This is a genomic window from Bacteroides sp. An19, assembly GCF_002160215.1.
In the GTDB taxonomy this organism is placed as follows: domain Bacteria; phylum Bacteroidota; class Bacteroidia; order Bacteroidales; family Bacteroidaceae; genus Phocaeicola; species Phocaeicola intestinalis.
Window position 1 is genome coordinate 1 of record NZ_NFKD01000026.1, and the last position, 54,991, is coordinate 54,991.

The 54,991-nt window shown below is 48.2% G+C and carries 48 protein-coding genes, 2 tRNA genes and 1 pseudogene; 24 read left to right on the forward strand and 27 right to left on the reverse strand.

Annotated features, from left to right (window positions below; genetic code table 11):
- Positions 1 to 29 precede the first annotated feature (29 nt).
- Positions 30 to 389 carry a DUF3244 domain-containing protein gene (locus tag B5F25_RS10905; RefSeq protein ID WP_087249560.1) on the reverse strand — a complete coding sequence of 120 codons (360 nt, stop codon included), beginning with the start codon at positions 387 to 389 and terminating at the stop codon, positions 30 to 32.
- A 103-nt stretch (positions 390 to 492) separates the two neighbouring features.
- Positions 493 to 2,112: a tetratricopeptide repeat protein gene (locus B5F25_RS10910; RefSeq protein WP_140406920.1), complete on the reverse strand. Its 1,620-nt coding sequence runs from the start codon at positions 2,110 to 2,112 to the stop codon at positions 493 to 495.
- Positions 2,113 to 2,497: 385 nt separating this feature from the next.
- On the opposite strand from B5F25_RS10910, the gene B5F25_RS10915 reads away from it, so the two are divergent.
- Both B5F25_RS10915 and B5F25_RS21745 read left to right on the forward strand, forming a co-directional pair.
- Complete coding sequence (locus tag B5F25_RS10915) at positions 2,498 to 3,340, forward strand: DUF3737 family protein (RefSeq protein ID WP_087249564.1); 843 nt, start codon at positions 2,498 to 2,500, stop codon at positions 3,338 to 3,340.
- Positions 3,341 to 3,439: 99 nt separating this feature from the next.
- On the forward strand, positions 3,440 to 3,610 hold the full coding sequence (locus B5F25_RS21745) for a hypothetical protein (RefSeq protein ID WP_158100089.1): 171 nt from the start codon (positions 3,440 to 3,442) through the stop codon (positions 3,608 to 3,610).
- A 38-nt stretch (positions 3,611 to 3,648) separates the two neighbouring features.
- Here the strand turns inward: B5F25_RS21745 and B5F25_RS10920 are convergent, their stop codons facing one another.
- Positions 3,649 to 4,467 carry a carboxymuconolactone decarboxylase family protein gene (locus tag B5F25_RS10920; protein WP_204247016.1) on the reverse strand — a complete coding sequence of 273 codons (819 nt, stop codon included), beginning with the start codon at positions 4,465 to 4,467 and terminating at the stop codon, positions 3,649 to 3,651.
- A 262-nt stretch (positions 4,468 to 4,729) separates the two neighbouring features.
- On the opposite strand from B5F25_RS10920, the gene B5F25_RS21200 reads away from it, so the two are divergent.
- The 3 genes and pseudogenes from B5F25_RS21200 (at position 4,730) to B5F25_RS10930 (ending at position 6,496) form a co-directional block, all read left to right on the forward strand.
- Entirely contained in the window at positions 4,730 to 4,957 is a 228-nt protein-coding gene (locus tag B5F25_RS21200; RefSeq protein ID WP_140406921.1) for a hypothetical protein, read from the forward strand.
- Positions 4,958 to 5,081: 124 nt separating this feature from the next.
- Positions 5,082 to 5,450, forward strand: a pseudogene (locus B5F25_RS10925) (SUMF1/EgtB/PvdO family nonheme iron enzyme); the annotation flags it as partial.
- Positions 5,451 to 5,689: 239 nt separating this feature from the next.
- Positions 5,690 to 6,496, forward strand: coding sequence for a recombinase (locus B5F25_RS10930; protein ID WP_239414082.1), 807 nt, complete (start codon positions 5,690 to 5,692; stop codon positions 6,494 to 6,496).
- 74 nt (positions 6,497 to 6,570) lie between these two features.
- On the opposite strand, the gene B5F25_RS10935 is transcribed toward B5F25_RS10930, so the two are convergent.
- Positions 6,571 to 7,134 (reverse strand): Crp/Fnr family transcriptional regulator, encoded by a 564-nt coding sequence (locus B5F25_RS10935; RefSeq protein WP_087212931.1) that lies wholly within the window; start codon positions 7,132 to 7,134, stop codon positions 6,571 to 6,573.
- Between the two features lie 156 nt (positions 7,135 to 7,290).
- Here B5F25_RS10935 and B5F25_RS10940 point away from each other — a divergent pair, with 156 nt between their 5' ends.
- The 5 genes from B5F25_RS10940 (at position 7,291) to B5F25_RS10955 (ending at position 10,973) form a co-directional block, all read left to right on the forward strand.
- Positions 7,291 to 7,617: a multidrug efflux SMR transporter gene (locus tag B5F25_RS10940; RefSeq protein ID WP_021928755.1), complete on the forward strand. Its 327-nt coding sequence runs from the start codon at positions 7,291 to 7,293 to the stop codon at positions 7,615 to 7,617.
- A 15-nt stretch (positions 7,618 to 7,632) separates the two neighbouring features.
- Positions 7,633 to 8,814, forward strand: a complete 1,182-nt coding sequence (locus B5F25_RS10945; RefSeq protein WP_087249603.1) for an MFS transporter — start codon at positions 7,633 to 7,635, stop codon at positions 8,812 to 8,814.
- 219 nt (positions 8,815 to 9,033) lie between these two features.
- Entirely contained in the window at positions 9,034 to 9,201 is a 168-nt protein-coding gene (locus tag B5F25_RS21750; RefSeq protein WP_162614400.1) for a hypothetical protein, read from the forward strand.
- Between the two features lie 490 nt (positions 9,202 to 9,691).
- Complete coding sequence (locus tag B5F25_RS10950; protein WP_087249568.1) at positions 9,692 to 10,276, forward strand: immunoglobulin-like domain-containing protein; 585 nt, start codon at positions 9,692 to 9,694, stop codon at positions 10,274 to 10,276.
- Positions 10,277 to 10,283: 7 nt separating this feature from the next.
- Positions 10,284 to 10,973, forward strand: a complete 690-nt coding sequence (locus tag B5F25_RS10955) for an SIMPL domain-containing protein (RefSeq protein WP_087249570.1) — start codon at positions 10,284 to 10,286, stop codon at positions 10,971 to 10,973.
- A 202-nt stretch (positions 10,974 to 11,175) separates the two neighbouring features.
- Here the strand turns inward: B5F25_RS10955 and B5F25_RS10960 are convergent, their stop codons facing one another.
- Positions 11,176 to 11,502: a multidrug efflux SMR transporter gene (locus tag B5F25_RS10960; RefSeq protein ID WP_087212934.1), complete on the reverse strand. Its 327-nt coding sequence runs from the start codon at positions 11,500 to 11,502 to the stop codon at positions 11,176 to 11,178.
- A gap of 110 nt (positions 11,503 to 11,612) precedes the next feature.
- Between B5F25_RS10960 and B5F25_RS21755 the strand changes: the two genes are divergently transcribed.
- Positions 11,613 to 11,783: a hypothetical protein gene (locus B5F25_RS21755; RefSeq protein ID WP_158098033.1), complete on the forward strand. Its 171-nt coding sequence runs from the start codon at positions 11,613 to 11,615 to the stop codon at positions 11,781 to 11,783.
- A gap of 308 nt (positions 11,784 to 12,091) precedes the next feature.
- On the opposite strand, the gene meaB is transcribed toward B5F25_RS21755, so the two are convergent.
- The 6 genes from meaB to B5F25_RS10985 all read right to left on the reverse strand — a co-directional run bounded on the left by meaB (position 12,092) and on the right by B5F25_RS10985 (position 24,828).
- The gene (meaB, locus tag B5F25_RS10965) at positions 12,092 to 13,183 is read right to left on the reverse strand and encodes a methylmalonyl Co-A mutase-associated GTPase MeaB (RefSeq protein WP_013619156.1); all 1,092 of its coding nucleotides are present in this window, start codon (positions 13,181 to 13,183) and stop codon (positions 12,092 to 12,094) included.
- Between the two features lie 166 nt (positions 13,184 to 13,349).
- Positions 13,350 to 14,426 carry a DUF1573 domain-containing protein gene (locus B5F25_RS10970; RefSeq protein WP_164470549.1) on the reverse strand — a complete coding sequence of 359 codons (1,077 nt, stop codon included), beginning with the start codon at positions 14,424 to 14,426 and terminating at the stop codon, positions 13,350 to 13,352.
- Positions 14,427 to 14,438: 12 nt separating this feature from the next.
- Positions 14,439 to 14,723 (reverse strand): hypothetical protein, encoded by a 285-nt coding sequence (locus B5F25_RS21760; RefSeq protein ID WP_162614401.1) that lies wholly within the window; start codon positions 14,721 to 14,723, stop codon positions 14,439 to 14,441.
- A gap of 82 nt (positions 14,724 to 14,805) precedes the next feature.
- The gene (locus B5F25_RS10975; RefSeq protein ID WP_087249574.1) at positions 14,806 to 20,487 is read right to left on the reverse strand and encodes an alpha-2-macroglobulin family protein; all 5,682 of its coding nucleotides are present in this window, start codon (positions 20,485 to 20,487) and stop codon (positions 14,806 to 14,808) included.
- 388 nt (positions 20,488 to 20,875) lie between these two features.
- Positions 20,876 to 23,755: a glycoside hydrolase family 2 gene (locus B5F25_RS10980; protein ID WP_022038735.1), complete on the reverse strand. Its 2,880-nt coding sequence runs from the start codon at positions 23,753 to 23,755 to the stop codon at positions 20,876 to 20,878.
- A 20-nt stretch (positions 23,756 to 23,775) separates the two neighbouring features.
- Positions 23,776 to 24,828: a DUF2027 domain-containing protein gene (locus B5F25_RS10985; protein ID WP_022038736.1), complete on the reverse strand. Its 1,053-nt coding sequence runs from the start codon at positions 24,826 to 24,828 to the stop codon at positions 23,776 to 23,778.
- A 182-nt stretch (positions 24,829 to 25,010) separates the two neighbouring features.
- Here B5F25_RS10985 and B5F25_RS10990 point away from each other — a divergent pair, with 182 nt between their 5' ends.
- Complete coding sequence (locus B5F25_RS10990; protein WP_087249576.1) at positions 25,011 to 27,491, forward strand: AsmA-like C-terminal region-containing protein; 2,481 nt, start codon at positions 25,011 to 25,013, stop codon at positions 27,489 to 27,491.
- A gap of 232 nt (positions 27,492 to 27,723) precedes the next feature.
- Here the strand turns inward: B5F25_RS10990 and B5F25_RS10995 are convergent, their stop codons facing one another.
- Both B5F25_RS10995 and B5F25_RS11000 read right to left on the reverse strand, forming a co-directional pair.
- Positions 27,724 to 28,671 carry a PCMD domain-containing protein gene (locus tag B5F25_RS10995; protein WP_087212130.1) on the reverse strand — a complete coding sequence of 316 codons (948 nt, stop codon included), beginning with the start codon at positions 28,669 to 28,671 and terminating at the stop codon, positions 27,724 to 27,726.
- A gap of 118 nt (positions 28,672 to 28,789) precedes the next feature.
- Positions 28,790 to 29,290, reverse strand: coding sequence for an SPOR domain-containing protein (locus B5F25_RS11000; RefSeq protein ID WP_022038739.1), 501 nt, complete (start codon positions 29,288 to 29,290; stop codon positions 28,790 to 28,792).
- Positions 29,291 to 29,495: 205 nt separating this feature from the next.
- Here B5F25_RS11000 and B5F25_RS11005 point away from each other — a divergent pair, with 205 nt between their 5' ends.
- From B5F25_RS11005 to B5F25_RS11015, 3 genes are all read left to right on the forward strand, one after another.
- On the forward strand, positions 29,496 to 29,699 hold the full coding sequence (locus tag B5F25_RS11005; protein ID WP_087212133.1) for a YtxH domain-containing protein: 204 nt from the start codon (positions 29,496 to 29,498) through the stop codon (positions 29,697 to 29,699).
- 76 nt (positions 29,700 to 29,775) lie between these two features.
- Positions 29,776 to 30,147 (forward strand): phage holin family protein, encoded by a 372-nt coding sequence (locus B5F25_RS11010; protein ID WP_022038741.1) that lies wholly within the window; start codon positions 29,776 to 29,778, stop codon positions 30,145 to 30,147.
- Positions 30,144 to 30,410, forward strand: a complete 267-nt coding sequence (locus B5F25_RS11015) for a hypothetical protein (protein WP_022038742.1) — start codon at positions 30,144 to 30,146, stop codon at positions 30,408 to 30,410. Before B5F25_RS11010 ends, B5F25_RS11015 begins: the two co-directional genes overlap by 4 nt.
- Here B5F25_RS11015 and B5F25_RS11020 read toward each other — a convergent pair.
- Entirely contained in the window at positions 30,407 to 30,577 is a 171-nt protein-coding gene (locus B5F25_RS11020; RefSeq protein ID WP_158100135.1) for a hypothetical protein, read from the reverse strand. The genes B5F25_RS11015 and B5F25_RS11020 overlap by 4 nt on opposite strands.
- A gap of 105 nt (positions 30,578 to 30,682) precedes the next feature.
- Between B5F25_RS11020 and B5F25_RS11025 the strand changes: the two genes are divergently transcribed.
- Positions 30,683 to 31,519: an alpha/beta fold hydrolase gene (locus B5F25_RS11025; RefSeq protein WP_087249605.1), complete on the forward strand. Its 837-nt coding sequence runs from the start codon at positions 30,683 to 30,685 to the stop codon at positions 31,517 to 31,519.
- Between the two features lie 130 nt (positions 31,520 to 31,649).
- Positions 31,650 to 32,504, forward strand: coding sequence for an AraC family transcriptional regulator (locus B5F25_RS11030; RefSeq protein ID WP_087249607.1), 855 nt, complete (start codon positions 31,650 to 31,652; stop codon positions 32,502 to 32,504).
- Positions 32,505 to 32,683: 179 nt separating this feature from the next.
- Here the strand turns inward: B5F25_RS11030 and B5F25_RS11035 are convergent, their stop codons facing one another.
- From B5F25_RS11035 to B5F25_RS11055, 5 genes are all read right to left on the reverse strand, one after another.
- Entirely contained in the window at positions 32,684 to 34,336 is a 1,653-nt protein-coding gene (locus B5F25_RS11035; protein ID WP_022040132.1) for an AMP-binding protein, read from the reverse strand.
- Positions 34,337 to 34,511: 175 nt separating this feature from the next.
- Positions 34,512 to 35,087, reverse strand: a complete 576-nt coding sequence (locus B5F25_RS11040; RefSeq protein WP_013617556.1) for an XRE family transcriptional regulator — start codon at positions 35,085 to 35,087, stop codon at positions 34,512 to 34,514.
- A 280-nt stretch (positions 35,088 to 35,367) separates the two neighbouring features.
- Positions 35,368 to 36,744: a TolC family protein gene (locus B5F25_RS11045; protein ID WP_087249609.1), complete on the reverse strand. Its 1,377-nt coding sequence runs from the start codon at positions 36,742 to 36,744 to the stop codon at positions 35,368 to 35,370.
- 113 nt (positions 36,745 to 36,857) lie between these two features.
- A complete protein-coding gene (locus B5F25_RS11050) occupies positions 36,858 to 39,992 on the reverse strand; it encodes an efflux RND transporter permease subunit (RefSeq protein WP_087249580.1) in 3,135 nt (1,044 codons plus the stop codon).
- Between the two features lie 43 nt (positions 39,993 to 40,035).
- Positions 40,036 to 41,136 (reverse strand): efflux RND transporter periplasmic adaptor subunit, encoded by a 1,101-nt coding sequence (locus B5F25_RS11055; protein WP_164496644.1) that lies wholly within the window; start codon positions 41,134 to 41,136, stop codon positions 40,036 to 40,038.
- Between the two features lie 195 nt (positions 41,137 to 41,331).
- Here B5F25_RS11055 and B5F25_RS11060 point away from each other — a divergent pair, with 195 nt between their 5' ends.
- Positions 41,332 to 42,255, forward strand: a complete 924-nt coding sequence (locus B5F25_RS11060) for a helix-turn-helix domain-containing protein (RefSeq protein WP_087249585.1) — start codon at positions 41,332 to 41,334, stop codon at positions 42,253 to 42,255.
- A 577-nt stretch (positions 42,256 to 42,832) separates the two neighbouring features.
- Here the strand turns inward: B5F25_RS11060 and B5F25_RS11070 are convergent.
- Entirely contained in the window at positions 42,833 to 43,843 is a 1,011-nt protein-coding gene (locus tag B5F25_RS11070; protein ID WP_087208238.1) for a GGGtGRT protein, read from the reverse strand.
- 16 nt (positions 43,844 to 43,859) lie between these two features.
- Positions 43,860 to 44,561: a hypothetical protein gene (locus B5F25_RS11075; RefSeq protein WP_087208240.1), complete on the reverse strand. Its 702-nt coding sequence runs from the start codon at positions 44,559 to 44,561 to the stop codon at positions 43,860 to 43,862.
- 375 nt (positions 44,562 to 44,936) lie between these two features.
- Between B5F25_RS11075 and B5F25_RS11080 the strand changes: the two genes are divergently transcribed.
- From B5F25_RS11080 to metH, 6 genes are all read left to right on the forward strand, one after another.
- On the forward strand, positions 44,937 to 45,458 hold the full coding sequence (locus B5F25_RS11080) for a DMP19 family protein (protein WP_087249589.1): 522 nt from the start codon (positions 44,937 to 44,939) through the stop codon (positions 45,456 to 45,458).
- Positions 45,459 to 45,684: 226 nt separating this feature from the next.
- Positions 45,685 to 46,497 carry a hypothetical protein gene (locus tag B5F25_RS11085; protein WP_087249591.1) on the forward strand — a complete coding sequence of 271 codons (813 nt, stop codon included), beginning with the start codon at positions 45,685 to 45,687 and terminating at the stop codon, positions 46,495 to 46,497.
- A 117-nt stretch (positions 46,498 to 46,614) separates the two neighbouring features.
- Complete coding sequence (locus B5F25_RS11090; RefSeq protein ID WP_140406922.1) at positions 46,615 to 47,463, forward strand: hypothetical protein; 849 nt, start codon at positions 46,615 to 46,617, stop codon at positions 47,461 to 47,463.
- A gap of 113 nt (positions 47,464 to 47,576) precedes the next feature.
- Positions 47,577 to 48,143, forward strand: a complete 567-nt coding sequence (locus B5F25_RS11095) for a Yip1 family protein (RefSeq protein WP_087249611.1) — start codon at positions 47,577 to 47,579, stop codon at positions 48,141 to 48,143.
- Positions 48,143 to 48,601: an SsrA-binding protein gene (gene smpB, locus B5F25_RS11100; RefSeq protein WP_087249595.1), complete on the forward strand. Its 459-nt coding sequence runs from the start codon at positions 48,143 to 48,145 to the stop codon at positions 48,599 to 48,601. Before B5F25_RS11095 ends, smpB begins: the two co-directional genes overlap by 1 nt.
- Before the next feature lie 113 nt (positions 48,602 to 48,714).
- Entirely contained in the window at positions 48,715 to 51,465 is a 2,751-nt protein-coding gene (gene metH / locus B5F25_RS11105) for a methionine synthase (RefSeq protein ID WP_087249597.1), read from the forward strand.
- A gap of 60 nt (positions 51,466 to 51,525) precedes the next feature.
- On the opposite strand, the gene B5F25_RS11110 is transcribed toward metH, so the two are convergent.
- The 6 genes from B5F25_RS11110 to B5F25_RS11135 form a co-directional block, all read right to left on the reverse strand.
- Positions 51,526 to 52,260 (reverse strand): nucleotidyltransferase family protein, encoded by a 735-nt coding sequence (locus tag B5F25_RS11110; RefSeq protein WP_087249599.1) that lies wholly within the window; start codon positions 52,258 to 52,260, stop codon positions 51,526 to 51,528.
- 159 nt (positions 52,261 to 52,419) lie between these two features.
- Complete coding sequence (locus tag B5F25_RS11115) at positions 52,420 to 53,838, reverse strand: RNase adapter RapZ (protein WP_087249601.1); 1,419 nt, start codon at positions 53,836 to 53,838, stop codon at positions 52,420 to 52,422.
- A gap of 16 nt (positions 53,839 to 53,854) precedes the next feature.
- Positions 53,855 to 54,193 (reverse strand): type II toxin-antitoxin system RelE/ParE family toxin, encoded by a 339-nt coding sequence (locus B5F25_RS11120; RefSeq protein ID WP_013616102.1) that lies wholly within the window; start codon positions 54,191 to 54,193, stop codon positions 53,855 to 53,857.
- A complete protein-coding gene (locus B5F25_RS11125; RefSeq protein WP_022038781.1) occupies positions 54,183 to 54,467 on the reverse strand; it encodes a hypothetical protein in 285 nt (94 codons plus the stop codon). The genes B5F25_RS11120 and B5F25_RS11125 overlap by 11 nt, the downstream gene beginning before the upstream one ends.
- Before the next feature lie 106 nt (positions 54,468 to 54,573).
- Positions 54,574 to 54,645, reverse strand: a tRNA-Glu gene (locus B5F25_RS11130).
- A 39-nt stretch (positions 54,646 to 54,684) separates the two neighbouring features.
- Positions 54,685 to 54,756, reverse strand: a tRNA-Glu gene (locus B5F25_RS11135).
- Between the last annotated feature and the right edge of the window lie 235 nt (positions 54,757 to 54,991).

A 54,991-nucleotide genomic window follows, 5' to 3' on the forward strand; every position in this document is an offset into this window, starting at 1 on the left:
GTTTTCTTCATAGCTTTGGTAACATTTGGTTACAAACGGAAAGTACCTGTATAAACCGTACCATCTATTTCTATCCGCAACTGATACGTACCTGCAGGCATACCGCTTAGGTCAATCATCATGCCTTGCACATGAAAATAGGCCTGTTGGTAGACTATCCTTCCGTTCAACTGGTTTTGGACGGAAATCACCGCTTCTTTGCTTTCGGGCAGCGAAACAGATAGCCACGGTTGATGAAGGAACGCACGAGGCTCTTCCATTAATGAACTGGGAACAACATTACCCTCTTGCTTTATTACTTTTATCATTTCAATTTCGTCTTTGCTTTGAGCGAAGCAGAAAGAAATACTCATCAGCACACACAATAATGTAATCAGTTTTGTTTTCATAATCTTTTTTGTTTTTCGTTTCCGCAAAATTCTAAAAAAGCATGAAAACAAGCAATTTTTTGACGTTACAATTTCCGTTACAGCGTTACAACGAGCGTTACACCTACTCTGTATCTTGCTGGTTATTAGTGAAATGAAAGAAAAATCCGAATATCTCTTTTGATAGTTTCTCTTTCAGGCGGTGCTTGCAGGTACGCAGGGCGTTCTCCTTACGTCCGGTGCACGAGGCTATCAGGCTGGTAGGATAATCCATGAAAGAAAGCAGGCAAAACAGCAAATCGGCTTCGGTGATTTGGGGATATTCCACTTGCAGCCGTTTCACTGGTTCATCAAACAAGGCAAGGGTTTCTTTTTGGAATGCTTCCTGTTCTTTTTTCGAGAAAGGTTTGCCGTTGCCTTTCTGTATGGCATGGATTCGCTTTTGCCATGCCGTTTGTTGAAACTGCCCGATAAGTGTTTGCATTTCTATGGCTGCTATCTCTTGACGCACGGCTTCCCATTCTTCGGACTTCTGCCGGTTCTGTTCAGCTACGTATTCCTTGATGGCTGCCAACTGGTTTGTGACCAACTGTTTCTCCAATAGCAGGTAGCGGCGTTTCTTGTGCTGAATAAAGAAGAAGATGACGATGCCGCAAAGCAAAAGTGTAACGCCGATGCCGCCCCACAGGTAGATGGCGTTTTCACGCCGATTAGCTTCCTCCTTTTGGCGGTCTATCTGTTGCAGGTATTGCGCGGTCAGTTTCTCAATCTTGTCGGTTTGCCGCAAGGCGTAAAGCGAATCCTTATAACTATGGAAAGAATCGACATAGACGCAAGCCAAGTCGGGGTGTGCTTTTCGATGCAATTGGAACAGGTTATAAAACGCCATCGTTCGGGCAGAGATACGCGGGTCTTTCGTTGCCTTAAGAAAATAGAAAGAAGCAGAATCGGTGTTCCCTAATTCTTGAAATAATTCGGCTTTAAAATAAGGATCGGTTGTTATACGAATTTCTTCTGCATACCATTGGGCTTGTTCTTGATTGCCAGTCAAACGGGCATGTAGATGCAATTGCCTTAAAATATATCTTTCGTAAGATTTGTTTTTCAATTGCCGAGTTAAGGGGAGGGCTTTTTGATAATAATGGTAAGCACTGTCGTATTGGTTCAGCAGCATAAAGATATTCCCCATGCTGTATGCGGTGATGTAACAATCCAAGGTATCGGGATGTGCATTAACGTAACGCTGCATTTCCCGATAGTGCGACAGGGCTTGCCGGTAGAGACCCTGCTGATGGTAAAGATGTCCCAAGTCAAAGTTTACCAGCATCCGTGTGCGGTCTTGTGTCTGCGGAGGCAATGTGGCAAGTGCTTGCAGGTCGGTCTTCAAGGCAAGGATGTCGTTGCCTTGCTGCTGGTAGATGCGCCCCAAGAGGAAATAGCTTTTGGCAAGCGGGATACTGGGAGCTTCCTCGGTGTAATAACCGAGCGCAATCTGTATCAGCGAATCGTTCGTGCCTATCCGGTCCTGCTTGTTCAGGGCTTCGGTATAGAGCAAGGCATAGTCTGCCCGCGCCTTTCCTTGCAAACAGTCGGGGCGGACTATCTGCCCGAGCAAATCCATCACCGAATCAGGTTGTGCGGTATGCAAGGATGCCTCGTGCAGCAAAGCCAAATCGTTCTTACCTCCTCCTTGGCGGCAGGAACAAAACAACAGACAGAAGAAAATCAGTATCACGTGTTTCATGCCTACAAAGATAATCAATAAATAAGTTTGTTTCAGCAGATGCGAATCAATGTATGATTAAAAGGCTCAGTATCTGTCTCAGGCTGTCTTACTTTTACGTTCTCCATATCAAAACCGTACGGTTTCCATATCGAAAACGTACGGTTTCCAATTGGAGAACGTACGGTTTTGATATGGAAACCATAAAAGGATGCTCTCTGGATTGATAATACAACCCGATTAGAGACTTAAACTTTGCGTGGTATGAAATTGTGCATGGTATCATATCAAAATTCTCTGTCCTTTCTGTAATCGAGGTAGTATCATCTGTAATTCATTTACAAAAGAATGGGAAGAATGTTGTAATTTTGCACCCGAAGAAAAACAACCAAATAACAAATATACTATGCAGCTGATTAAAGACAAAGAATTCGGGGGCGAACGCCCGCTGTTCGCCTCGCACGACCTTCACTTGGATAACGTGACCATCCGCGAAGGAGAATCGGGCATCAAAGAGTGCAGCAACATCGTAGCAACCAATTGCCGTTTCGAGGGGAATTATCCATTCTGGCACGTACACGGTTTTACCATTGACAATTGTTACTTTGCCGTAGGCGGACGCTCGGCATTGTGGTATTCCGACCATTTAATCATGAAAGATACCGTAATCGATGCCCCGAAAATGTTCAGGGAGATGAACGACATCACCATCGAAAACGTACAGATGAACGATGCCGACGAAGTGTTCTGGCGGTGCAACCGCATCCGCATAAAGGACCTCAAGCTGCACGACGGTACCTATCCGTTCATGTTCAGCAACGATATTTATGTGGACGGGCTGGAAAGCGACAGCAAGTATGTATTCCAATATGTGAAAAACGTGGAAATCCATAACGCGAAGATTACGACGAAGGACGCTTTCTGGGAAGTGGAGAACGTAACGATTTACGATTCGGAACTGAACGGTGAGTATCTGGGCTGGCACTCGAAGAACCTGCGCCTGGTTAATTGCCACATCTCCGGCGAACAGCCTTTGTGTTATGCCGAAGATCTGGTGCTGGAGAACTGTACTTTCGACCCGTCCTGCGACCGCGCCTTCGAATATTCTACCCTGAACGCCGACATCCGCGGGGCGATCACCAACATCAAGAACCCGATGTCAGGACGCATCATAGCAGACAGTATCGGCTCCATCACACTGGATGAAAACATCAAAGCTCCAGCCGATTGCGTGATAGAAACAAGGTAATGAAGAATTTTCACCACAGATTACACAGATTGATAAAATCATTTCCTCCGTATAATGGAATAATTATTTTTTTAGAAGCTGTTTTGAATTTATCGTGCGATGATTTGGGATGAGTTTTTGAGGCATTTTCGCTTCTGTAATGAGGAAGATAGCGGGCTATCTGACGAAGAACAGAAGCGGAAAGGACCAAAAAATCGCCCAAAGCACACACGAAAACGAACACATCAAGCCAAGAAAAACTTTTTGGAGAAATTCAAAACAGCTTCTTAATCTACGTAATCTGTGGTGAAAAATGAGAATCGCGTTTTTTATTTCAGCTTATCGTATTCCTCGTCCGTAACAGGTTCCAGCCATTCGTTGGAAGTGTTTTCTCCGGGAACTTCGAAAGCGAGGTGTGCAAACCAACTGTCGGCTGCCGCTCCATGCCAGTGCTTTACATTCGCCGGGATGTGTATCACATCGCCCGGAAGCATCTGTACGGCAGGCTTTCCTTCTTCCTGATACCAGCCGCGTCCGGCTACACAAACCAACATCTGACCACCGCCCTTCGTGGCATGATGAATGTGCCAGTTGTTACGGCAGCGCGGCTCGAAGGTCACATTCGAGAAAGGAACTTGTTCACCCGACACACGGGCAAGATAACTGTTTCCGATAAAATACTGTGCGTATGCCGTATTGGGCTCGCCGATAGGGAAAATCATTTCGCGCTGGAAAGCTGCCTTTCCGTTATCGTCCGCCACATCTTTCGCCCATACGTCTTTCGCCAGACGGAAAGCTCCCCATGCATTGGGCCATCCGGCATAGAAAGCCACGTGGGTCAACAATTCGGAAATCTCGGTACGGGTCACGCCGTTGCTCTTGGCAAACTGCAAATGATGCGTAAGTGAAGAGTCGATAATGCCTTTTCCTACCAGTGTAGCAATTGTAATCATGCTGCGGTCGTGCGGACTCAGCCCGGGACGGTTCCATACTTCACCGAAAAGGACGTCATCGTTCACCTTTGCAAATTCGGGAGCAAATTCTCCCAACTGCACACGTCCGGCAGTCTGTGTAATCTTTTCTTGTGCCATAGTCATTTGAATATTAGTTGTTGATACAAGCATCCCCAAAAGGATGACTTTCCTGATGTTCAGTTGAATAGATTTCATAGGAGTCAAGATTTTTATGATTATTACTTGATACAAAAATACCCCCTTTCCCCGATATACCGCCTAACCAAATCACAGATGATTGTACCAGATTTACAGAAATCTATGGAATATTCAAAAAATTGCATGAACGTTTTTTACTTTTATTACTTTGCCGGGTCTTATAAGCAGAACGTCCGCTCAAACGAGCTTACGAACGGGAACGGACAACATGAATGTATAACTTAAAACATTGAACAGTATGAGACTAACTAGAAAACTGGGAATGGCGATAATGGCAATAATGGCATTGACTGCAAGTTCCTGCGTCACATTGCATAGACACCGCCCCCAAAGAAAAGGTAAAGAAGCAATGGAAAAGCTGATAACAGACATTGCGGCTGTGCTGACTTCCGACCAGCAAGTGCTTTACAAACAACTGCAAGAGGAAGCCGCAGCCGAAAGAAAAAAACATACGCGCAAAAACTGAGTGATTGCCACCTCTGGACGCTGACATTGCCTTGGCTGGACGGAGGAAAATCGTATTATTTATTAAGACAAAAGGAAGTCATGAAACAAATCATTTTTAATGATTTGGGCTCAAGGATGCCGAAGCCTACTGCAACTGGCTCTCTGCAAAAGATACCAAGCACAGTTATCGCCTGCCCTCCGAAGAAGAATGGGTACTTGCCGCCGGACACATGCCCAAGGATGTTTCCATGAATTCCGGTCATGCGGAACGTGGATTGACAACTGTGGATGCATACGCGCAAAGCAAGGGTGCCTGTGGCGGCATTGACTTTTGGGGAAATTGTTGGGAATGGACTTCCTCGACCAATGCTGACGGACTGCATATTATCAAAGGTGGCAGTTGGGATTCCGACCGCGACGATTGCCGCAGTGAGAAATCCGATGTTGCAAAGGACGGCTCGCAAGGCTATGCCAATGTTGGTTTCCGAGTGGTAAGAATAGATAGCAACTGAACTTATTTGATTTTCGTTATTTTGTTCCATTTATAAACAGAAGAAAGAAAGACATAGATATTCTTTCTTCTGTTCTTATTTTGTACCTTTATTCTACGGAAGGGTTAGCCGAACAAGCAAAGCGATGCAGACCACGGCAAATAGGACAGTTGTCTACTCATTATCCCCAAATGAGGTAATTCTTCTAACTCTTTTGATTGCAAAGAGGAATATCCCTTGTACAGATTTACGCAAAAGCAATGGCGAAATACGGCTTACAGCGTGGCATACGGGGTTCGGAAGCACGGCATACCACCACCGCCCAATACTACCGTGACCTGAAACGGCAGACGGGAGAGCTTGAAGCCAACGTAAGGCAGTTGCAGACCGCACAACAACAGGCTGAACGGCAGCTTGACGAAGTGCGAAAGGAAATCAAGTCGGAGAAGCTGGAAGCCGCCAAAACCGAAGCGAAAACGGCACTCGTGGCAAAGGTCGGTTCTCTTTTGGGCAGCGGCAAGCTAAAAGAACTGGAAGCCGACAACCGCACCCTGCAAGGCGAGGTTGCCGTCCGTAACGAAAGCATCGAACTGTTGCAACGGCAAATGCAGCGGCAGCAGGAGGAACACAGCCGCCAGCTTATGGAACTGCAAGCCAAGCACCGCAGGGAAATGGCGGACAAGGAAGCGGAACACCAAAAGGAAGTGTCATTCCTGAAATCCGTTATTCAGAAAGCCAAGAAATGGTTTCCGCTGTTCCAAGAGTTGGTGTATATGGAGAAGTTCTGCCTCAAAGTCGGCTTCAACGAGAAGCAGACTGCCACGCTTATCAGCGGCAAGCCGTTGTTCTACGAGGGCGAACTCTATTCGGAGGAACACAAGCGGAAGTTTAAGACCGAAAGGGCAGGCTTCCAAGTGGTGAAGGACCCGAAAGACAAATCGAAACTCGCACTTGCCATCAACAGGCAACTGATTGGCGAATGGTTCAAGGAGCAGTTCAACAAGCTGTTCTCATCCATTAGGAGGACGGTTGCACCGCACAGAAAGGACAAAGGCTTGGGTTTGTAAACAATGCCAACGGGAGGGTAGCAAGTTTGTGTTTTGGGCAGACCAAAACCGCTTGCTACCCGCTGATTGAAACGTCACTTTATTTGTGCTCTAATCCTGCTCAAGCTCGCTTGTGTGACACCTAAATAGGTTGCGATACTTCCCAATGGTAACCGTTGCAACAAATCAGGCTCTTTCTCTAACAACTCCTTATACCGTTCTGAAGCGATGGCAGACAACATGGAAATCAATCGTTCCTCAGTGGCAAGTAATTCCATTTCCGCATAACGCCGCCCCCAATTGGCGATGTGCAAGTCTTCTGAAAACAATTCTTTCAGTTTTTTTCTTTCCAATACATACAGGACTGAATCCTCCATCAGCTCCATCGTTTCATATCCCGGCTCATCGTTCACGTATCCTTTCATGGAAACGAGAGTCGCCCCTTCCTTGCCGACCCAAAAGGTAATGTCCTTTCCGTCCACCGAAGTATAGGCGCGGACAATGCCTTTCTTGATGAAAAAGATGTCCTTCTCCACCTTGCCACTTTCCAGCACGCGGAAGCCTTTGGGATAGGAAACTTCCGTCAGGCATTGCCGCAACTTGTCCAAAGACGCATCCGGCATGGCATATCTCAGGTTGATGATTTCCTTTATATCCATAAGTCATTTTGTTGTGGTACAAAATTATAAAATAGCGCACAGAAACAGCTGCTAACGGCTGTTTTTTGTCAAATGCAAAATCCGTTTTTACCAAATGTAAAAAACGGTTAGAAATTACTTGCTTACTTTTGCACCCGAATTTAATAAATCATAGGTATGAATTGGATAATTTTATTTTTGGCAGGATTGTTTGAGGTAAGCCTTACATTCTGCTTGGGAAAAACGAGAGAGGCATCAGGTATTGGTTTTTATCTGTGGGGAAGCGGTTTCTTGGCTTCCACGGTATTGAGTATGGCATTACTTGCCAAAGCGGTTCAGACTTTGCCTTTGGGCACGGCATACGCCATTTGGACGGGTATCGGAGCGGTCGGCACGGTCTTGATTGGGATATTCGTTTTCAAAGAGCCGGCCACTCCCATACGGCTTTTCTTCCTGTTCACGCTCATTGCCTCCTTGATTGGATTGAAAGTTGTGTCATACTGAAAGGAGGAATAAATGATGAAATATGAATTGAGAGAAAACCATGGCATTCCGGCACCTCTGCTGGCTCTGATGGCAGTCGCTACCGGGCTTTCCGTTGCCAACTGCTACTACAACCAGCCTTTGTTGGGCAGCATGGCAAAGGATTTTGGGGTAAGCGACTTTTCTGCCAGCATGGTTGCGACATTGACCCAGATAGGTTATGTAGTCGGACTTGTGTTTGTCATTCCGCTTGGCGATTTGGTTTCACGAAAGCAGCTGATATTGACCAATTATATCATTTCATCGTGCGCATTGCTTGCCATAGCACTTGCCCCTAACATCTATTGGGTATGGGGTGCATCCTTGCTTGCCGGAGCGTCTTCGGTCATGCCGCAGTTCTTCATCCCGTTGGTGTCTTATCATTCAGCACCCGCACACAAGGTGCGCAACGTGGGGATTATACAATCCTGTCTGCTCATAGGCATTCTTGGTTCACGGGTATTCAGTGGCTTTCTCGCTGATGTTTGGGGATGGCGTTCCGTTTATTTCGTCGCTTGTGCGTTTATGCTTGGATGCTTTCTGATGATTTACAAGATGCTGCCCGTGCTGTCTGCCCGTTCACAAGAAACTTATGCAGGATTGATGAAATCCTTGCTGCGCCTGCTCTACAAATACCCATACTTGCGTATCGCTTCTTTGAGGGCAGCATTGGCTTATGCTTCGTTCTTCGCATTGTGGAGTTGCCTTGCTTTCCGGATGAAACAAGAGCCTTTCTTTGCGAGTGACGATATTATCGGCGCACTCGGTTTGTGCGGATTGGCAGGTGCATCCACGGTGGTTTTCATCAGCGGCTATATCCAAAAGTATGGCGCAAGGTTCTTCTCTATTGCCGGAGGATGTGTGGTATTGGCTGCATGGCTGCTGACATTTTTTGGAAATGACAGCTACTTGTGGATGATAATCGCCATCCTTTTGATTGATGCAGGAATGCAATGCATCCATTTGTCAAATCAGACCAGCGTGGTCTCCCTTGACGCATCCGCTATCAATCGTGTCAATACCGTTTATATGACCATTTACTTCTTGGGTGGCTCTGCTGGTACATTCGTTTCAGGCCTGTTTTGGCAACATTACGGATGGGCAGGCGTGGTAGGAGTAGGAGTTGCCTTTACCGTGGCTTCCTTGTTCGTTAATTGCTTCAAGCCCAAAACGGCATAAGGGTGGATGCCAAATATCCAGACTGAAATAATTTTTGGAATGATTTTCCAGCCTGAATATTTTTCATACCTTTGTGCCGTAAGAGTTACCCAAACAAGCAAAGCGATGCAGACCACGGCAATTAGAACGGTTGCCAACTCATTACCCAAAACGAGGTAATCCTTCCAACTCTCTTAATTTCAAAGAGGAATATCCCTTGTACAGATTTACGGAAAATCAATGGAAAAACCAAAGTCCAGCGGATATCGCCACCGTCATCATCCGCACCGGCACCGGTTAGTGGTTGTCGCGGAACAGACTACCGCCACAGAGCAAAACAAGGATGGTATCACCTTTGAAGAATGTTTGGCTATGACAGAACCGGATGCTTATGGAAGCAATGAATGATACGGACATCCTTTCAGCCCTAAAGGATATTCAAAAAAAGACAAATCACTCATTATGCTATCGGTATAGATTTATGCATTTTGTTGATGTCACAATTCCGACATGCTGTCTCCGTCCCGTTCGGCGCACATCACTAAACTGTCTTTATCTCACTCAGATTACTTGAAAGGCTTTCGTTATTATCTTCTTGCCTCAACGCAGATAGCTTCGTCTGGGCCGACACACCTATATCCGCGGGCTTCCGCAACCGGCTGCGTCTTGCTATGATACTATTGAATATCCGCAATGAACCCATGTAGGGGCGGGGTTCGCCCGCCTGTATGCACCTACGTGGATGTATTCGGGCAGGCAAACCCTGCCCCTACAGGTAAATGAAAAAGGCGTGTTGCGGCATATTCTTTTTCCTGAAAAGATATTGCTTTTATCCTGAAAAATAGTGAATAATATTATGTAACTTTGTATTTATCAAACAAAAAGGTGAATATACACTATGAAAAGTATTATCCTGTTTATAACATTATCCAGCGCTATTTGCATAAGTTGTAGCAACAAGCGACAGCAACTACAACCGGAAGCCACACCGGACAAAGAGCCGGCTATAACCGGTGGAAACGATACGGCTACAAACATTCGAATAAGCAGTCAAGATACATTGCCAGACAAGGATACCATTGTCTACGACATACCGGAATGCTGCCTTTGGTACGCCAAAGACTTGCCGGATGAATACAAGGATAAGCCCGTTTCCATGTGGGCGGAACATAGTGTATATTGGGAGAATGTGCACGCCGTCAATATATTTGTATCAAATCCAACGAACGCACAACTATCATTCGGGAGGTATTGGGACATAGATGTTTGGAAGGAAGAGAAATGGGTTTCCCCGGAAATGAAAGTTTCCTGCATGATATGGCCTGATGACGAATTTATAATGCATAAAGGCATGTTGTTGCATTGTTTCCGTTTTCCTGTTGGTAAATATTATCATCTGCCCAAAGGGAAATACCGGATAAGCAAACCCTTCGGCTTGGCAGGAAAGAGTATAGAGTTGAATACAGAATTTGAAATCAAATAGTCTTTTTATGAAAACAAACGTGTTAGCATTAGTTATCAGCCTGTGGGCGATCTTTTCGCTGCAAGCGCAGACAAACGAACGTTACATCGAAGTGACAGGTACATCCGAAATCGAGATTGTCCCCGACAAAATCCATTACCTCATCGAAATCCGCGAATACTTCGAAGAAGAGTTTGACGGGAAATCGAAGCCCGAAGAATACCGTACCAAAGTGCCCTTATCGGAAATAGAACAAGGATTGAGGGATGCACTTGCCCAAGCTGGCATCTCGTCCAACGCCGTCCGTACACAAGAAATCGGCGACTATTGGCGCCAGCAAGGACAGGACTTCTTAGTTTCCAAGAGCTTTGACATTACACTGACCGACTTCAATCAGATAAATGAAATAGTCAGGCGAATAGATACAAAAGGCATACACACCATGCGTATAGGCGAGTTGGAAAACAAAGACATGCCGGCATATCACCAAAAAGGAAAAATCGAAGCGTTAAAGGCTGCACAACAGAAAGCCGCTTACCTGGTAGAAGCATTGGGCAAGAAATTAGGCAATGTCATACGCATCGTAGAAGAAAGCAGCAACACGGCTTTTCCGTTTGCACAAAGCAATGTGCTTTCTTCCGATGCGGCATCATTCGACAGTTTCCGCACCATCAAGAAAAACTATTCCATCCTCGTGCGTTTTGAAATCATAGATTAGGAACATTTCACCGCAGCGGACACAGAGTTCTACAAAAAAGATAACGAATCCACAAAATAGCCTGTGTAGGGGCGTATCGCATACGCCCGAATGAGCCAACTCATCCACGAAGATGTTTTCAGGGCGTATGCGATACGCCCCTACAGAGGATGTTTGCGGTATTCAATTTTTATTGAACGGTAACTTGAAAGAGAATGGCTCATCAATGTGAGACCAGCTTCAATCCGATAATGGAGGCTATCAAAGTAGAGATGAAGAAAAGACGGAGAAAGGATACCGGCTCGTGAAAGAACACGATGCCAAGAACCACTGTACCTACCGCACCAATACCTGTCCACACCGGATAGGCGGTACCGATAGGCAACGTCTGCACTGCCTTTGCCAACAATACCATACTTAATGTAAGACTCAGCAAGAAACCGGCGCCCCAAAGATACCAGCCGGTGCCCGATGCTTCTTTCATCTTACCCAAACAAAAAGCAAAGCCGGACTCAAAGAATCCGGCAACAATCAGAATAATCCAGTTCATACGGCTTTCTTATTTCTTTTAATAGAATGTGGAGGCAAAGATACGATTTTTTATTCACACCACACCTTGCAAACTATTTATTTTAGAAGCTGTTTTGAATTTATCGTGCGATGATTTGGGATGAGTTTTTGAGGCATTTTCGCTTCTGTGATGAGGAAGATAGCGGGCTATCTGACGAAGAACAGGAGCGAAAAGGACCAAAAAATCGCCCAAAGCACACACGAAAACGAATACATCAAGCCAAGAAAAACTTTTTGGAGAAATTCAAAACAGCTTCTTAGTAGATGTTGAGAATTAGTTTATACTTCTCGCAACATTAATTTGTGCATTTTGTATATGCCATGTAGTAGAGACGATGTGCACATCGTCTCTACAGAAACGGTGCGAAATGTTCAAGGAAATGCACAAATTCATACCGTACATGGTATATATAATGTGTCAGTTCAGAAACGCGGATTATTTTAATTTACGATTTGACAATTTACTATCTGCTATTTGAGCATTAAATCGTACTTCGTAAATCGAAAAATAGTAAATCAAAAGAATCTGCGCTGATCTGCGAAAATCTGTGTTTCTGATAATATCACACTTACTTCCCAAAATAAGTATCCAGCAAACGCCGTGCAGCCGAAAACGAGGAGGTCTTGCCCGAAAGCACCTGCTCTTCTTCGTATGCCAAAAGCGAAGATACGGCGGGATTATTGTAGAAGCTATCGCGCAGCTGCTCGTTGATGGATTCGTACATCCAGTATTTTGCCTGCTCGTTACGACGGTGTTCGAAATATCCGTTCGCCTTCACAAATGCAAAGTATTCGTATATCATGTCCCAGATTTCCTTGATGCCAATGCCATAGAAACCGGAATAAGTCAGCACTTTGGGTATCCAGCCGGATTCGGGAGCCGGAAACAGATGCAAGGCATTGCGGAAATGGGCTGCAGCCAACTTCGCCTTTTCAATGTTGTTTCCGTCTGCCTTATTGATGACAATCGCATCTGCCATCTCCATGATTCCACGCTTAATGCCCTGCAGTTCATCTCCCGTTCCGGCAAGCTGGATAAGCAAGAAGAAATCCACCATCGAATGCACTGCCGTCTCGCTCTGCCCTACTCCGACAGTTTCTACAAAGATTTTATCGAAGCCTGCGGCTTCGCAAAGGATAATGGTCTCGCGCGTCTTGCGTGCCACGCCACCCAACGAACCTGCCGTAGGACTGGGACGGATAAACGAATCGGGATGCACCGAAAGTTTCTCCATGCGGGTCTTATCACCCAAGATACTTCCTTTCGAACGCTCGCTGCTGGGGTCGATGGCAAGCACGGCAAGCTTGCCTCCTTTCTCCAGGACATGCAATCCGAAAACATCTATCGAAGTACTCTTGCCAGCACCGGGCACACCACTGATACCTATCCGTACGGAGTTGCCCGAAAATGGCAGGCATTTCTCTACCACTTCCTGCGCCAATGCCTGATGCTCGTGCTTGACACTCTCTATCAGGGTAACCGCCTGGCTCAATACCGTAATGTCTCCCTTGAGAATACCTTCTACATACTCGCCTGCCGTAAACTGGCGGCGTTTCGGACGTTTTCTTGCTTTCAGATACGGGTTTATCGTAGCAGGCTGGTCAATGCCCTTGTTTACCGTCAACCCTTTGTATGCTTCATTGTTTTCGGGGTGTTCCATAGTTTTTTATTTAAGAAGTTAAGAAGTTAAAGGAGTTAAAGGAGTTAAAGGAGTTAAGGAGTTAAGAAGTTAAGGAGTTAAGAAGTTAAGCCAATAGAGCCGTAAATGTCAGCAAAAGTATCGGCTTAACTCCTTAACTTCTCTAACTCCTTAACTCCTGATTATATCATAGCAATTTCGCCTTCACACGAATAGTGACCGAAGGCTTTGCCGGGTCGTTCGTTATCATCAATACACGCGGTGTGCCTTTTACGCGCGACAAGTTCTCTGCCAAGACCGTAATCTTCATCTTCGTTGATTCGCCAGGTTTCAAGACCGTTTTTTTCAGGCTTACGGCAAGAGCAATGCTGTTTACCTGCATATCCTGAATCTCCAGATTCGATTTACCGGTATTGGTAATGACAATGTGCTGCGATTTCTTTTGCGTAGGCTTCAAGCCCGCAAACTCCAATTGAGTAGCCGAAAGCGAAAGTTGCGGAGGGTTGTTCTTCTGCTGTGCGGTCATCTTGGAAAAATCGGGAAGCAAAGCGATTGATACAGGTATCTCATTATCTGAACCAACCTTGTCACCGGGGAAACGCGACAAATAGACCGAAGTGCGTGTAATGCCCAATTTCGGCAATTTATCGGTGTCCAGCGTCACCACAATCTTTCCGTTCTTGCCACGTCCCAATACTTCCGGTGTCGCTTTTGCCGACAGATAAGGAGGCAAGTGCATCAATACCGGCGTATAGGTCTTACTGGATGTATTCGCCACCAGAATCGTAAACTCCGGACGTTCTCCCTTATTGACATTCTCAAACTCGATTTCTTCTTGATTCAGGTGCACCGAACCGAATCCGTAAGGATGCGTAAACGAATAGTTCTTGGCATCGGCTGTCACCTCTCCGTTGAACTCCAAATAAACGGGAACAGCACTGGCATTGCAATATACGCCTACTTCCTTATAGAAATGTCCGATGGCTTCGGCATCGAACACTGCGCTAACGGTTCCCTTACCGCCTGCAGGTATGGGATGTTTGGTCCAATCCACCTCAACACATCCGCACGAAGCGGTTACATTCGAAATGACCAACGGTTTGTCACCGGTATTGGTAAACTGGTAAGTAACTGTAGTGGGATTGCGCCAAAGGATGTACCCCAAGTCTTGCTTCTCGCGGTCGAATGTAATTTTCGGCTGGGCGTATGCCGTAAGCGCCACACCAAGCATTATGCTGAATAAAAATAGAATCCGTTTCTTCATCTTTTGCATGTACTAATTTCGAGAGAACAAAGATAAAGAGAAAATCAAAGACAGACAAAAAACCAAGCATCGAAATAAATCTGAAACGCAGATTAACGCGGATTCACGCAAATTATAGAAACTGTTTTGAGAAGCTGTTTTGAATTTCTCCAAAAAGTTTTTCTTGGCTTGATGTATTCGTTTTCGTGTGTGCTTTGGGCGATTTTTTGGTCCTTTCCGCTCCTGTTCTTCGTCAGATAGCCCGCTATCTTCCTCATCACAGAAGCGAAAATGCCTCAAAAACTCATCCCAAATCATCGCACGATAAATTCAAAACAGCTTCTGAATTTATCAATCTGCGAAAATCCGCGTTGTTCTGCGTTTCCTTTATCTCATCCTTTTACTTCACCGTCAAGGTCTCGCCTGCGGTATAGCCGCTATACTCGGGAGCGTATGCCGACTGCACCGTAGCACTTCCTGCCTGATACGTTCCGGCACGGTCGATATAGACGGTATATTCCAACTGGTAGGTTCCCTTCTGCATCCGGTCGATAAAGAACGAAGTAGAAGCATCACGGCTTACCAAATAATAACCGATACCTCCGCTCCAGCTATATCCGGAGAGCTGCTGCTCGGGCTCCATACAGGCGGCACGCTCGTCTTTCACCTGAACAAAGTCCATATCCCGGTCTGCCGAAACAGTCAGACGCACCGTCACCTTATCGCCTACATGCAACTCGGCATTGCGTGAAAGGGCTTTTCCGTCACGATAAAGCGTACGTTCGATTTGCAGACCGGTTCCTTTCGAAGGCAATACCTTGTCCATATCCTCCAGGTATTGGGCATAAACGGCTCCCCATCCCAGTCCTTCACCGGTACGGCTGATACGGATGTCATCTGCCTCGGCATCGGTTCCGGTAAAGGTCTTCCGTGCATAGCCCAAGGCATCTTGCGGAGTCTGCCAGGTAGTCTTGCCTACCGCAGCTTCCATGCTTCCGCCTTCACTCAGCGTATCACCTCCCATACACAAGAAAGCATATACGGCATCAGCAGTCGAAACAGAGCTTTCCCAAGCCTGTACCTGCTTCTGCTTCAAGAGCCATTGCTTCATGCCGTTCAGCATACTGGTGTCCGGCGCAATGCGGTAGATGGCTTCCATTGCCGCCACCTGAGCCGGAATCTTATAGCTTCGCCACGAATAGGCAGCTTTCGGCGTATCGAAATACAAGCCCATTTCTTCGGTGCATACCAGATATTCCTTAATGGACTGTACCAATTCGGATGCCTGACCGGACTTGCCTGCCCCCTGCATCACCAGGGCAATCATCGCTTTCTCACAGATGGAATAGTCTGCCGAACGGTTTTCCAGTTTCGCAATGAAATAATCATTCACCTGCTTGTTGGCATGATTTGCCGCCAGCTTATCAATGGCACAGATATACAGATAATGTACAATCTGCCCGTCGGGCCATACGGTCAGTTCATGCTCCACTTCCCTGCGCTTCATCTGTTCGTATTCCCGTTGCGCCTCTTTTTTCAGGTAGTCAACGGCACGCACATACATGTTGCCTACGCCTTGCTCCAATGTCACCTGCATGGTTTGCAGGCGTGCCAGCATCTCTACGATTTGGGTGGTAATATAACGGCTTCCTGTCATTCCCTTGTACCAGCTCCACGAACCGTCAGGCAGTTGCAAGGCTTCCAGTTTACCGATAGCTGTTTGCTGGCGGTTCGACATCGTATTCAGGTCGAAAAGCAAGGCAATACGGCGTTTCTGTTCCGCTTCATCGGTTGCCTCGGCAACCCACGGTGTCTCGGCAAGCAAAAGGTTCTTCAGATCCTGGTTGCGTTCCAGGTTGCTGAGCAAGGTTTCCTTCCCTGCTCCTTCAGCTTTCCATGTACGGAACACTTCTTCGATGCGCGGATTCGAACGGACGATGTGCGCAGCCAATGCATTGGCATAATATGCCGAAGCCCACGACAAGGCGTCTTCTTCCGAAGGATTTCCCATCACCGGAAGTGCCTGTACGGCATACCAGTCCGGATTGGCGGTCATCTCTACCGTCAGGCGTTTCTCTGTAGCGGTCTTGCTCTGCTTGTTGAACAATTCCTCGGCAGCTACCGATTTTGTTTCGGTTCCGTCCAGTTGTACGGGTACGGTCTCGGTCATCCATTGCTTATCGGTCAGTATAGGCAAATAATGCTGTTCCCCGTCGCTATATTCACCGGCTTCCGCTACGATTTTGCAAACCAGCACATCATAGGTTTCGGGCACTTCGAAAGTGAAATGCACCGTTCCCGTCTCGCCTTCACTTACCGAGAACGATTGCTTATCGTGTGCCACGACCTTTCCTGTAACCGGATCCGACCATTCAATGCGGGCGATTCCGGATACGGTTTCCATTGATAAGTTGACCAGCGAAGCCACTATCACCGCACGGTCTCCCCTCCGGATAAAGCGCGGCAAGTTGGGCTGCACCATAAAGGGTTTCGAGGTCTGGACCGTATCAACCAACAAACCATAATCCATAGCCCGCGTATGGGCAAAGCCCAAGAAACGCCATTGGGTCAGGGCATCGGGCACGGTAAAGGAGATGCTCACATTGCCCAACGAATCGGTGCGCAGGTTGGGATAGAAGAAAGCCGTCTCGGCAAAATTCTCGCGCAAGGCAGGCATCGGCACTTGTTCCGCGCCCGCACTGCTTCCACTCTTCACATCGGCGATGCTGATTTGTATTTCACCTCCACCTACATCCCCTTTCTTCATTTGGAAAGCGGGAGCCGGTGCAGCCGTAGCATCATATCTTACTTCACGCAAATCAGCTATATCCGCTCCCTCCAATGCACTCAATGGCATTACTTCCATCATTTCTTCCTGAACCGCATTGGCACGACTCAAGAATGTAAATCCTCTCCGGAAACCTCCCAACCACGTAGTATATAGCCTGCTATAGTCTCCATAAAGCAAGTCGAAGCCCTCGCCGGGATAGGTTATCGGGAAATCACCGTACATCCGTAGCCGCTGGAATGCCGAAGCGAAATCGGCACGCACGTACATCGCCCGGCGTGGGAACGAAAGCCCGAAACGCCAGTCGTGCTTACGTAACACGTCCAAAGAAGCATCGTAAAGCGTAGCCATTAGGTTGGCTTCCGCCGCCATCCCCGAAGGACGGGCGATGTGCAGCGTCCAAGTCTCTTGTCCGCCCGGTTGCAGGCGGTCGCGGAATGTTTCCCATTTCATCATCAACCGCTTATCGGGCACAGGACGAGTCAGGAGCGACTGGTTGGTATACAGGTTTCCTTTGCGCATAAAGGTGAATGCTACGGTCACCGCATCGCCATACGCTTCACGATAAGGGAAACTGAACGCCTTGAGTTCCTTATCCAGCGTCACTTGCCGGGATTCGATACGCCGTTGTCCATCGTATACATCGATGAAGAGGCATACCCCTTCTTCGTTCGTGCCGATATAGAACGTGGGCGGCTCCTGGCTTCCGAAGCTATCGCCGTCTTGATAAAACCAGGCGGTTTCTTCTACCGGCGAGGTGCGGTCTGTCTTAGAGAAAAGCACGAAATCCTGCTCTGCCGTGCAAGGACGACCCTTTTCATCTTGTGCCGAGACCTCCATGCGGTACCTGCCCGAAGGCAATGCCCACACACCTGAAGGCACAAACGATTGCATCGACTCTGCCTTGCCCTCGTAGCACAAAGCACCTTTCTTGCCCTCCTTGTCCAAGGCATACACCTTGTATGCCACTTCCACCTGCACGGGCTGTCCGTTCAGGTTCATCGCCTGCACCTGGATGCGTTCCTGCTTTTCGCGCATCACATTTGCGTTCAATCCTTTCAGTTGCAAGCCGAGGGTCTGTTTGCCGGCAGGCAAAGCCAGTTCGCCCTGACGGGTCTCGCCGGCACCGTCGGTCACATCCGCCGATACCTTATAGATATAATAGGTATGCTCCGCCTCGTAATCGGGTTCTGTCAGCCTGGCACAGATATAAAACTTGCCATCGGCATCGGTCTGCGTTTCGCCCGAAAGCAATTCTTCCGTTGCCCCTTGCCAGCGGAACCACGACATTTCGGTACGGACAACACGGTATTTCACCCGGGCATTGCGCACCGGAGCACCGGCATACGTCTTTGCCTCAGCCGAGACACGCACCGAATCGCCCATCGTATAGGCTTCCTTGTAAGGGTCGAACCGCACCTCGAAAGTAGGCCGTTTGTACTCGTCTACCTGAATCACCACCGACCGGTCATAACCCGACAGGTAATACTGACCCGGAAGCAAATTATCGGGCAAGGCAAACTCGTGCGAAAAAACCCCGAACTCATCGGTACATACATCGGCTTCGCCCACATTCTGAGAGCCTCTGTAAAGCTTCAGTTTATCCTTGGCATACGAAGCCGCACGGGTGGAGTCTCCCTCCTGCTCGTACACCACACCCGATACATGCACCGTCTGTCCGGGACGGTACAACGAACGGTCGGTAAAGAGGTCGGCTTGTTTCGTCCACCCTTCCGAAGCCACATCCACTATACCATTGTTTGTGCTCAACCGGGTGATAGCCATAAAGTCGTGCCCAGGCGTACGCACATTGTAATAAGTGCCGGTCCGTTTCGGCACTTCAAACGCCGTCCGTCCCTGCGCATCCGTCCGGTGCACGTTCCACAAGGCATAGTCTGCCTTCGCATCGTAGATATTCAGCTGGTAGGTCACTATCTCCGCACCCGGAACAGGACGTCCTGTCAGGCGGTCTACGGCTATAAACTCATGTTGCCTGCCCTGTACCGGTAGCTCGATGGCTTGGTAGGGCGAGACAAACATCACCGCCGAAGTGATGCCTTTTTCCGCTCCTTTCGGGATTTGCTTCAGCATATAGATGCCCTCGTCGGGCAATGTATAACGCAACACGGTATCACGCCGCTGGTAATCCTCCGTGGCGCGGAGGGCATAGAAGCGGCTGGAAACCTTCGTTCCATATTGCTTGAGCAAGGCTTCGCGGTCGGTCTCTTCGCGGAACTGGAGCTGTGCCGCCGTGGGTGCAAGGTTCAAGCGGTAGAGTTCGAGCGTAACGCCTTCGATATTGGCATACGTCACGTTCGCATCGGTCTCGTAGTTCGGGTAAAGGAAGGGGATATCCACGTTCAGCATCGGACGGGTGATGTAGTCTATCTGCCCCTGCAAGTCCTTTGCCCATTCGCCCTTGGAGTACTTCGCCAGCCCTTCGCGAGCCGTCTCCACGGCTTCTTTCAAGCGGTTGGCATCGCGGTAAGCCACCACCAGCTTCACGTATGCATCCGCACATGCAGGCTGGCCGGCATACGTGTCAATCAACCCGTGCAGGCTGGCAATAAGCTCATCATCCGTGAGGCGGTACGGTTTAAAATTGTCCATCCTCCGTTTCTGGAACCAGAGTTTCGCCACTTCGGTGAGCAGGGCAGCCTCCCGGTTCTGTGCTTGCTTATAATAATCTATCAGCCCGTCATACAGTTCCATGCACGCTTTCGCCTTGGGCAGGTGCGCCGGACTATACAGGGTGGACATCTGCTGGATAGCCGTACGGGTGAGCAAGTCCAGCATATTGTCATTGAAATACCGCTCGCTTTGCTTGCCCGATTCGGTCATCGGGCGGAACTCTTTGGCTGAAGTGCGTCCCAGCACCTCCTTGGGAGCCACCGAAGCACGGAAATAAGCGATAGCCGCCTCCATGCTGTCCGGTTCGTTTGCCATCATCCAAGAGCCCACAATGCTATGCAACACGGCACGCCCTACGGTATCGTTTTCCTCCTCCGCCCATTGCCTCAACGCTGCATATTCCACTTCGGCACTATCGGGCGTAAGCGAAACCTGCTGGGAAGCCCGCACCAAGTGCGCCTTCATCAGCTGAGGCAGGTTGCGTTCTGCTTTCGCTTTTGCATAAATCTTCCCTGCCGTAGCGATGACCGACTTAGGCAGGTCTTTCTTCTGATACATTTCCACTTCTTTCCATAGCTGGTCGTAGCTCTGTGCCAGCACCGGAAAGGGCAGCATGCCGATGAATATCGCCATCAGCACCTGCAATAGTCTGTTCGTCTCCATATGGTTTTCGTTTGGTTTTTCTAAAGTAACGAAATATTTCCCAAACTCCTGCATCAGTATCCATTAAAATAAACAAAAAACGGAAGAAAAAGCCCATAGGCACCCTTCTCCCGTCTGCTTGCGTAAGGAATATCGTCTGCAAAAATCCAACCAACTATATGCGTCCGGACACGCAAACATTATCTCAGCTAGTTTTATTGCAATGAAACAAAAGTTTCAGTGCACTGAAACCAGCGATGAAAGGGCATGTGTTGCGCAACGGAACAAACCACCCCCCTGAAGGGAGCCGATTACAGCACACGGATGACACAGGCAAATGCCGTGTCATCCGTGTATTAACCTGCGTGCCATGCTGATTTATCCGGCAGCAGTTCTTGGCAAAAGCGTTTTATTTTCTGAAATCGAACATCAGGTTCAAGTGCAAGCCTTCGTCTCCACTCTTGATGCGGATATTGCCCGGCTGGCTGTTCGGTCCCTGCTGTTCGATAGGCTTGAACGACCATATTGCCGGAATATCCAGCAAGAACGAAATATCACCTTCAGGGAAAGCAGGCATAATCTTCTTTTTCCTGCCTGCTTCTGCCGGCGTAAAGATGCGGTAGAAAATACCATCGTTACGCGAATAGACCGTAAACGGTGTCGTATCACTCTCCAGCGTTGCCCAATACATATTGGCATGGAATCCCTTAAACTCCGGATAAACCAGATTTTCATAACTCTCGCCGGTCACGGTATTGTTGTAATCCTTGTGCCAGATGTCGTAATTGGTGCCCGGTATGCGGTTCTTCCATACGCGGTACGGGCCACGTCCCATCCATTTCATGCCTGTGCATTGCGTCTCAGGGTAAGAGAAGGTCAAGCCCAGGTTGTACACTTTGGTATCCATAAAGGCATCATCGAAACCACCTCCTCCCGAAGCACGGTTCAGCAGGATAGCATCCATATAAAGCAAGCCCTGGTCGGTGAGGCGCCATACGATAGAATCTACACCACCTTTATACTTGGCACAGAACACGGCACCATCGGCGGCACGGCGCACATAGCTCTCCGCCGCCTCGAAACGCATCTTCATACCCACTGCTACCGGACCGTCTTTGAAAGGTATCTCCTTATCGCCCGAAAGCACACGGGTAATCATACCTGTCGCAGCATCGAAGGTGACGCTTACCTGCTCGCTCCGCAAAGTAAACGCATTATCTTCTTTCACCGCCTCGGCAGGGCGAACGGCTTGCAAGGTCATCGGTGTAGAAGCAAGGTGACGCTCGAAATAGGGTTTTGCAAAATGAATGGGATAAGTCCAGGTACACATGCTATGTCCGTCCTTATCAAAAGCCTCCAGCTTCAGGACATCTCCTTCACGAAAAGCATCGGGAAGCGCAAAGCGTGCCTTACCTGTTTCGCCGGGATTGAGTGAAGGAAGCTGTACATCACCACTTGCCAGCACAACGGAAGCCCCACCTCCCTGCAAAGGAGTAGGACAAGCCAGCACACTGTATGTCATCCGGCATTCCTTCAGATTGGTATAGGTGTATTCGTTGGTCAGGAAAAACGACCCGTCGAAATGCGGCGTAATCATCAGCGGTTTCAACTGAATGGGAGACCATTGTGCCCGGATGGCATAAAAGCTTCCTTCTTTCTCACGGCGCGGTCCCACAATACCATCCGGCGCATTGGAGCCATCCGAATCCAGAATGCCACCCTTATCGGTACGCTTGGGAGCCTCATCACTGAACACCCAGATAAAACCTCCGGCAAACAACGGATTGGTGCACCAGCGGTCCCAAAAGTCACGCAAGCCAGCCCCACCTCCCTGGTCGTACATGGCATGCATGAACTCGGTGGGCATAAACACTTTATAACCGTTGGTAAAGCGTCCTACTCCGGTCAGGTAAGCCGGATAATGGTGCGTATCCAAATCGTTGAAGTCTGCCCACGGATGAATGACGTGACGCTTCTGGAAGGGGTCGTGCTTGGCAAACTCACCATCATTGTTCACGTTCCATCCGCCCTCATTACCGTTGCTCCATATAACGATGGAAGGATGATTCACATCGCGCTCTACCATTTCCTTTATCAGTTTGGCACCGATTTTCGTATCATAATGCCCGTGCCAGCCGGAAAGCTCGTCAATGTAGACCAATCCAAGCGAATCACACATATCCAGGAAGTGTTCATCGGGCGGATAGTGCGAACGCACGGCATTCATGTTCATCTCCTTAATCAACAAAGCATCCTGACGGCTCATATCGGCACTGGTGGTACGTCCGCCGTCTACCGAAAACGAATGACGGTTGACACCTTTCACTACCAGCCGCGTACCGTTCAGGTAAAGCCCGTCTTGTGGAAAAAACTCTACGGTACGGAAACCTACACGCTCCTCGCGTGTCTGCACCACTTTGCCGGCAGGGTCTTTCAGTTCCATGTGTGCCACGTAAAGATTAGGTGCCTCGGTAGACCACGTCTTAACATTTGCCCACGCACCTTCCACCTGCTGCTCGGTGCCTGCACCGGAAATGCGGAACGTAAGCTGTTCTTTTCCATCGGCCGTCAACAAGGGCTTCCCATCTTTCAATCCCCGCATAGAAACGGTCCATTCGTAACCTGAAGCATCGGCACTCATCCGCAACGAAGCCCGGAAAGTTCCGTCGGCCTGTGCATCCAAGACATAATGGTCGACCGACACGGCAGGCAGAACTTCCAGCCATACCGGACGGTAAATGCCTCCGTACAGCCACCAGTCGGCACGGCGTTCGGCTGCATTGACCGACTTGTCCGCCGATTCTTTCGCCACCTTGACTTCCAGGGTATTCTTTTTGCCCGGTTTCAGAAGTCCGGTTATATCATAGCTGAACCGATAGAAAGCTCCTTGGTGGATGTCCCCGGCAGACTGACCGTTGATTTTCACCTCGGCATCGGTCATCACCCCATCAAAAAACAGTTTGACCCGTTCGCCTTCTTTCCACTTCGGCGCCTTGAACTGATAACGGTAAGTACCGGTCTCCTCACTAGGCTTAGCACCCTTGATGGTATAAAAACGTCCGTAAGTATAGTTGCCAAAACCCTGTAATTCCCAACACGAAGGCACTTCAATCGGTTTCCATTTCCCCGAATTCTGTCCTTCTGAACAAAAGAATTCCCACGTACGGGTATCATCAACTCCTGTCCCCGACAGGTAAATGCGTTCGGGATGAGGAGCCTGAGCCTGCAATGCCATGCCGCCACACAGGCAGCAGGCAAAGAAAGCTTGTCGAAAAATGTTGTTTCTCATGCTAGCTTTTATATTACTTGTTAATGAATGGTCACCATCGTTGCCCCGAATCCGTATTCGCGGAACGAAGCGTCCTGGCTGGAGTAGTTCTTATACTTGCGCTTCAACTCATCCAAGATGGCACGGCGCAACACGCCATCTCCTTTACCGTGGATAAAGACGATGCGCTGCCCTTTCTTGTTCTTGTATTCGTTCAGTGTCTTGTGAAACACATCCAACTGGTAGTTCAGCATCTCGCTATTGCTCATTCCGTTCGTATCATCCAGCAACTCATGGATATGCAAGTCAACTTCCACAATGTCGTTCTTCACCTTGGGCTGGTGCTTTTTCGGTACCTTTGGCTGGTCGGGCACGGTTTTCTGCAACAAAGCTTCCCGGATGTCATCGGCCGAAACAAAGACCTGCTTTACGGATTCATCATCACGCACGACATCATACATCAAGGCCGGTTCGGCAAAGAAATCGGTCTGCTGGAATGTATGAAGCTTGTAGAATTTCACGGTATCGACACGCAACTCCATCGATACGGCATTTTTCAGCAGGAAAGTACGGTCGTCTTTATATGCCAACAACTGTACAGCCACATGTTCCATGCCGTTCAGTGCAGACTTATCAAATTCTTCCAGATGCTGTTTCATATTGGGAGCCACCGTACCCCGGCTTCGTAACGTCCAGCTCTTTCCTTCGGCGGACAGATACAGGTAATCGATGAAATAATTGCTGTCGTTTACCAGATAGGCATCAAAGGCCGTTGCCGAGATTGCTTTTACATCCTGTGGCACGTATGCCAGATATACATTCAGCACATCATTCCCTTTTATTTCAGGTGCCCGGTAAGTAATGGGTTTTTCCTCTTCTTCAGGCTCCTCTTCCACCTCCGGAGCTCCCTGCTTCTTACCGGTCTTCAACGGGATATTATAATCATCAGTCTGTATCACCACGCATTCTTTTACCAGCATCGGTATCTCGAATCCGTCTTCATCCTCTACCAAGGCTATGTCTTTACCTTGAAAACCTTTCACGATTCCGCCTCCTACTTCGCTCAGGAAACGTACTTTATCTCCTATTTTCATATCGCTTGTCTTTTTTTATGAATTGTCACACAAAGGTAGAAAAATTATTCATTCGATTAACAATTCACATACTTTTGCCCCTATTTTTACGTTTTCTTTACTTGCAAATTCGATTTTTTCTTGATAACTTGCCTTTGATTTTTCAACCAAGCTCTATTTTAATATATAATAAGGAGGCTATTATGAAAAAAGTATTGAAAATCGCAGGCATCACACTAGGCGTGCTCCTGATTCTGATTTTGGTTCTTCCATTTGCTTTTCAAGGAAAAATAGAAAAACTTGTCAAGCAGGAAGGCAACAAAATGCTGAATGCACAATTCGACTTCAGTGCATTGGACATCAGTCTGATACGCAATTTCCCGTCGGCTTCAATCACCCTGGAAGACTTCTGGCTGAAAGGAGCAGGCGAATTTCAAAACGATACGCTGATTCAGGCGGGCGAGCTGACCGCAGCCGTCAACCTGTTTTCACTCTTCGGCAACAGCGGATACGATATATCCAAAATCATCATCGAAGATACCAAAGTGAAAGCCATCGTCCTGGAGAACGGACACCCCAACTGGGACGTAATGAAGCCATCTGCCGACACAACCGATACGGAAGAAACCCCAACCGAAAGCGCACCGATACGCATCAAGCTGCAAAAACTTTCGATAAAAGACCTTTCCGTAAGCTACGATGACCGGCAGGGAGGCATGTATGCAGCCATCAACCACCTGAATGCCACATGTTCGGGCGATTTCGGTAGTGAACGTACCACGGTAGACCTGAGTATGGAAACTCCTTCGCTCACCTACCGCACCGGAGGCATCCCCTTCCTGAACAAAGCACGGCTGGAAGCCGATATGAATGTAGATGCCGATTTTGCCAACAACAAGTATACGCTGAAAGACAATACCATCAGCCTGAACGCCATTCAAGTAAACATTGACGGATGGGCAGCCATGCAAAAGAACGGTATCGGCATGGACATGAAACTGAATACAAACGAAGTGGGATTCAAGGAACTGCTTTCGCTTATCCCTGCCATCTATGCCAAAGACTTCCAAGACCTGAAAACGGACGGCAAAGCAAGTCTTACGGCATTTGCCAAAGGTATCCTGGGACAAGACCAAGTACCGCAGTTTGAAGTCGCGCTGGACGTAAAAGACGGAATGTTCCGCTATCCTTCCCTGCCTGCCGGTGTGGAAAACATAAACATCGCCGCCAATGTGAAGAATGCAGGGGGAAACATCGATGCAACGGAAATAACAGTCAGCCCCTTCGATTTCGTATTGGCTGGTAATCCGTTCAGCCTGAAAGCCTCGGTAAAAACACCGGTAAGCGACCCAGACCTGCAAGCCTCAGCCCAAGGGACACTCGACCTGGGCAAGATAAAGGAAGTCTATCCACTGGAAGATATGACCCTGAACGGCACCATTCAAGCCGACATGAACCTTGCCGGAAAACTTTCGTACATCGAAAAAGAACAATACGGCCAGATGAAAGCGGCAGGCAGCATCCGGCTGAACAACATGAAGCTGAACCTACAGGATATGCCGGCCATTGACATCCAACGTTCTACCTTCAGCTTCTCGCCCCGCTACCTGCAACTGAGCGAAACAACCATCAACATCGGACAGAACGACCTGACCGTAGACAGCCGCTTCGAAAACTACCTGGGATATGCATTGAAAGGCTCCACATTGAAAGGAAACCTCAACATCAGCAGCAACCACATTCATGTAAACGACTTCATCAGCAGCGATACAACAACCGTACAGGCCCCGGAAACCCATGATAGCACAACCGTTTCCTCTTCGGAAGCCGGTGTTATCCGTATTCCGGAAAACATCGACTTCACCATGCAAGCAAACCTGAAAGAAGTTTTGTTCGACAAGATGAAACTGGAAACGGTAAGCGGTGTACTGACCGTAAAAAACGGTACCGTCGACATGCGTAACCTTTCTTTCAACACCATGGGAGGAAGCATTACGGCAAACGGTGCCTACTCAGCCCCCAAAGGAGTACAACCGCACCTGAACGCCGGATTCGACATGAAAGGCATCGGATTCGCCCAAGCATACGAAGAACTGGGACTGGTACAACAACTGGCACCTATCTTTTCCGGACTGAAAGGCAACTTCTCGGGCAACTTGAAAATAAACACGCCACTTGATGAGAAAATGAGTCCGGTCATGCAACAAGTACAAGGCAGCGGAAGCCTGTCGACCAAAGACCTGAGCCTGAGCGATGTGAAATTTATCAACCAGGTAGCCGACATCGTAAAGAAACCCTCGATGAAAGATATCCAAGTGAAAGACCTGAACCTCGATTTCGAGATAGCCGACGGAAGAGTCACCACCCAGCCATTCGACTTAAAACTGGGTGATTATACCATGAACCTTTCCGGCTCTACCGGACTGGACCAGACCATCGACTACACCGGCAAGATAACCTTGCCTTCAGGAGGTATCGGCTCGAAGCTGGGAACCGTAGACATGACCATCGGCGGAACCTTTACCTCGCCCAAAGTAGGCATCGACATGGCGAGCCTTGCCAAAAACGCTGCAGAACAAGCCTTAAAAGGACTGGTAAAAGGAAATGACGAAAACGGTGAAGAAACAAAAGAAAAAGAATCGGTCATCGACAAGGCACTCAACCTGTTCAAGAAAAAGAAATAAGACCAGGCACAAAGCCTGAAACGGCAAAAGCCGATGCGCATCCCTGCGTATCGGCTTTTCCGAATTACTAATTAAGTAAAATGCACGACAGGAACGCTTTCCCGTCTTTTTTGATAGAGATATTATCGAAGGGGATTTCTATTCCCTTCTTTCTTATAACACTTCCGGGACTGAAATTGTTTTCAACCATATAAAAAAATATGAATTGGCATTTTGCAAACATTCATTTATCCTAATACACCAGGCAAACGTTATCCACCCACAGTGTATTGCCCGGCGAACCGACAAAGGCACCGCCCAGACTGGACGTAAACTGCAGAATGAGATGAGTAGGTGTTTCATCGGCATCCGCCCATCCGTTTTCCTGAATCAAGACACTCTCACCCTTGCTATTGCGTGCATGATAATTGCCCACACCCAGTTTCATCAGTTCGGCATCGTAATAAGAAGTATGCGATATATCTCCGTAATGAATATCATAAGTCGCCTTGTTGCGCCAGCCTTCAGTCTGCTGATAACGGATAACCGCCGTACCGATACGCTTGGCTATGATATTGCCCTCGGCATCCTCGGTGCGCTTCTGAAGCAAGCAGGTCATAATGGCACAGTCTTGCCCCGGAACAGTGCTTTTCCGGCTGAATCCCGTCTGACGGATGCGATTCGGCTCACCCGACATTTTTACCTTGTAATCGTAACGGATAGCCTTAGGACGGGAATTAAAACGTACGCCCATATTCAAGGCTTTCTCGCCTTCCTTCGTTCCGGTGATAGGTTCTTTCATATCGCCCAGGAACAAGGAACCGGAAGCCAGCACCGTGATATTCACCACTCCCAAAACCTTGACACTTTCGATATGCGTTTCCAGACGGGCACAATAGCCCCCTCCCCTCTGTTCGGGATAAACACTGGTATTGGTCTTGACAATCCCCATCACCTTTGCCATAACATTGGAATTTCCCCACGGCGAACCTCCCTGGTTCACATACGGGGTATTCCCATCCAGTTCTTTCACAGGCCCTACTTCATAAAGCAGTTTCGTATCGCCGCCAATAATACCCGATTCGTGAATCTTGCGCGTAATCCACTGGTCCATATCACCATATTTCAGAGGAACGACTTTCTCCTGCGCATTCATAAAAAGAGGAAATGCCATCGCCAGCACTCCGAACATCCATTTCATCTTTCTCATGTATTATTCTACCTTATTTTAATTTGCGGGCAAAGTTACAAAAAAAAGCGATAGCCAAAAGGCTACCGCTCTAAATCTGAATTATCGGATATTATTTCCGGTCTATTTACTATTTGGCATAAAGCAGCCACGCACCCTGGAAATCCTTGCGGTCGGGATACTTGGCTTTAAAAGCGTCGCGGGCAGCCGAAGCCTCTTCGTGTGTATCATAAGAAGCCACAATGACGCGGTACATATTCTTTTCAGCATTATATACCACCTTGGCATTATACCCTTCGCCATCCATCTGCCCTTTCAGACCGTCGGCGTTTGCCTTGATACCGAAACTTCCGCATACCACACTGTATGCCTTCAGCCCGTCACCCGAAACCAGTTCTACCTTTTCTTCACGGACCGGCGCCGTAGTCACAGGGGCAGGAGTTGTAGGAGCAGGAGTAACAGGAGCTACCGGAGCAACTGTCTCCGCCGGAGCCTCACTGGTTGCGGCTTCTGCCAATTCTTGTTGTTTCGCTTTTTCATAAGCCTTTTTATAAGCACTTTCGCTTGACTTACAGGATGAGAATGCCAAAGCTACACACAATCCCATTCCCAATACAACAACTTTCTTCATTTGTCTTGAATTTATAGATTTAACTTTTCCGTTTCTTCTCGTTTTATTTTTTGCAAAAGTAGCAATATCTCCCTAGTCTTGCTATTAAAATCTGTTAATAATGCAAGATATTATGGGATTTGTCAAATATTTCGTCCAAAAATGATGCATTATAATCAGAATTTTCTTAGATTTGTAAGCGTAATAACTAAAAAAACGTTTTGATATGAAAGCATTGAATGTAGTAGCTGCATTCTTGGGTGGGATTGCCATTGGTGCAGCAGCAGGTATTTTATTTGCTCCGGAAAAGGGTGCCGACACACGTAACAAAATAGCTGAGCTTTTGCGTAAAAAAGGTATCCGTCTGAACCGTGAAGAAATGGATGATTTGGTTGACCAAATCGCATCGGAAGTAAAAGATGCCGACTAATCATGAGCATGAACTTCAAGAGGGTGTGGTAAAAGGAAAATTTTAGCACACCCTCTTTTTTAAACCTCCAGAAACTATGTTTGCTAACGACAAAAGCATTGACAACCTGCAAGACCTCTTCAAGGAATTCAGGAAATACCTTGAACTGCAAGGACAATACCTCCGGCTGGAAGCGATAGAAAAACTCACCATCCTGCTCTCTACACTGATTCTGATTTTCATCCTGGTGACCGTAGGAGTGATGGCTCTTTTCTATTTCTCGTTCATGCTGGTATATGTACTTGCCACCGCCGTGGGAAGCCTGATAGCGGGCTACGCCATTGTAGGCATCCTGCTGATTGCGATAGCCCTGCTCATCTATCGCTTCCGCGTACCACTTATCTTCCAGCCGATGGTCAATTTCCTGGCACGGCTATTTTTGGATGACACAAAGAAAACAGAACCATGAACAATCTACCACCGAACCACTATACCCTGGAAATGATCCGCCAGCAACGGATAGATAAAAAAAAGGAAATCCTCCAGTCAAAAGAACAGATGCTCCACCTTGCCCATCAACTCTTTGCCCCGCCACAAAGCAAAAACAAATTTGAAGGGATGATGCAACATGTCAACATGGGCATCGCCGCCTACGACGGACTGATGACAGGCATCAAAGTATTACGCCGCGTACGTGCTTTCTTCGGAAGCGGCAAAAGAAAAAGATACTAAGAAGCTGTTTTGAATTTCTCCAAAAAGTTTTTCTTGGCTTGATGTATCTGTTTTCGTGTGTGCTTTGGGCGATTTTTTGGTCCTTTTCGCTCCTGTTCTTCGTCAGATAGCCCGCTATCTTCCTCATCACAGAAGCGAAAATGCCTCAAAAACTCATCCCAAATCATCGCACGATAAATTCAAAACAGCTTCTAAGAGCCTGTTTAAATTTATCCGCAAAATGCCAATAGGATGAAGGTGAAATGCATTCATCCATAAATTCTAAAGACAATATGAAACTGAAAAAACTATTCTTTACACTTGCCCTTATGCTGGGCTGCATCACCGCATCGGCACAAACCGATTCTACCTTCTACATCAAAGGACCGATGGGACGGCTGGCGGCACGCCTGCAGCTCCCCGCACTCCAACAAGGAGAAAAATGCCCGATGGTCATACTCTGCCACGGATTTACCGCCAATATGCAAGGACCCTTGTTCGACACCATCAGCGACAAGCTGACAGAAGCCGGAATCGGCGTGGTGCGTTTCGACTTCAACGGACATGGAGCAAGCGAAGGTGATTTCATCAATATGACCGTCCCCAATGAAATAGACGATGCACTGGCCGTCATAGCCTTTACACGCAACCTGCCGCAAACCGCCAGCATCTCCCTGCTGGGACATTCGCAAGGAGGGGTGGTTTCGGCAATGACCGCAGGACGACTGGGCAAATATGCCATCCGGAGCGTAGTACTGATGGCACCTGCCGCCGTATTGCGCGATGATGCCCTGCGGGGCAACACAATGGGAGTCGTATACGACCCCTGGCACGCCCCTGAATACATCACCATGCCTTCAGGACACAAACTGGGAAGAAACTACATCCAGACCGCCCTCGAACTGCCGATATATGAAACGGCAAGCCGGTACGACGGCCCTGTACTTGTGATACACGGAATGGACGACCGGATAGTACCTTACACTTACGGAGAAAGGTTCCACCAGACCATGAAGAAAAGCGAAATGACCCTGATACCGGGAGAAAACCACGGATTCGGCGCCAACTTGCAATATGCCACCTCTGTAGCTTCTTCGTGGCTGATAAAAAAATTGAAAGACGGAAAATAAGAACCCGGCACCACTTGGTGCCGGCTTAACTTCTGCAAAGTTCTTTTAAAGTTCGGAAAAGCAGACGAAGCACATTTGGAACTGAAGCATAAAAAATCTATATTTGCTTGCTAATATTAAGAAGGAAATAATGAAACGAGTAAGTTCACTAACCGCTATACCCGCCGAAACCCACTTCATAGCAGGCATTGATGTAATCGGTAATCTTAAGAAACTTTTCGAAACTCCAGAGCAGATATCAGGGTGCCTGATATTGCTTTGTGTAAGAGGAAAATGCAAAATCACCATCCACCTGACCCAATACGAACTGAAAAAGAATACGATAGCCGTAATCTATCCCAACCAGTTCGTACAGATAACAGAGGATACACCCGATTGCCGGTTCGCCTTTGTCGGATTCTCCTCCACACTGATACAGCACCCTTTCCTGTTTTCCAACACAATACAGTATGCCCCCTCTATTCTGGAAGAACCGGTCATCAGCTTGTCTCCTGAAATGGCAGACCTGTTCGGCGATTATTTCAAAGTACTGATAAAGGCAAAAAGGCTGGGCAATGTGCTGATAAGGGAAGAACAGCTTCCGCTGATTCTGACCGGACTGATTATTGAATTGGGAAATATCAACAGGCAAGAACCACTGGCAAAAAACACCCAGCATTATACACGCAGCCAGGAAATCGTGAAAGAACTGATACGTGTCGTAGTAGAAAACTACAAGACCGAACGGAACATCTCGTTCTATGCCGACAAAATGCATCTTTCGCCCCAACACCTGAGCACCACCATCAAAAAAACAACAGGAAGGACGCTCACCGACATCATCTCGGCATTCGTCATCAAGGATGCACAAGCCAAACTACGCTCCACCGAACTGACCATACAGGAGATTGCCTATTCGCTGAACTTTCCCGACATCTCTTTCTTCGGGAAATACTTCAAGCGCTATACCGGAGTATCGCCCAAACAATACCGCAATATGAGGTAGGGGACTACCAGGGGACTAGGTGACTAGGGACTAGGTGACTAGGTTTCAGATACCATTGGGTCACCTAGTACCTAGTTCCCTAGTCACCTAGTACCTAGTCCCTAGTCACCTAGTACCTAGTCACCTAGTACCTAGTACCTAGTCACCTAGTTCCCTAGTACCTAGTACCTAGTCAAAAACTAAACCACCTCAATCCCCTGCTCCGCGCAAAGCTTGAGGCTCAGTTCTTTCAGCTTGAACTTCTGTATCTTTCCGCTTCCCGTCATGGGGAACTCCTTGACGAAGAAGATATACTTCGGTATCTTGTAGCGGGCAATCTTGCCCTCGCAGAACTCACGCACGTCGAACTCGTTCATCGTGCAGCCCTCGTGCAGGATGATGAAGGCACCTACCGCCTCGCCGTATTTCTTCGACGGCACACCTGCCACCTGCACATCCTTGATGCCCGGCATCTGGTAGAGGAACTCCTCTATCTCGCGCGGATAAATGTTCTCGCCCCCGCGGATTATCATGTCCTTGATGCGCCCCGTGATGCGGTAATTTCCGTGCTCGTCCTTCACGCCCAAGTCGCCCGAGTGCAGGAAACCGTTCCGGTCTATCACCTCGGCGGTGGCCTGCGGGTTCTTGTAATACCCCTTCATGTTGTTGTAGCCCCGGTTGCACATCTCGCCCTGCACGCCTACGGGACATTCCTCGCCCGTCTCGGGGTCGATAACCTTCACCTCGGTAAACTCGAAGTCACGCCCCACGGTGTTGAAGCGCACCTCGGCAGGGTCGTCTATGCGGCTATGCGTCATGCCCGGCGAAGTTTCGGTCAGCCCGTACACGCTGGTCACCTTCATATACATCTTCTCCTCCACCTGCTTCATCAGCTCCACGGGGCAGAGCGAGCCTGCCATGATGCCCGTACGCAGGCACGAAAGGTCGAACATGTCAAACATCGGGTGGTTCAGCTCGGCGATGAACATCGTAGGCACACCGTAAAGCGCCGTACAGCGTTCCTTATGGACGGATGCCAGCACCACCAGCGGGTCGAAACGTTCCACCATCACCTCCGTACAGCCGTGGGTGAGGCAATTCATCGTGGCAAGCACCACGCCGAAACAATGGAACAGGGGCACACATACGCACAGCTTGTCGTCTTGGGTAAACTTCATGTGCTCGCCCGTCAGGAAACCGTTGTTGGCAATGTTGTAATGCGTCAGCATCACGCCTTTGGGGAATCCCGTGGTGCCCGACGTATATTGCATGTTCACCGTGTCGTGGCAATTCACTTTCTTCTTGGCTTCCGCCAGCACATCATCCTCGATGTTGTTCCCCAGGAGCAAGATTTCCGCCGTGTTATACATCCCGCGGTATTTCTCCTGCCCGATATAGATAACGTTGCGCATGTAGGGGAAGCGTTTGCTCTTCATGTGCCCGCGCTCGAAAGTCTTCAGTTCGGGCAGCATCTTGTAGGTCATCTCCACAAAATTGCTGTCCCGCTCACCGTCTACGATGCAGAGGGTATGCATGTCCGAGTTCTCGCACAGGTATTCCAGTTCCGCCTGCTTGTAGTTGGTGTTCACCGTAACGGCTACGGCACCTATCTTGGCACAGGCATAGAGGAAGGTCAGCCAGTCGGGCACGTTTTTCGCCCAGATGCCCACATGTGTGCCATGGGTCACCCCGATGGCAAGCAGCCCCTTTGCCATGTTGTCCACACGGCGGTTGAACTGGCTCCACGTAAAGCGCAGGTTGCGGTCGGAATAAACCAAGTATTCTTTGTCCGGCGACACGGCAGCCCAGTGTTCCAGCCAGTCGCCCAATGTCCGTTCTGAAAGTTGAATCATAATATTTAAGTTTTCACCACAGATTACACAGATTAAAAATAATCGATTCATTCACCACAGAGGACACAGATTTAATTAATAATAAATAACGGCGGATGTTTCCGTTGCCAAGTATTAATTGTTAATTATTAATTGATAAAATCTGTGTAATCTGTGGTGAAACATACATCCACCGTCAAACCGGTGTATAAATCACCGCCAGAATCTGTGCCGCCTGTCCTTCGAAGGCATGCACGTGATGCGGCACGATGGAGTCGTAATAAATCGTGTCCCCCTCTTCCAGCAGGTAAGTATATTTCCCGTAATTGATTTCGAGCGTTCCTTTCAGCACCATGATGAACTCCTCCCCTTCGTGTGCCGACAGGGTAAAGGCATCGTTGTTCGCATCGATGTCGATGATGAACGGTTCCATGTGGCGGTCCGCCTTACTGCGCGAGAGCGAATGGTAGTGCATGTGCTGGCGTGCGTCGACGGCATTGTTCGAAAAGCTGATGGTGTCGTCCGCTTCTCCGCGGCGGCACACCACGGGGCCGTCTTCTTCCGACTGGTCGTCAAGGAAAGTCCCCAGCCGTACACCCAGTGCGCGCGCTATCTTCAGCAGCGGGGCAAGCGAGGGGATGTCAATGTTGTTTTCTATGCGTTCAATCTGTCCGGCGGTAAGCCCTGTACGTTCTGCCAGTTCATCGATGCTGATTTCCTTGGCGGTGCGCAAATCCTTTATTTTTTCTCCGATAATGTTCGTGCGATCCATAGTACGAATATTTTTATAAATTATACCGCCGACAAAGATAATAAAGTTTTCTTAATTGACAATGAACTGACATGCTAATGTGCCAATGTGTCAATAAATAATGAGATAATGTGCCAATAAATTATGAGATAATGTGCCAATAAATTATGAGATAATGTGCCAATAAATTATGAGATAATGTGCCAATAAATTATGAGATAACAAGCCATCCTGCCGGTGTGGCGGGGATGGCTTGAAGGACCGGCTTTCACAAGCAGACCCTACATATAGAGCATGAAAGTCATAAATCTGCCTCTGCGCCTCCACCCAAGGCATGATACAAGTTAATGACACCCTGGATTTCCTGATAACAGTCTGAAGCACAATCCAGCCTTGCAGACAAGAGCGACTGGCGGGCGGTGAGCACTTGCAGGTAATTGGTCGTGCCGTATTCCATCAGCAGTTCAGTGTCGTGAACTGTTGTTTGCAGATGCTTCACCTGTTCCTCGTCCAGCCGGATACGTTCACGGGCGGTTTGCCATTGGATAAGAGCGTTATTCACTTCTTTTCCGGCATCGAGCAGCGATTGACGGAATGTGAGCAAGGCTTCTTCCTGTTGTGCCTTCGCTGTTTTCAGATTGGCAATGTTCTGCCCACGATTGAATATAGGCTGTACTAAAGACCCGATGGCTTGCAGCAGCCAACTCCCCGGATTTGTAACGACGGCTCCTCCGTTATTGGTCCAGCCTGCCGAACCGCTTAACGTAATGCTGGGATAAAAAGCGGCACGTGCCTGGTTGGTGACATAAAAAGCCTGTTTCAATGCTGCCTCAGCCTGCCGGATGTCGGGACGGCGGGAGAGCAGTTCGAGAGGTACCCCTGTAGACAGGCGTTGAGGAAACCGCTGATTGCTCAGGTTCCCGCGCTGGATACGGTGAGACACTTCGCCCAAGACGGAAGACAAGCTGTTCTCTGTTTCGGCTATTTGTTGTTGCAGGCTGAGCAGGGATGCTTCTGCCGAGGCACGGCTCGCCTCTGCCTGGCTTACGGTGGCACGGTCGGCTTCACCTGCCTGCATCAGTACATAGAGGCTATGGACGTAATCTTTCCAGCTTGCAACCGTTTCGGATGTGATGCGCTCCTGTTCGTCCAGCATCAGGAGGGTGTAATAACTGTCCGCTACAGTGGCTATCAGTTGGGTTTGTACAGCTTGATGGTAAGCATCGCTTTCCTCCAGTGCGGCACGTGCGCTGCGTTTGGCATTGGTCAGTTTGCCGAAAATATCTATTTCCCAGCTTGCCGAAGCCCCTACCTCGTATGTCTTGCTGGTTTTGCTACCATCCAGGCTGCTCAGTGTGCCTTGAGGGTCAAGCTGCACGGAAGGGAGGTAAGCAAGTTTGGCAGAGACAAGCTGTGCCTGCATTTCTTTCACTTTCAGGTAAGCGATACGCAGGTCGGTGTTCATTTCCAATGCCTGTTGTATCAAGGCTTGCAGATAAGGGTCGGTGAAAAGTTCTTTCCACGACAGGTCTGCGACCGAAGAAGCGGTATCAGCCTTTACTTCTGTCCGGTAAAGACTGTCTGCCGCTACGGAGAGTTCCGGGCGTTCGTATCGGTTGTAAATGCCGCAACTTCCCAATAGACATACCGTTGCGGCTGTGAATAATAGTTTTCTCATATATATAAAAGGTGTGTCGAAATAAAAATATATCAGAACATCATACCTTGCTTTTTGCGGGCGCGATACCATAGCGTGTATGGCGGTGCGCCCACAAATCGCAAAGCAAAAAGTTAGTCATCATCGTGCTTTCTTGCAGGCATCAACCGTTCCTGCATGGCTTGGAAGACGATGAACAGTGCAGGTACTGCAAAGAGTAAGGCAAGGGTGCCCACAATCATACCGCCTACCACTCCGGTACCCAACGAAATGTTTCCATTGGCTCCGGCACCCGAAGCGAACACCAAGGGCAACATACCAATGACCATACAGAGAACGGTCATGATGATGGGGCGCAAGCGGACAGTTGCGGCGGATACGGCTGCCTGGGCAAGACTCATGCCTTGCCGGCGGCGTGTGGCTGCATATTCGGTGACCAGAATCGCTGTTTTTGCCAGCAGTCCGATGAGCATAATCAGTCCGGTCTGCATGTAGATGTTGTTCTCCAGCCCACACAGGTTACTCAGGGCAAAGCTTCCCAACAGCCCAAACGGCACACTCAACATAACCGCCAAAGGAATGAACAGGCTTTCGTAAAGAGCGCAAAGGATGAGGTAGACGAATACGATGCAGATGGCGAACACGATGATGGTATTCGAACCGCTTCCCGCCTCTTCGCGGGTGATGCCTCCGTATTCGTAACCATAGCCCACGGGCAAGGTCTGTTGCGCCACTTCTTCCACCGCCTTGATGACATCGCCCGAGCTGTAGCCGTCGTTCATCATGGCGTTTACCTGGATGCTGCTGTACAGGTTGAAGCGTGTCAGGGTTTCGGGACCATACGTCTTGGTCAGGGTAACGAACTGCCCGATAGGAGCCATTCCCCCCTCATCGGTGCGGACAAACATGTTGTTGAGCGCATCGGTGTCCAGGCGGAAATTCTTGTCTGCCTGCACATAAACGCGGTAGAGCTTGGAGAAACGGTTGAAGTTGGACGAGTAGCTGCCTCCGATATACCCCGACATCACGCTCAATACATCGGTGGGCGACACGCCCATCCGCTTGCACCGTGCGGCATCCACCTCCACTTTGTATTGGGGAAACTTCGTGTCGAAAGTGGAATAAGCCGTTTGCACTTCGGGACGCTGGTTTAGTGCGGCGATAAACTTGTCGGCATGGCTTTTCAGTGTCGTGATGTCGCCTCCGGCACGGTCTTGGATATAAACTTCCACACCGCTTCCTGTGCTATATCCCATGATGGTGGGTTGGGCAAAGGCGAAAAGTTTGGCACTGTGTACGTTGGCGGTACGGCGGTATATCTCCTCGATGACGGCGGTGATGTAGTCTTCGTCCTCCTGCCGTTCGTCCCAATTTTTCAGCTTGACGATGAGCATACCGCCGCTGGCTGCCTGTCCTCCCAACATGCTGTAGCCCGCCACGTTGGAGTAACGCTCTATCTGTGGGATGTCCTTGAGGCAGGCTTCCACTTCCGCCATAGCCTTAATGGTTTGCGACAGACTGCTGCCCGGAGGCGTGGTCACGTTGACGAAAACGGTACCCATGTCTTCATCGGGCACCAGTCCGGTTTTGGTGTTTTTCATCAGCACCGCAAGCAGGGTGATGGAAGCGATGACTCCCGCGCCTACCAGCCACTTGCGTCGGAAGAACCATTTCACACCGCTCTTATAACGCAGCACGAGGCGGTTGAACGAGGTTTCGAATGCCTGATGGAACCGGGACGAGAAACTCAGCTTCTGTCCGCTCGCCTTATCGGCATGAGGAGTCATCAGCAGGGCGCAGAGGGCAGGACACAGCGTCAGTGCATTGACGGCGGAGATGCCTACCGCTACCGCCATGGTCAGCCCGAACTGCATGTAGAACGTACCGCTGGTGCCACCCATGAACGAAGTGGGGATAAACACCGCCATAAAGACTAATGAGATAGTAACGATTGCCGTCGCGATGCCGTCCATCGCCCGGTTGGTTGCCTGATAGGGCGAGCGTATGCCTTCATCGAACTGTGCCTGCACCGCTTCTACAACAACAATTGCATCGTCGACCACCGTCCCGATGACCAATACAAGGGCAAACAAGGTCAGCAAGTTCAGCGAGAATCCTGCCACGTAGAGAAAAGCAAATGTTCCCACCAGCGACACGAGAATGGATATGGTCGGGATGATGGTGGAACGGACGCTTTGCAGGAAAACGTACACTACGAGGACGACAAGAATAATGGCTTCTATCAACGTCTTCACCACTTCGTGAATGGAAGCGTCGAGAAACTCTTTCGTACTCATTAGGTCGACCAGCACCAGCCCTTTGGGCAGTTCCTGCTGCACTTCTTCCATCAGTTTGTCTATCTCGCTGATGATTTCATTAGCGTTCGAGCCTGCCGTTTGCGAAATCATGGCGGTGGCTCCCGGATGTCCGTCTACTTCACTGCTGTGGCTGTAGCTTTGCGTCCCCAGTTCCACGGTGGCGATGTCTTTCAGGCGGAGCACTTCACCACTTTCCAAGGATGTAATGACCAGATTGCCGAACTCTTCGGGCTTCTCGTAGCGTCCGCGGTATTTCAAGGTATATTGGAACGCGTTTTCCGAATCCTCACCCAAAGTACCCGTAGCGGCTTCCACGTTCTGCTCGTCAAGCACAGCCGTCACATCGGCAGGCACCAGTCCGTATTGCGCCATCTTTTGCGGGTCGAGCCAGATGCGCATGGCGTAGTCATCTCCCATGACATTGACGTTTCCCACGCCGCTGATACGCGACAGCCGAGGCTCGATGTTGATTTTGAAGTAGTTGTTGATGAATGTCTGGTCGTACGAGTCATCGGGCGAATAGAGGGCGATGATTTTCAGCATCGAGTTCTGCCGCTTTTCTACCGTTACACCGATTTGGGTCACTTCGGCAGGCAGCAGTCCTTCGGCTTCGCTCACACGGTTCTTGGTGTTGATGGTCGCCATATTGGGGTCGGTGCCTTGCTTGAAGTAGACGGTGATGTCGCCGGCACCGGTATTGGTAGAGGTGGAAGTCATGTAAATCATATCCTCTACGCCGTTGATGGCTTCTTCCAGCGGGACGACAACCGATTTCTGTACGGTTTCGGCATTGGCACCGGTGTAAGTGGTCGATACCATGACGGTAGGCGGTGCGATATCGGGGTATTGCTCCATCGGCAGGTTGGCCAAGCCGATAAGCCCCACCAACAGAATAAGCACCGATATCACACAGGCAAGGATGGGGCGGTTTATAAAAGTTTGTAATTTCATAATCGTTTTCCGTTAAAATCATTCATTAGACAAATGTTATCAGTTATTGCTTTCCGATAGCAATCGGTGTACCTTCTTGCAGAAGCCCTGCCCCTTCCGCTACAATAACATCGCCGGCTTTCAGTCCTTGTGTCACGATGTATTCTTTACCGTCGTTGACCGGGAAGACGGTAACAGAAGCCGATGTCGCTTTACCGTCTACCACGCGATAAACAAACACTTTGTCTTGTATTTCATAGGTTGCCTCCTGCGGCACAACAAGCACGCTGTCCATCCGGTAAGGGAAGACAATGGTTCCGCTTCCCCCGTTCCGCAACATCCGTTCGGGGTTGGGGAAAGTGGCACGCAGGCTGACCGCTCCGGTTCCGGTATCAATGGTGCCGCTTATCGCGTCTATCTTTCCTTTGTGGGTGTACATCAACCCGTCGCTCAGGCGAAGCGATACTTCCGGCATCTGCTTCATTGCCTCTTCCAAGGTCCCGCTCTCGCGCACCAGTGTCAGTATCTGATTTTCGGTCATCGAGAAATAAACATACATTTCTTCATCATCCGACACCGTGGTGAGCGGTGTGGTGATGGAAGCGTCTACCAGTGCGCCTACACGATAGGGTATCATGCTTGCCACCCCGTCTACCGGACTTTTCACTTCTGTATACGACAAATCATTCCGTGCGCTGGTTTCGGCAGCCTGCGCCTGCTCCAATGCGGCTTCGGCTTCCAGCAACGAGTTGCGTGCCGTTTGCAGGTCGAAAGCCGACACGACGTGTTCCTCAAACAGATTTTCCTTGCTGTTTTCCGTCATCTTAGCGGTGGCAACAGATGCTTCCGTACTCTTTACATTGGCTAGAGCCGTTTGCAACGCCGCCTGATAAGGCACTTGGTCGATAACGAAGAGAGTTTGTCCTTTGCTGACTTTTGCTCCTTCTTCGATGCATACATCTGTGATGGTGCCGCTTACCTGCGGACGTATCTCCACGCTTTGCCGTCCGTTGATGACGGCGGTATAATCGCGCGTCAGCGTACGGCTTTCCACCGCCACAGTCATGGTCTTGTAGGTGCTCTCTCCTGCACCTGCCGGTTTTTCCTTACAGGACGTTGCCAATAGCAGACAACCGATTCCTGCACATGCTAACATTCTTTTCATTCTTAATTTGCTTTGCTTTTTTAACTTAAAATTTGCCGCAAATGTAAACAGTGCTATCGGTATGCTTTTGGTTACGATTCACATATTGTTGGTTTCAATCCGGAGCTTAAGGCTTTTTTGCTTTAATAGTTCTAATAAGTGGAAAAAGGCTTTGGAAGACAACTGGGTTCTGTTATTTTTGCGAAAAATCAAGCAATGATGGAAAGTCTTAAGGAAAAAGTGGTAGCTTGGATTCGCAAAGATCTGTCTTCTGACGGGCAACTGGACTGGGCTGCCTACAACAATAGTCTGGTAATGGTCCGTATGGAGGGAACAGATTTCCGCTTGTCCGGCAAATGGCTGCCTGACGGATGGCATGTGTTCTTACAGGTGCACAAAGGTGAATTGAGGCTGACAGCCAACGGCGAACGCTTGGGATTCGACACTCCGGTATATGTGGATTTTCTGAAATTCCGCGAATGGAGCGATGTGACGCTGGCAGGGAAATATCGCACCTCTTTCATCGTAATGGAGCAACACTTTTTCATGGAGACCACTCTCCCGATGCGCAATAAAATAGCAGAAGGAATGGAACAATTTGCCAAACATCCTTTTACTTCGGTAAATGCAGATGAAGACCGTGACTTGTCCCGACTGGAAGAAATGATGTTCTCTACCCTGTCGGCAAATTCTCATCTGTTTTGCCGTGAACTGATACAGGCATTGGCTTGTGCCTGGCAGTATGAGTTGTGGAATATCTTTTTTCATCGCCAACAAGATGTCCGTTCCACCATAAATCCGCATTGGAACGATGTTGTTTCGCAATTCTTCTACTTAGCTCACACGTATTGCCGCGAGCAGCACAGAGTAAGCTGGTATGCCGCACAACTGGGCGTATCGGCAGATGCCTTGTCTGCCGCCTTAAAACGGCTGCACGGAAAAACGGCAAGCGTCATCCTGGAAGAATTGCTTGCCGTCGACGCGAAAGTCTGTTTACACAATCCGGCACTGTCTGTGCAAGACGTGGCGGAAATGCTGCACTTCTCCGACCAATCGGCATTCGGAAAATTCTTTAAGCGGCATTGCGGCATATCACCTGCTGTTTTCAAGAAACGGCACATCGAAGAAAACAATTCATGATTGTACTTTAGCGGCATCAAAATGTGCATCTTCTGACTCTGAGAAATGCTTGCCAACCACCGCCCTTCCAGATAATATCATAGCAAGACGCAGCCGGTTGCGGAAGCCTGCGGATATAGGTGCGGCGCCAAACGCATATAGGTTCATCCGCTGTAAGATTATTAATCTTCAGGCTGCAAGATTATTAATCTTACAAGCGGAAGATTATTAATCTTACAACAGACGAGGTTATCCCAATGTTTTAGAAGCTGTTTTGAATTTCTCCAAAAAGTTTTTCTTGGCTTGATGTATCCGTTTTCGTGTGTGCTTTGGGCGATTTTTTGGTCTTTTTCGCTCCTGTTCTTCGTCAGATAGCCCGCTATCTTCCCATAGTAAAGATGCAAGATTTTGCGTCTCTACAAAAACTCATCCCAAATCATCGCACGATAAATTCAAAACAGCTTCTTAATTGCAGCATTTTTGCGAATGGGATTATATATGGGAGTTTTTCTTAAAATTGTAGTAGCTATATAAAAAAGAAAAAGAGGCCATCTCTAGTTTTTTGAGACAGCCTCTTATCTATGTATAGTAACTTATATTACTTATTCAGAGCCAAAGCCACATTCACAGCGCAAGCTACGGTACATCCTACCATCGGGTTGTTACCGATACCGAGGAATCCCATCATTTCTACGTGTGCGGGAACTGATGAAGAACCTGCGAACTGAGCGTCTGAGTGCATACGGCCCATCGTGTCGGTCATACCGTAAGAAGCAGGACCTGCAGCCATGTTGTCCGGGTGAAGTGTACGGCCTGTACCGCCACCTGATGCTACTGAGAAGTAAGGCTTGCCGGCAAGTACACGTTCTTTCTTATATGTACCTGCTACCGGATGCTGGAAGCGGGTCGGGTTAGTAGAGTTACCTGTAATAGATACGTCTACGTTTTCGTGCCACATGATAGCTACACCTTCACGAACATCGTCGGCACCGTAGCATTTTACTTTCGCACGCGGACCGTCTGAATACGGAGTTTCGTTTACGATGTTCAGTTTACCGGTGAAGTAATCGAACTTCGTCTGAACGTATGTGAAGCCGTTGATACGAGAGATAATCATAGCGGCGTCTTTACCCAAACCGTTCAGGATGCAGCGCAACGGGTTCTTGCGGACTTTGTTTGCCATTTCGGCAATCTTGATAGCACCTTCGGCTGCGGCGAATGATTCGTGGCCTGCCAGGAAAGCAAAGCACTGTGTTTCTTCGCGGAGCAGACGGGCTGCCAGGTTTCCGTGACCCAGACCTACTTTACGGTCGTCTGCTACAGAGCCCGGAATACAGAATGCCTGCAAGCCGATACCGATAGCTTCGGCTGCGTCAGCAGCGTTCTTGCAGCCTTTCTTCAGTGCGATGGCGCAACCTACCACATAAGCCCACTTTGCATTTTCGAAACAGATACCTTGTGTTTCCTGACAAGTCAGATAGGGGTCGAGGCCTGCTTCGTCACAGATCTTGTTAGCTTCTTCAATGTCTTTGATGCCGTTTTCGTTCAATGCAGCCAGAATCTGCTTCATACGACGGTCTTGACTTTCAAACTGTACTGGTCTAATCATAATCTGTGTCCTCCTATTATTCTTTACGTGGGTCAATATATTTAACTGCGCCTTGTTCGGGTTTGAAGCGGCCGTAAGTTCCGGTAACAGCTTTCAACGCTTCGTTAGCGTCAACACCCTTCTTCACTTGTTCCATGAACTTGCCCATGTGAACGTATTCATAACCGATTACCTGGTTGTCCTTATCCAAAGCCATACGAGTGATGTAACCTTCGGTCAGTTCGAGGTAACGGGTACCTTTGGCTTTTGTACCATACAATGTACCGGTCTGGCTGCGGAGACCTTTGCCCAGGTCTTCCAGTCCTGCGCCGATTACCAAGCCGCCTTCTGAGAAAGCTGACTGAGTACGGCCGTAAACAATCTGCAGGAACAGTTCACGCATAGCCGTATTGATAGCGTCGCAAACCAAGTCGGTGTTCAATGCTTCCAGGATGGTCTTGCCCGGAAGGATTTCAGATGCCATGGCAGCAGAGTGAGTCATGCCCGAGCAACCGATGGTTTCTACCAGACATTCTTCGATAACGCCTTCTTTTACGTTCAGCGTCAGTTTGCAAGTACCCTGCTGGGGAGCGCACCATCCCACACCGTGGGTCAAACCTGAAATGTCTTTGATTTCTTTTGCCTGAATCCATTTCCCTTCTTCAGGAATAGGAGCCGGACCGTGGTTAGGTCCTTTTGCGACACAACACATGTGTTCAACTTCGTGTGAATAAGTCATATTCGTTACGTTTTATTGAGTAATAAAAAATAAGTAGTTCTTAGTCGGGTCTCAGAGGCAGTCCCTCTTGATTCCGCACGCAAAGTTAGTTGTTTTATTGATTTATGCAACGGGACGGAACGAACTTTTTGTCGCTTTTTAATGATATTTTTTATGAGACTTGCTGTTTTGTAATGTCAACTTGGCAAAATCTTTTTCGTATATGGCCGAAAAGCCTTATCTTTGCGGCGTGATTTCTATCGTATAATAATCGAACACAGAGACGCAGAGGCACAGAGTTTTTATATTATAGGAATAAAGAGAGTAAAAAGAAAATATTCAGACTTTATTTCTCTGTGTTTCTGTGTCTCTGTGTTCAAAAAGAGAAACAAGAAGATGGAAGAAAAGAAGATTACAGTAAGCGATGAAGCGTTGCGCCGGGCGGCAGGTGAAGGGATGGACGAGTTTCTGCAAGTGTTTACCGACCGTTACTTGGAAGTGACAGGCGGGCAGGTCAATGCCGATACGATGCCTTTGCTCAACGGAATGCAGCACACGTTGTTGGGCTACCGCCTGTTTTGCGAAGAAGTGGACGAGGGAGGTTTCGTGCAGTTGATTCAGAACGGATACGGCCCTTACATTTTCCTCAATCCTTTTGCGAAGGCGATGCGCCTGATGGGGGCGAAGGAGTTTTCGAAGCTGGTATACGCGGCGCGGAAGATTTACGAGGAAAACCGCGAGGACTTGGAGCGTGAGTGTAGCGAAGATGAATTTATGGCAATGTACGAGCGTTACGAAGTGTTTGATGAGCTGGAAGAGCGGTTCATGGAGATGGAAGAAGAGGTGACCGGGCAGGTGGCGCGGTATGTAGACGAGCACTTAGAGCAGTTTGCCGAAATAGTGAAGGATGAAGAGTGAAGCATGAAGCATTGGCTATGTGCTTTCGTGGGGCGTTGCATATAGGTGCAAGTGCCGGTGCACGTACTTTCATCGGGCGATGAAGATAGGTGTATGGAGCAGTGAAGATGATTGGTTGAAAAATATACGTTAAAAAACGTAAACCGATGCAGTATTTTCAGCATCTTTGCATTCTAGCTAAAAAGTTTATCAAATTAATTGCAAAATCAAATAAAAAAGGAAGAACATGAAAAAGTTTAAATTGAGCGTGCTGGCTATGGCATTGACAACAATGTTGGGATTTACTTCTTGCTTGGATAATGGAGAACCTGGACCGAGTTCAGCAACATCTTTTCTTAAAGTAAGAACTTCAATGGGATATACTACATTTGAAGATCCATCAGGTTTTCAATATATACCAACTACAACATTGACTACTTCTCCTACTTCGCGTTTGGCATTTCTTTATTTTGAAATAGATACCAGTACATTGACGCAAGAATCAACATCTGCAGATATCACATTATTACAAGATCCTGTTTATTTGAGAGAGATGAATGCGGCATTATCCCCTGTTCCTGCAGAAGAGGAAACTGTTGCATTATATGGTATTCCATCGAATGGATGTGCCGTATGGGGAGCTTTTGAATTTTTGATTATGGCACCGAATTTTAATCTCAAAAAAGGAACTACAACTTCAAATTTAGATTCGGAACTTCCTAATCATCGTTTAGCGGTTTATTATGATTCTACAGAAGAAGGTGTTGCTAATGGAACACTTAGATTGCATATCCGTTATCGCATTACTAATGCTGATATGACAGATGAAAATTGGGGACAAGATTATAATGTCCAATATGGTGAATATGTATTTGTTGATTTAGCATCAATAATATCCGCATATAGAAATAATAATCAAAATGAATATCCGACACGTCTTGAATTGGAATATGAAATGTATAATACTAATTCTGCAACATCGGATCCCGATAAGAAGACTTCTCAGACAATTACTATAGAAAAACAATATTTGCCTGATATGTCGGAAACTGAAGAATAATCAATATTACCTAAGTATAGCCGGGCAATATTTGTCCGGCTTTTATTTTGAAAAGTGCAGGGTTTTCTGCATCTTTGTAGGCGCTAACCCGAATTTGAATTTGTAAAGGAATAGTATATGAAACACATGAAATATGGACTGCTTGTTGCAGGATTGGGTCTTATGTTGGGGGTTACTTCATGCTTGGATGGTGGAGATAACAGTACAACGGTGTCGTATTATGAAATAGTAAAGAAAGATGCTTTAACCGGTACTTATACCAGCCAGATGGGGTATAAGGTTGCTCCGTTAAATCCGCAGGATTTGGAAGACCTGCCGTGGGCTTCCGATTATATTCAGCTGTATTATTCGTACGATTACGGACAAGACATGTCGGGTGGAGAGATTGATGCGAATGTTTATGGTTATTCGCTGATAAGGGAGGGGCAGTGGCTTCCTCAGTCTCCGGCTGAAGGCGATGCCAATGCGCCGATATCCGATGTGGTATTGGATTCTGATAATAAGCCATACGACTTTTTTTATAAACAGGACGATATCTTCCTTCCGATAGAGCTTTTTGTGCGTAAAGAAGTGGACACAAATGATTTGGAGCAACGCGAAGCGGAGATGGCCCAACACGAGTTTGCCTTGTATTATGATGCCGACAAGGATTTTTCGGAAAACGGCATGACTCTTTATCTGCGTCATAAGATGCTGAATGTGGAAGAGGATGATGAGTTTACCCAGCTTTCGGGAGGATGGTGGCACTTCAATATTATCGATGCCATGGCACGTTATCAGGAAAAGTACAGCAAGCGTCCGGACAAGATAACGATTTCATTCGAACAGAATACGAAAGACGTAAGTTATGCCGATAATCTGGTTTTGGAAGGAAAGGCAGAGCTTGACTATCAGAAGATTGTCGAATTTAATGAAGCATTGTCGGGAAGCAAGGGGATATCCAAGTTGCTTCGCGGCAAGAGATGAATTTTTTCATCCCAAAGTGCAAAGAAATAAAAATAAAGCCGGGCATTTGGGTGCCCGGCTTTATTTTTAGCACTTTTTTTGTACATTTGCATCCTAAGAAGAGAGAAGTGACTATGTATAAAGGATTATTTCATCAAATCGTCTCCCTGCTTTCGGCACCGGGAGAGGCTTGGGACAAGATAATGGAGCGTGGAGGTGCACGCGACATCCAGTCGGGATTTGTTTATCCGCTTATCGGGCTGTGCGGGTTGTCGGAGTTTATCGGTACGTTCATCGGGAGAGATTTTTCCTCGCTGATGTTCCAGTTGGCACTTACGCGGTGTTGTGCCGTAGCGGTGGCGTTGTTCGGCGGTTTCTTTCTGTCTGCCTATCTGCTCAACAAGCTGGGCATGGGCTGGCTGAAACGGGGTGACGCATACGGAAAGATGCTGGTGTTCGTGGGCTATTCGATGGTGGTCACGTTCGTGCTCGACATCATCAGCGGGCTGGTGTCCATCGACTTGCTCCACTGGATATTGCAAATCTATACCCTCGTGGTGGTGTTCGAGGGAGTGCGTCGCTGGCTGGAAGTACCCGAACGGCAGCAGATGGCATTTACCATTGTGGCCACACTTGTTATACTGATTTGTCCGGCATTGATAGAATATCTGTTTAATCAATTATCTGTAATTTTGAACTGATGAAAACAAACGCAAGCAACATAAATATCAAAAACAAACGTGCCTCGTTCGATTACGAGTTTATCGACACTTATACGGCAGGCATCGTGCTGACGGGTACCGAAATCAAGTCTATCCGTCAGGGCAAGGCGAGCCTGGTCGATACGTTCTGTTTCTTTTCGCACGGCGAGTTGTGGGTGAAGAACATGCACATCGCCGAATACTTTTACGGTTCGTACAACAATCATGCGGCACGGCGCGACCGCAAGCTCCTGCTTACGAAGAAAGAGCTTCGTAAGCTGGAACGCACTTCGGCAGAGCCGGGATTCACTATCGTGCCTACCCGTATGTATATCAACGAGAAGGGGCTGGCAAAGGTGGTCATCGCCCTTGCCAAAGGAAAGAAGCAATACGACAAGCGCCAGAGCCTGAAGGAGAAAGAAGACAAGCGGATGATGGACCGGATGTTTAAACGATAATTTTAGGGACTAGTTGACTAGGTACTAGGGACTAGATTTTGAATAGTTTCGCTAATTGTATTTATAACCTAGTCACCTAGTCCCTAGTCAACTAGTTCCTAAGAAAAGAAGCAATGAAAACAATACAAGAACAGATAAACGAACGTATCTTGGTGCTGGACGGGGCGATGGGAACCATGATTCAGCAATACGGACTGACGGAAGAGGATTTTCGTGGAGAACGGTTCCGCGAGGTGCCCGGCATGTTGAAAGGGTGCAACGATGTGTTGTGCCTGACCCGTCCGGATGTGATAGCAGATATCCACCGTAAATACTTGGAGGCAGGTGCCGATATTATCGAGACCAATACCTTCAATGCCACCCGTGTGTCGATGGCAGATTATCATTTGGAAGGGTATTGCGCGGAAATCAACCGTGAGGCGGCACGTCTGGCACGCCGGCTTGCCGATGAATATACGGCAAAGAATCCGGAGAAGCCGCGTTGGGTGGCAGGGTCGGTAGGCCCTACCAACAAGACCTGCTCGATGAGTCCCGATGTGAACAATCCTGCTTACCGTGCCCTGACTTTCGACGGGCTTGCCGGGGCTTATCTGGAACAGATGACGGCATTGCTGGAAGGTGGGGTAGACACGATTCTGATAGAAACCATTTTTGATACCTTGAATGCGAAGGCGGCTATCTGTGCCGCAGAACAGGCGATGGAGCGATGCGGACGCAAGGTGCCTCTGATGCTTTCGGTCACGGTCTCGGATACGGGCGGACGTACCCTTTCGGGACAAACGCTTGACGCATTCCTGGCTTCGGTGCAGCATGCCGATATCTTCTCTATTGGGTTGAACTGTTCGTTCGGTGCCCGTCAATTGAAACCATTTCTGGAGCAACTTGCCCGCCGCGCGCCTTATTATATCAGTGCATATCCCAATGCCGGGCTTCCCAATACGCTGGGACAATACGACCAGACTCCCGAAGAAATGGAGGGGGAAGTAAAAGAGTACATCGATGAGGGCTTGGTGAACATCATCGGTGGATGTTGCGGAACGACCGAAGCCTATATCCGGCGGTTTGCTTCGCTGGTGGAAGGCAGAAAACCGCATCAACGGGTGGATGCTTCGAAGTATTTATGGCTTTCGGGCTTGGAGTTGCTGGAAGTTACGCCCGAAATCAATTTCGTCAACGTAGGCGAGCGGTGTAACGTGGCAGGCTCGCGCAAGTTCCTTCGGCTGATTAATGAAAAAAAATACGAGGAAGCTTTGTCCATCGCCCGCAAGCAGGTGGAGGACGGAGCGTTGGTGATTGACATCAATATGGACGACGGTTTGCTAGATGCCGCTCAGGAGATGACCACCTTCCTGAACCTCATCGCATCGGAACCCGATATCGCGCGCGTACCTATTATGATAGACTCGTCCAAGTGGGATGTGATACTTGCCGGGCTGAAATGCGTGCAGGGCAAAGGCATTGTCAATTCCATTTCATTAAAAGAAGGCGAAGATGCCTTTATCGGACATGCCCGTACGGTCAAGCAATATGGCGCGGCGGTTATTGTCATGGCTTTTGATGAGAAAGGGCAAGCGGATACCTACGAGCGGAAGATAGAAGTGTGTAGCCGTGCGTACCGGATTTTGACGGAGCAAGTAGGCTTCCGGCCGCAAGACATCATCTTCGACCCCAACGTGCTGGCGGTAGCTACGGGGATGGAAGAACATAATAATTATGCCGTCGACTTTATCCGTGCAACCGGATGGATCCGGAAGAACCTGCCGGGAGCACATGTCAGCGGGGGAGTGAGCAACCTGTCTTTTGCCTTCCGTGGGAATAATTACATCCGCGAGGCGATGCATGCCGTATTCTTGTATCATGCGATAGCACAAGGCATGGATATGGGCATCGTCAATCCGGCATCGTCGGTGCTTTATACCGATATTCCTGCCGATATTTTGGAACGTATCGAAGACGTGGTGCTGAACCGCCGTGCCGATGCTGCCGAACGGTTGATAGAGGTGGCGGAAAAGCTGAAGGCGGAGAAAGAGAATGCCGGAAATGCACAGGCGGCAGATGCTCATTTGGCATGGAGAAACCATGCGGATGTGGATGCGCGCCTGCAATATGCGTTGGTGAAAGGCATCGGCGATTATCTGGAAGAAGACTTGCAAGAGGCTTTAGGAAACTATCCCGATGCGGTAAGCATCATCGAAGGACCGCTGATGAAGGGCATGAACCAGGTAGGGGAGCTGTTCGGTTCGGGCAAGATGTTTTTGCCTCAGGTGGTAAAGACGGCACGCACGATGAAGAAGGCGGTGGCCATCTTGCAGCCTTACATCGAAGCGCAGAAGAAAGAAGGGGCGAAGAAGGCGGGCAAGGTACTGGTAGCTACGGTAAAAGGTGATGTGCACGACATCGGGAAGAATATCGTGTCGGTCGTGATGGCGTGCAACAATTACGAAATCATTGACTTAGGTGTGATGGTTCCTGCCGAGCAGATTGTGGAAACGGCAATACGTGAGAAAGTCGACATCGTAGGATTAAGCGGATTGATAACCCCTTCGTTGGAGGAAATGGTGCATGTGGTGCGCGAGCTCGACCGTGCCGGCGTGCATATTCCGGTGATGATTGGAGGGGCTACGACTTCAAAGCTTCATACGGCACTGAAGATAGCTCCGGTCTATCACGGACCGGTAATTTATATGAAAGATGCATCGCTGAATGCTCCCGTTGCCGCCCGCTTGCTGAATCCGGCAACGCATGATGCTTTTGTAAAAGAATTGGCAGGTGAATATGAGGCACTGCGTGAAGGCAACAAAGAGAAGCAGGTAAAGTTTGCATCGCTGGAAGAAGCCCGGAAAAACAAGCTGGAGCTTTTTTGAATGAAGAATTAGGAATGAAGAATGAAAAATGCCATTCGGCTGAAAACGATTCTTCATTCTTCATTCAAAAAGTTTTTCCGCTTGCGCCAATGTTTCCGGTTTTCCGATATCTATTAGGTGAAGATTTTGTGCTATGTATCCACCGATGCGTGCTTCTTTGCAGGTTTGAAGATAGAAGTCGGTAATGGAAAATTTCCCGGTCCAATGTCCGTCCATATACCGGAAAAGGGAAGGTGAGATAACGTGGATGCCGCTGAAGGCATACGCTTCGTGTTGTTCGGGATGATAGGCAAAACCGTTGGGCTTGGTTTGCAGGGTCTGTTTGTTTATCCAGCCGCAAAGGCGGGCATTGTCTTTATCGAACAACAAGTAGCGTGAGGTTTCCCGTTGGCTGACCAATAAGGTTGCATCGTTTGTGCTTTGCCGGTGATAATCGTATAAGGCTTTCAGGTCGGTGTCTGACAATATATCCACATTATGCACCAAAAAAGGCTCATTGCCGCTAAAGAAAGGAATGGCTTTCTTGATGCCTCCGCCTGTATCCAGCAATTCTTCTCTTTCATCGCTGATACGAACCGTAATGCCGAAGTTCTGGTGGGCTTGCAGGAAGCTGATGATTTGTTCGCCAAAGTGGTGGATATTGATGACGATTTCAGTAAATCCGGCTTGCTTTAGCTTTAGGATGACATGTTGCAGCATGGGGATTCCGTTTACAGGGACCAATGCTTTGGGTATCCGGTCGGTCAAGGGCTTGAGCCGGGTTCCCAGCCCGGCGGCAAATATCATGGCTTTCATGTTTAAGTAGATGTTGAGAATTAGTTATATCATCTGTCAGTTCAGAAACGCGGATTAACACGGATTTTCGCAGATGATTATTCTATTTATCTGTCCTTAATCTGCGTTAATCCGCGAAAATCTGTGTTTCGAATAGTATCATTTATTTTGTATACTTACTTAGTATTTGTAAGTGATATTTTGTTCGCGGTGGTTCACTTCTACGTTTACTCCGAATTTTTCGTGGATATGCTGTGCCACATGTTCGGCTGCATAAACCGAGCGGTGTTGTCCGCCTGTACATCCGAAACAGATGCTCAGGTGGGTAAAACCTCTTTCCAGAAAGCGTTGCACATGGGCATCGGCCAGTGCGTATACGTGTTCTAAGAAGGTCAGTATCTCTCCGTCTTCTTCCAGGAACCGGATAACCGGCTCATCGCGTCCGGTCAGTTGCTTGTAGGCATCGTATTTGCCCGGATTGTGGATGGCACGGCAATCGAATACATATCCGCCTCCGTTTCCGGACGGGTCTTCCGGAATCCCTTTCTTATAGGAAAAGCTCATGACCCGCACCGTAAGCTTGCGCTTGTTCAGTTCGGTGACATATACGGGGAGCCCGGTTAATTGTTTCAGCACTTTGCATAGGTAAGGATATGCCGGAAAATCCTCTTCCAATAATTGGTCCAGGTTTTCGATGGCATACGGGATGCTTTGCAGGAAGTGTGGCTTCTGTTCAAAGTAACCACGGAATCCGTAGGCACCCAATACTTGTAAGGTGCGGAAGAGGACGAATTGCCTTAACTGTTCCCTAAAGTAGGATTCGGGCATGGGGCAATAGGCATGAAGGGCGTCCAAGTAGTCGTGTATCAGCTCTTCACGTAAATGTTGCGGGAATCGTGCTTTGGCTTGCCATAAGAATGAAGCCACATCGTAATAAACGGGTCCTTTCCGTCCGCCCTGAAAGTCGATGAAGTAAGGTTTCCTTTCCCGTATCATTACATTACGGCTTTGGAAGTCGCGGTACATGAAGGTGGAAAATGTATCGGCAAGCAATACTTGCGTCATGTTTTCGAAATCGTCTTCCAGTAAATTTTCCTGAAAGTCAATGCCCGTGGCTTTTAGGAAGCAATATTTGAAATAATTCAAGTCCCACAGGATGCTGCGCCGGTTGAATTCAGCTTGCGGGTAGCAGACGGAGAAATCCATGTCTTCCGCTCCTTCGAATTGTATGCGTGGAAGCAGGCGGATGGTTTGTTTCAGCAAGGATTTTTCTTCGTTGCTGAATGTACCTGTTGTACGTCCGTGCCCAATGGCTTGAAACAGGGAGATGTCTCCCAGGTCTTCTTGCAAGTAAGCCATGGCATCGTCGGTTTGGGCATAAACGTGCGGAACGGGCAACCCTTTTGCCTCGAAGTGTTGTGCCATGTACAAGAAAGCACGGTTCTCAGCTTCCGATGTGCCGTATACGCCTATCACTTGCGGGTTTCCTTTCAGGCGGTAATAATTGCGGTTAGAGCCTGCGCCAGCCAATGGTTCGATGGCTTCGGGGAGATGTCCGGTATATGTTTGGTACAGTGTTTGTATGTTTTCTTGATGCATAAGTCGTATAGGTGTTTCAGAGTCCGTTTTGTGCAAGGATGGCTTTCAGCTCGGCATCGGTCAGGTTTTCACATTCGGATTTGTCGTATAATGTGAGCAGCAATATATCTGCTTTATCCGATGTTACAAGTAAGGTCAGTGTAATGACTCTTGCCCCACCGCTTTTACCTTTCCCTTTCGAAGTAATAGACATTCTGATTTTGTGTAGTCCTTTACCTAGATCAGTTCCTTGAAATGGATTCTCATGTAATGAAGCAACAAGCAGATTTACGTCTTCTTTTAAAGATCGGTAACGTTTGCTGAGGCGTTTGAGTTCTTTTAGGAAATAGGGAGTCGGTTTTACATTATAGTTCATGATATACTTCTTCCCATGTTTGTAGTTGCAATTTTCCATCTTTATAGTGCTTTGCTTCTTGGCAAGCTTGATTGAATCCTTCTTTCAGTTCTTCTTTCGTGCGATAGGGCACAATGTCTTCTGCCAATGTATCAGTGGCGGTAAGGGGCTGTGCTTTCTCCTTTTGGATAGCAAGTTTCCTGATATAGTCCAATGCTTTCTTCATGCAGTTTTCATCATCGGCGATGTAACTCAACTGGCGGAACAGTTCCGCATTGATGCTTTTGGTACTCATGTGGGTATCTCCTTCTCCTTATTTATATATGCTTTCCGGCAAAGGTAGTGAAATTTTTCCTGAATAAAAAAAGAGTTACCCGATTTCTCGGATAACCCTTCTTAGGTAGCCCGTGGGAGAATCGAACTCCCCTTTCAAGAATGAAAATCTTGCGTCCTAACCGATAGACGAACGGGCCATCTTTCTTTTCTGCCTTGGCAGATGTTGTTTTTGGAAGTAGCCCGTGGGAGAATCGAACTCCCCTTTCAAGAATGAAAATCTTGCGTCCTAACCGATAGACGAACGGGCCATCCTTTGTCGTGTTGAGAAGGTGTTTCTCAAACACGGGTGCAAAGGTACGCATTATTTTTGAATTTGCAAGCGTTTGAGGTGCTTTTTTTGATGAAATTCCACATTTTTTCCATTAAGGCAGAGTCAACCAGCGAGTGCAACATTACGAAATATTTTTGAAAAAGACCTCAGCCGGAGTCGAGAAATTGAGTTTTTCTCTCGGTCTGGCATTAATTTTCTTCCTGATCTTGGTT

What these genes read in the sequence shown, in the direction of transcription:
- B5F25_RS11010 (WP_022038741.1), top strand. Translation starts at nt 29,776, where the DNA reads ATGTTTGCTAACGACAAAAGCATTGACAACCTGCAAGACCTCTTCAAG.
- B5F25_RS11070 (WP_087208238.1), bottom strand. Translation starts at nt 43,843, where the DNA reads ATGATTAGACCAGTACAGTTTGAAAGTCAAGACCGTCGTATGAAGCAG.
- B5F25_RS11090 (WP_140406922.1), top strand. Translation starts at nt 46,615, where the DNA reads ATGAAACACATGAAATATGGACTGCTTGTTGCAGGATTGGGTCTTATG.
- B5F25_RS11045 (WP_087249609.1), bottom strand. Translation starts at nt 36,744, where the DNA reads ATGAGAAAACTATTATTCACAGCCGCAACGGTATGTCTATTGGGAAGT.
- B5F25_RS11025 (WP_087249605.1), top strand. Translation starts at nt 30,683, where the DNA reads ATGAAACTGAAAAAACTATTCTTTACACTTGCCCTTATGCTGGGCTGC.
- B5F25_RS11115 (WP_087249601.1), bottom strand. Translation starts at nt 53,838, where the DNA reads ATGCATCAAGAAAACATACAAACACTGTACCAAACATATACCGGACAT.
- B5F25_RS21755 (WP_158098033.1), top strand. Translation starts at nt 11,613, where the DNA reads ATGATTTGGGATGAGTTTTTGAGGCATTTTCGCTTCTGTGATGAGGAA.
- B5F25_RS11040 (WP_013617556.1), bottom strand. Translation starts at nt 35,087, where the DNA reads ATGGATCGCACGAACATTATCGGAGAAAAAATAAAGGATTTGCGCACC.
- B5F25_RS10905 (WP_087249560.1), bottom strand. Translation starts at nt 389, where the DNA reads ATGAAAACAAAACTGATTACATTATTGTGTGTGCTGATGAGTATTTCT.
- B5F25_RS11015 (WP_022038742.1), top strand. Translation starts at nt 30,144, where the DNA reads ATGAACAATCTACCACCGAACCACTATACCCTGGAAATGATCCGCCAG.
- B5F25_RS11125 (WP_022038781.1), bottom strand. Translation starts at nt 54,467, where the DNA reads ATGAGTACCAAAAGCATCAATGCGGAACTGTTCCGCCAGTTGAGTTAC.
- B5F25_RS10990 (WP_087249576.1), top strand. Translation starts at nt 25,011, where the DNA reads ATGAAAAAAGTATTGAAAATCGCAGGCATCACACTAGGCGTGCTCCTG.
- B5F25_RS11005 (WP_087212133.1), top strand. Translation starts at nt 29,496, where the DNA reads ATGAAAGCATTGAATGTAGTAGCTGCATTCTTGGGTGGGATTGCCATT.
- B5F25_RS10985 (WP_022038736.1), bottom strand. Translation starts at nt 24,828, where the DNA reads ATGAAAATAGGAGATAAAGTACGTTTCCTGAGCGAAGTAGGAGGCGGA.
- smpB (WP_087249595.1), top strand. Translation starts at nt 48,143, where the DNA reads ATGAAAACAAACGCAAGCAACATAAATATCAAAAACAAACGTGCCTCG.
- B5F25_RS10935 (WP_087212931.1), bottom strand. Translation starts at nt 7,134, where the DNA reads ATGGATATAAAGGAAATCATCAACCTGAGATATGCCATGCCGGATGCG.
- B5F25_RS11110 (WP_087249599.1), bottom strand. Translation starts at nt 52,260, where the DNA reads ATGAAAGCCATGATATTTGCCGCCGGGCTGGGAACCCGGCTCAAGCCC.
- B5F25_RS11075 (WP_087208240.1), bottom strand. Translation starts at nt 44,561, where the DNA reads ATGACTTATTCACACGAAGTTGAACACATGTGTTGTGTCGCAAAAGGA.
- meaB (WP_013619156.1), bottom strand. Translation starts at nt 13,183, where the DNA reads ATGGAACACCCCGAAAACAATGAAGCATACAAAGGGTTGACGGTAAAC.
- B5F25_RS10945 (WP_087249603.1), top strand. Translation starts at nt 7,633, where the DNA reads ATGAAATATGAATTGAGAGAAAACCATGGCATTCCGGCACCTCTGCTG.
- B5F25_RS11080 (WP_087249589.1), top strand. Translation starts at nt 44,937, where the DNA reads ATGGAAGAAAAGAAGATTACAGTAAGCGATGAAGCGTTGCGCCGGGCG.
- B5F25_RS11095 (WP_087249611.1), top strand. Translation starts at nt 47,577, where the DNA reads ATGTATAAAGGATTATTTCATCAAATCGTCTCCCTGCTTTCGGCACCG.
- B5F25_RS10960 (WP_087212934.1), bottom strand. Translation starts at nt 11,502, where the DNA reads ATGAACTGGATTATTCTGATTGTTGCCGGATTCTTTGAGTCCGGCTTT.
- B5F25_RS10975 (WP_087249574.1), bottom strand. Translation starts at nt 20,487, where the DNA reads ATGGAGACGAACAGACTATTGCAGGTGCTGATGGCGATATTCATCGGC.
- B5F25_RS11060 (WP_087249585.1), top strand. Translation starts at nt 41,332, where the DNA reads ATGATGGAAAGTCTTAAGGAAAAAGTGGTAGCTTGGATTCGCAAAGAT.
- B5F25_RS21200 (WP_140406921.1), top strand. Translation starts at nt 4,730, where the DNA reads ATGAGACTAACTAGAAAACTGGGAATGGCGATAATGGCAATAATGGCA.
- B5F25_RS10910 (WP_140406920.1), bottom strand. Translation starts at nt 2,112, where the DNA reads ATGAAACACGTGATACTGATTTTCTTCTGTCTGTTGTTTTGTTCCTGC.
- B5F25_RS10915 (WP_087249564.1), top strand. Translation starts at nt 2,498, where the DNA reads ATGCAGCTGATTAAAGACAAAGAATTCGGGGGCGAACGCCCGCTGTTC.
- B5F25_RS21750 (WP_162614400.1), top strand. Translation starts at nt 9,034, where the DNA reads ATGGAAAAACCAAAGTCCAGCGGATATCGCCACCGTCATCATCCGCAC.
- B5F25_RS10980 (WP_022038735.1), bottom strand. Translation starts at nt 23,755, where the DNA reads ATGAGAAACAACATTTTTCGACAAGCTTTCTTTGCCTGCTGCCTGTGT.
- B5F25_RS11085 (WP_087249591.1), top strand. Translation starts at nt 45,685, where the DNA reads ATGAAAAAGTTTAAATTGAGCGTGCTGGCTATGGCATTGACAACAATG.
- B5F25_RS11050 (WP_087249580.1), bottom strand. Translation starts at nt 39,992, where the DNA reads ATGAAATTACAAACTTTTATAAACCGCCCCATCCTTGCCTGTGTGATA.
- B5F25_RS10995 (WP_087212130.1), bottom strand. Translation starts at nt 28,671, where the DNA reads ATGAAATGGATGTTCGGAGTGCTGGCGATGGCATTTCCTCTTTTTATG.
- B5F25_RS11000 (WP_022038739.1), bottom strand. Translation starts at nt 29,290, where the DNA reads ATGAAGAAAGTTGTTGTATTGGGAATGGGATTGTGTGTAGCTTTGGCA.
- B5F25_RS10955 (WP_087249570.1), top strand. Translation starts at nt 10,284, where the DNA reads ATGAAAACAAACGTGTTAGCATTAGTTATCAGCCTGTGGGCGATCTTT.
- B5F25_RS11035 (WP_022040132.1), bottom strand. Translation starts at nt 34,336, where the DNA reads ATGATTCAACTTTCAGAACGGACATTGGGCGACTGGCTGGAACACTGG.
- B5F25_RS10970 (WP_164470549.1), bottom strand. Translation starts at nt 14,426, where the DNA reads ATGAAGAAACGGATTCTATTTTTATTCAGCATAATGCTTGGTGTGGCG.
- metH (WP_087249597.1), top strand. Translation starts at nt 48,715, where the DNA reads ATGAAAACAATACAAGAACAGATAAACGAACGTATCTTGGTGCTGGAC.
- B5F25_RS10940 (WP_021928755.1), top strand. Translation starts at nt 7,291, where the DNA reads ATGAATTGGATAATTTTATTTTTGGCAGGATTGTTTGAGGTAAGCCTT.
- B5F25_RS10930 (WP_239414082.1), top strand. Translation starts at nt 5,690, where the DNA reads ATGGCGAAATACGGCTTACAGCGTGGCATACGGGGTTCGGAAGCACGG.
- B5F25_RS21760 (WP_162614401.1), bottom strand. Translation starts at nt 14,723, where the DNA reads ATGATTTGGGATGAGTTTTTGAGGCATTTTCGCTTCTGTGATGAGGAA.
- B5F25_RS11020 (WP_158100135.1), bottom strand. Translation starts at nt 30,577, where the DNA reads ATGATTTGGGATGAGTTTTTGAGGCATTTTCGCTTCTGTGATGAGGAA.
- B5F25_RS11120 (WP_013616102.1), bottom strand. Translation starts at nt 54,193, where the DNA reads ATGAACTATAATGTAAAACCGACTCCCTATTTCCTAAAAGAACTCAAA.
- B5F25_RS11055 (WP_164496644.1), bottom strand. Translation starts at nt 41,136, where the DNA reads ATGAAAAGAATGTTAGCATGTGCAGGAATCGGTTGTCTGCTATTGGCA.
- B5F25_RS11030 (WP_087249607.1), top strand. Translation starts at nt 31,650, where the DNA reads ATGAAACGAGTAAGTTCACTAACCGCTATACCCGCCGAAACCCACTTC.
- B5F25_RS10950 (WP_087249568.1), top strand. Translation starts at nt 9,692, where the DNA reads ATGAAAAGTATTATCCTGTTTATAACATTATCCAGCGCTATTTGCATA.
- B5F25_RS21745 (WP_158100089.1), top strand. Translation starts at nt 3,440, where the DNA reads ATGATTTGGGATGAGTTTTTGAGGCATTTTCGCTTCTGTAATGAGGAA.